Origin of the sequence: Methylobacterium sp. UNC300MFChir4.1, from assembly GCF_900110155.1 — a bacterium.
Taxonomy (GTDB): domain Bacteria; phylum Pseudomonadota; class Alphaproteobacteria; order Rhizobiales; family Beijerinckiaceae; genus Methylobacterium.
Genome location: NZ_FOCS01000001.1, coordinates 31,898 through 84,183 on the forward strand (window position 1 = coordinate 31,898; position 52,286 = coordinate 84,183).

Sequence of the window (52,286 nt, forward strand, 5' to 3'; positions counted from 1 at the left end):
TACGGCGCCGGCTTCTTCTACATCCCCGGCACCGACACCTGCCTGCGTCTCTCCGGCCGCGCCCGGTTCGAGGGCGGCTACATGACCAGCTACTCGCGGCAGGGCACCAACGGCGACACGTCGGGCTACCAGGGCCGGATGCGCATCAACCTCGATGCCCGCACCCAGACCGCCTACGGCACCCTGCGCGCCTTCGTGCGCCTCGATGCCGGCTCCCGCACCGGCTACTCCGGCGTCGGCACCTCCGGCACCCAGCAGCGCATCGGCCAGGCCTTCCCGGGCCTCGGCATCGACCAGTTCGGCCGCGCCCAGCAGTTCGTCAACGTCGACAAGGCCTTCATCCAGTTCGCCGGCATGACCGCCGGTCGCGCCTCGTCGTTCTTCGACTTCTACGCCCACGACTTCGAGTTCGCCGGCGCCACGCTCGGCTCCGACATCGCCTCGACCAACCTGCTCGCCTACACGGCCACGCTCGGCAACGGCCTGTCCGCCACGATCTCGGCCGAAGACCCGGTCTTCCGCCGCAGCCCGATCTTCTCGCAGACCAACAACCCGGCCGGCGTGACGAACAACTCCAACATCGTCAATTTCGCTCAGACGAACGCTCCGGCCGAGGTGTTCATCGGCTACACCAACGGCGTGCCGACCCGGTACAGCTTCGTCGACGTGATCCAGCGCTCGCGCATGCCCGACGTCGTCGGCGCCCTGCGCCTCGACCAGGCCTGGGGTTCGGCTCAGGTCTCGGCCGCCGTCCACGAGCTGAACGTCGGCAACGTCGCCAACGGCGCCGGCACCGGCACCGGCTCGAACATCAGCATCCCCCACACCAGCAACTCGTACGGCTGGGCGGTGCAGGGCGGCCTGAAGATCAACACGCCGTTCATCGCGCCGGGCGACGCCCTCTACCTGCAGGGCGCCTACGGCTCCGGCGCCCAGATGTACACCGGCTACTGCGCGTTCAGCGGCTGCTACTCGCAGAACCCGACCACCATCCAGGGCCAGAAGTTCGCGCAGTACATCAACGACGCCACGCTCAACCCGTTCACAGGCCAGATGGAGCAGTCGACGAGCTTCACCGCGACGGCCTCGTACCTCCACTACTGGACGCCGGAGTGGCGCTCGGCCTTCTTCGGGTCGTACGGTGAGATGAACTACAGCAGCGGCGCCCGTCTGGCCCAGGGCGCGGCCTTCGCGCTGGCCAACAACACCGGTGCCAACTCCTTCGGCGTGAACGCCGTCGGCGTGCCGGGCACCCGGTTCTACCAGCTCAGCGAGGCGCTGCGCGACACCTACCAGTTCGTGGCCGGCGGCAGCATCATCTGGTCGCCGGTCGAGGACCTCGATATCGGTGTCGAGGGCTTCTACACCCAGATCGGCGTCAAGAACGGCCGCGTGATCGACCGCGACAAGAGCCCGACGGCCTACGCGAACGTCGCCGGCATCAACAACGGCACCTTCGTGCCGCGGACCACGACGGCGGACAGCGTCTCCACCTTCCGCTTCCGCGTCCAGCGCGACTTCTGATCCCCGATCGGGACCGGTTCGCCCTCCAAAGCTTCCCGGTCCTGATGTCCCCGTGCAAAGGGACCCCACTGAGCCCGGCCTCGCGGCCGGGCATTTTCGTATCCCCGATCGCGTCGGGTCGCGCCCCGCCCGAAGGCGGGGCGCCGCGCTCAGCGGCCCGCGTTGCCGTCGCGCAGGGTGCCGGTCGGCTCCTGCACGTGCGCCTCGAGGAACCAGAGGTGCTTGTCGACCGCCCGCGAGATCTCGGTGAACAGGTCGGCCGTGTCGGGGTCGCCCGCCTCGTCGGTCTCGTCGATGTTCTGCCGGACCGCGTTGGCGTAGGCGGCGTAGCTGTCGATCAGCGCGGCGATGTGGTCGGCGATGGCGTAGATGCCGGTCGGGTAGGCCGGCAGCTTGGTTCGCTCGGCGACCGCCTGGGTCGAGCCGAAGGCCGTGGCGCCGAGCTGGACCGCGCGCTCGGCGACGCTGTCGTTCAGCTCGTCGAGTTGGGTGCGGAACCCGTCGAGCATCTCGTGGACGCCGATGAACTGCGGCCCCTTGAGGTTCCAGTGGGCCTGCTTGATCGCCAGCGCGAGGTCGATGCCGTCCGCGAGCCGGGCGTTGAGCGCCTCGATCGAGACCTTCTTGGCGTTCGAGTCGGTGTTGTTGCGGGTCTTGTGCGTCCGCGGGGTGTTGCTGGTGCCGGTGTCGGCCATGCTCTCGCTCCGTGAGCCGGGAAGGTTCGGATGCGAAAAGTGCCGATCGGCCCCCGGGTTCCCGCAGGCGCGAAGGATCCGAGGGCGGGCAGCGGCTTTGCCGCGGTCGGGCCGCGGTCAGGCCCCTCAGCGGCGGCGGCCTGGGCGGGCCATCCAGTCGGACCGGTTGCCGCGGGGCAGGGCGTCGCCGACCTGGATGCGCGACAGTTCCGCCGTGCGCGCGGCGATCCAGCCGGCATGCTCGGCCACCGGGGTCACGGCGGTGAAGCCGCCGCAGGCGGTCCGGCGCGCGCCCTGCTGCAGGGCGCCGCTCGACCAGCTCACCACGCCGACGATCCGGTAGCCGCCGGGGCCGCCGGTCAGGATCGGGCCGCCGGAATCGCCCAGGCAGGCGCCGGCGCCCGAGGTCTCGGCCATGCGCCGCCGGTCGGTGACGACGGTGACCCTGTTGGCGACCTGGAGCGAGCCGATCGACACGAGGTGGGCGAGCCGCAGGATGCGCGCCGAGTTCCGCCGGTTCTCGGCCACTACGCCGAAGCCCGCGATGTCCACGGGCTGCCCGTCGGTGATCGAGCCCGCGCCCCGGGGATCGAGGGGCACGTAGTCGTCGCCGAGCGGGCGCTCGAGCTTGAGCAGCGCCAGGTCGACGCCGGGCTGGTCCTCGGGGGTCGTCCCGGGCACGAAGTCCGGGTGCATGGAGGCGGTGATCACCGCGGTCCGGTGCTGGCGGAAGTTCCGGTCGACGCTGATCACCGTGTAGCCGGCCGGCCGCATCACGCAGTGGGCCGCGCTCAGCACGAGGTCCGGGGCGATCAGGGTCCCCGAGCAGATCTCGCCCTCGGTGCTCTCGATCCGCACCACGAAGCTGCGCGCCCCGTTCGGGTCCCGCGTCGTCGTGCCGTTGATCACCGCCGCGGCGGGCGTGGGCAGCAGGCCGCCGAGGGCGCCGAGCAGCGACAGGCCCAGGAACCCGCCCCACAGGCCGCCGCGCAGGCTGCGCTCGCGGGGGCCGGCCTTTCGGATCGGGCGAGGGGACATCGGGAACTCCGGGCGCGCGCGGGCGCGGGTGGGGGACGCCGGAGGCGGCGCCGAGGGAGCCTGGGGCGAGGGGCCCCAGATCGAGTGAGCCTAGAGCAAGGCAATAGCCCGGCCAAGCTGAGGTTCCCTGCGCACGCGGCGCCGCGCCGCTACTGCGCCCAGCGCGCCGTCCGGTCCCAGCCGTCGAGCACGCGGTCGATCCAGCCCCGCTGCGGCCCCACCAGGACGCCCTGGGTGAGGCCGCCGCAGGCGCCCCCGATCCAGGCCGACAGGGCCAGCACCGCCCCGTCCGGTCCCGCGATCGGGCCGCCGGAATCGCCCTGGCAGGCGCCGCCGCCCGCGCCCTTCAGCCAGACCAGGATGCGGCTCGGCCCGTAGGGCTCGATCACCGGCAGGCCGAGGCTGCGGTAGGTGCCGGTGGAGCGCGGGTCGCCGGGCTTGGCCGCGCCGTAGCCCGACAGGGTCAGGGTCTCGCCCGCCCGCGCCGGGGCGGCGCTCAGGGTCACGGGCGCGAAGCGCGGCGGCAGCGGCGTCTCGGTGCGCAGCAGCGCGAGATCGACGGAGCGCCGCCGGGAAGCGGCCGCGCCGGCGTCGTAGCCCGGATGGACCGCCTGGGCGGTGACGTCGACGAGCACCGGCGCCCCGGCGGCGTCGCGGAAATGGACGCGGTGCTCCTTGGCGTCGGCGAGACAGTGGCCGGCGGTCAGCACCGTGTCGGGGGCGAGCACCACGCCGGTGCAGACGCCGCCCTTCGACGACAGGACCATCACGGCCCCGCCGGCCGGCGCCTCGGTGCCGCCGACCACCGCCCGCGCCGGGACGGCCGCGAGCGCCGGGATCGCCATCAGGATCGCCGTGACGGTCGCTACCCGCGCGGTGCGGGCCGCCGGGCGGCGCTTCGAGATCGGCATCGGACCACCTGCAGAGAGACGCGCGATGATCCCGTTACGCATCGCTGCCGCCGCCGTCGAGCCGGTGGGCGTGCCCGACCTGCGCGCCTACCTGCGCGTCGACTCCGACGCGGGCGCCGACGAGGACGGCCTGCTCCAGGCCCTGATCGCGGCGGCCCGCGCGAGCCTGGAGATCGAGACCCGGCGGATCCTGGTCCCGGGTCGGTACCGGATCGCCCTGACGGCCTGGCCGCCGGACGGGCAGGTGCCGCTGCCCCTGAGCCCGCTGGTCGCGATCCTCCGCGCCGGCCTCGCGGACCCGTCCGGAGGCGTCACCGACCTCGACGCCGGGCTGGTGCGCCTCGGCCCCGACCCGGACGGGGCGCCGTCCCTGCAGGTGGATCCGGCCGCGCCGGATCCCGCCGGCCGCACCATCCTGATCGAGGTCGCGGCCGGGTACGGCGGCGACGGGCCGCCGCTCCCCGAGCCCCTGCGCCTCGCGATCCTGCGCCTCGCCGCCGCCCGCTACGAGCGTCGCGGCGACGAGCCCGACGCCGCCCGCACCGACGCCGCCGCGCTCGGCGCGCCGTTCCGGCGCCTGCGGCTGTGATCCTCGCACCCGGAGCTTCCCCGATGGCGACCTCGTTCCAACGCCCGCCCCTCGGCGCGCGGCGGCGCCGCTTCGTGCTCGAGCGGCCCCTGGAGGAGCCCGACGGGTTCGGGGGCGTGCTGCGCCGTTACGTGGCCGGCCCGGTCCTGTGGGGCGCGATCGCCCCGGCGGGACTCGCCGACCGAACGGCCGGCGGCCGCACCGACACGCGGCCCGCCTACCGCGTCACCCTGCGGAGCCGGGCCACGCTCGACCCGACCATGCGGCTCGCCGCCGGGCCGCGCCGCTTCGCGATCCGCGCCGTCGCCGAGCCCGACGCGCGGGGCCGCGACCTGATCTGCCACGTCGAGGAGCTGCCCGGGGAGGGGCGGTCGTGAGCGATCCGGGCCCGCTCCTGGCGCTCCGCGCCGGCCTGATCGCCCGCTTCGCCGCCGACGCCGCTCTGGCCGCGCTGCTGGGCGGCCGCGTCCGGCTCTACGACGAGCCGCCGCGGGGCACGCTCCCGGTCTACGCGGTGTTCGGCGACGCCGAGATCGCGGACGAATCCGTCGACGGCGCCGAGCGCCACCGGCACAGCCACGCGATCGCGGTGATCGCCCAGGCGGGCTCGGTGCGCACCGCCCTCGACGCCGCTTCGCGCATGGCGGCGCTCCTCCGGGACGCCCCGACGCCCCTCGTCCTGCCGCTGGCCGGCTGCCGGCTCGTGACCCTCCGGGTGCGGGCCGTCCGCGCCCGGCGCGACGCCCAGACCGGCGAGGCCAGGGCGACCCTGACGGTCGAGGCCGTCACCGAGAATCTGTGAGGAGGGTGCCGATGGGCGCGCAGAAGGGCAAGGACCTGCTGATCCGGGCCGGCGACGGTGCGGGCGGCTTCGCGGCGGTGGCGGGCCTGCGCAGCCGCCAGATCACCCTCAACGCCGAGACCGTCGACGTCACCAACGCCGATTCCGCCGGGCGCTGGCGCGAGCTGCTCGCCGGGGCCGGGGTGCGGCGGGCCGCGATCGCCGGCTCGGGCGTGTTCCGCGACCAGGCCTCGGACGCGCGCCTGCGCCTGCTGTTCTTCGAGGGCGCGGTCGAGGTGTTCCAGATCGTGATCCCGGCCTTCGGGATCCTGGAGGGGCCGTTCCAGATCGCGAGCCTGGAGTACCGGGGCGACCATGCCGGCGAGGTCACCTTCGACATGAGCCTCGAATCCGGCGGCGCGCTCGCCTTCGCGGCGGTCTGAGCGCCGTGGCCAACCGGATCCGCGGCGAGGTGCCGCTCACCCTCGGCGGGCGGCGCTACACGCTCTGCCTCACCCTCGGCGCGCTCGCCGAGCTGGAGACCGCGCTCCAGGCCGGCGACCTCGCGGGCCTCGCCGCGCGCTTCGCCGGCGGGCGCGTCTCGGCCCGCGACCTGATCGCCCTCCTGGGCGTCGCCCTGCGGGGCGGCGGCCACGACCTCGACGACGCGGCGGTGGCGCGGCTTCCGCTGGCGGGCGGGCTCGACGCCGTCTCGGCCGCCCTGGGCGACGTCCTGGCGGCGGCCTTCGGGGAAGCGCCGGGCGGGGAGGCGGCGGGTGGGGAGGCGCCGGGCCCGGCAAACCCTCCCTAGGGCCGGACGCGGACAAGCCGCCGCGTCCGGCCCCGGGCCGCTTCCCCTGGGACGACGCCCTCTCCCTCGGCTTCGGCGCGCTGGGTTGGCGGCCGCGCGACTTCTGGTCGGCGACCCCGCGGGAGTTCGCCGCGGCGCTCGGCCGGCGCGCCGGCCCGGAGCCTCTGTCCCACGCCGCCTTCGCGCGGCTCCTCGCCGCCCATCCCGACCCACCGTGAGGCACCGCCATGGCCGAGACCGACCCGCAGGGGGACCCGCTGTCCGACGACCGGATCCGGCAGCTCGAGACCCTGGACCGGCTGGCGCAGAGCTTCGGCCGCAGCCTCGACACCGCCCTGACCCGCGGGGCCGCGTCCGGCCGCAGCCTCGACGGCGTGCTCGGCACCATCGGGGCGCGCCTCGCCGGCGTGGCGGCGCGGGCGGCGGCCGGGCCGATCCAGGCGGGCCTCACGGGCCTCATCGGCGCGATGCTGGGCTCCGGCGCGGAGACGGGCTTCGCCCGCGGGGGCGTGTTCCGGGGCGGCCGCGTCCAGCCCTTCGCCGCCGGCGGCGTCGTGGCCGCGCCGACCTACTTCCCCATGGCGGGCGGCGCCGGCCTGATGGGCGAGGCCGGCCCGGAGGCGATCCTCCCCCTCGGCCGCGGGCCGGACGGTCGCCTCGGCGTGGCCGCGGGCGGCGCCGCGGCGCGGCCGGTCTCCGTGACGGTCAACATCGCGACCCCCGATCCAGGCGCCTTCCGCCGCTCGGAGGCGCAGGTGACCGCGAGCCTCGCCCGGGCGGTGGCGCGCGGCCAGCGGGCGACGTGACGGCGGCCGGCACGGCCGCCGCGCGGCCCGTCGCGGGTCACGCCGCCCTGCGCGCCTCCGTCTCCCGCGCCCGGCTGGTGCGGCCGTCGACGCTCACCGGCGCGACGCCCTGGATCGTCACGCGGCGGACCACGCGGGGCGCCTCGCCGTAATCGTCCACCGCCCGGTGGACCGTGGCGCGGTTGTCCCAGATCGCCACGTCGCCCGTCCGCCACGACCAGCGCACGGTGTTCTCGGGCCGGGTCGCGTGGTCGTGGAAGATCGCCAGCAGGTGCTGCGAATCCGCGGTGGTCAGGCCCAGGATCCGCTGGATGAAGTGGCCGACGATCAGCGAGCGCTCCCCGGTCTCCGGGTGGACGTGGACCAGCGGGTGCTCGGTCTCGAACACGGTCCTGGTGAACACCTCGTCGTAGCGCCGCCGCCCGGCCTCCGACACGTTCACCCGGCCGCCGACATAGTCGTAGACGTTCGAGTGCAGCGCCCAGAGCTTGTCGGCGAGGTCGCGCAGGGGCTGGGGCAGGTCCGCGTAGGCCGCCGCCGTGTTGGCCCAGAGCGTGTCGCCGCCGTGGGGCGGCAGCGTCACGGCCCGCAGGATCGAGAGCGCCGGGTAGGCCGGCACGAAGGTCACGTCGGTGTGCCAGGAACTCGCCCGCTCGCCCCGGCTGCCGTCGATGTCGAGGATTCCCGCCGTGCCGGCGAGGGAGGGCACGGTCGGATGCGGGACGAGGTCGCCGAGGCGCCGGCCGAACGCCTCCTGCCCGGTCTCGTCGAGGTCCTGGTCGCGGAAGAACACCACCTTGTGGGTGTTCAGCGCCTGCCGGATCGCCGCGACCGTCCCGTCGTCCAAGTCTCCCGAGAGGGCGACGCCGCGGATCTCCGCGCCGATGCGGCCGGCGACGCGGCGGATGTCGAGGGCGGGGGCGGATGCGTGCAGGGGCTGGGGGATGGCGCTCATCGGAAGGTTTCCCTGGCAGAACGGCGCCGCGTCGTGCGGATCGCGCGGTGAACCGAGATGTGCGGACCGAGAGGACTTCGGAGAACATCCGATTCGGTGTGGCGATCTTCGATCAACTACCGTCCCGTGTCGATGAACGGCGCTTTTGATTTTCCGGCGTCTCTCGGAAGACTTTTTTGAGCTGCTCCGATCCGGCAGCGATACCGTTCCCCGGGCGTCACGCGGGATCTGCGGCCCGGCCTCCGTCCTCGCGGGCGGAGCGAAGCGATCCCGGAGCGCCACGGTCACGGATGTCGCGCTGCCCTGGGTCGCGTCGCTGCGCTCGCGAGGACGCCCCGGAAGACCGGCGCGGCCCTGTCGCCACCCGAACCGGAGAGGCCCGCCATGGCCGACGATTTCCACGAGGTGCTGTTCCCACTCGACGTCTCGCTGCGCGCCGGCGGCGGCCCGCAGCGGCTCACCGAGATCGTGACCCTGGCCTCGGGCCGGGAGCACCGGAACGGCCGCTGGGCCGATTCCCGCCGCCGCTACGAGGCCGGGTTCGGGATGCGCGGCCTCGACGCCCTGCACGCCGTGCTGGCCTTCTTCGAGGAGCGGCGCGGGCGGCTCTACGGATTCCGGTTCCGCGACCGGGTCGACGACCGCTCCGGGCCGCCCGGCCGGCCGACCGGTCCCCTCGACCAGCCGCTGGGCACCGGCGACGGCGCCACCGCGTTCTTCCCGCTGGTCAAGACCTACGGGTCCGGCTTCGCGCCCTACCGGCGCCGGATCGCCAAGCCGGTGGCGGGCAGCGTCCGGGTCGCGGTGGCGGGCCGGGAGGTCGAGTCCGGCGCCTTCGCGTGCGACCCGACGACCGGCCTCGTCACCTTCGCGGCGGGCCGCGTCCCGCCGCCCGGCGCCGCCGTGACGGCGGGCTTCGCCTTCGACGTGCCGGTCCGCTTCGACACCGACGACCTGACCATCGACCTCGCGGCCTTCGCGGCGGGCGAGATCCCGAAGGTGCCGCTCGTCGAGATCGTGCCGTGAGGGGAGCACCATGCGCGACATCCCGGAGGCCTTCGCGGCCCATCTCGCGGGGGGCGTGACCACCCTGTGCCGCTGCTGGTCCCTGCGGCGGCGGGACGGGGCGACCCTCGGTTTCACCGACCACGATCGCGACCTCACCGTCGCGGGCCTCGTCCACGCCGCTCGGACCGGGCTGGAGGCGGCCGAGGCCAGCGCCGAGCTCGGCTTCGCGGTCTCGGGCGGCGACGTGGCCGGGGCGCTCAGCGGCCTCGGCCTCACCGAGGCCGACATCGCCGGGGGCCTCTACGACGGCGCCGCCGTGGAGACCTGGCTGGTCGACTGGAGCGACACGGAGACCCGGCTCCTCCTCGACGTCGCCACGATCGGCGAGGTGCGCCGGGACGGCGACGCCTTCGTGGCGGAGCTGCGCGGCCTCGCGCACCGGCTCGGGGCCGAGCGGGGCCGCACCTACCGGGCGACCTGCGGCGCCGATCTCGGCGATGCCCGATGCCGCGTTGACCGCGCCGCGTGGACGACGGCCGGCCGGGTGACCGGCGTCCCGGAGCCGGCCACGCTCGCGGCGGCGCTCGCCGGGTCCTTCGCGGACGGCCTGTTCACCGGCGGGCGCCTGACCTGGACGACGGGCGCCAATGCCGGGCTCGGGGCGGACGTGCGCCTCCAGCTCGGGCCGCTGATCGAGCTCTGGACGGTGCCGCCCCGGCCGATCGCCGCCGGCGACGGGTTCAGCCTGACGGCCGGGTGCGACAAGCGCCTCACCACCTGCCGCGACCGCTTCGCCAACGCGGTCAACTTCCAGGGCTTCCCGCACATGCCCGGCAACGACGCGGTCATGCGGGCGGTCCCCGGTTCGGACCCCATCCTCGACGGCGGGAGTCTCTACCGATGAGCGCGATGCGGCGCGAGATCGGCCGAGAGATCGGTGTTGCGGCGCTCGGCGAGGCGCGGCTCTGGCTGGGCACGCCCTACCGCCACCAGGCGTCGCTGCGCGGCGTGGGCTGCGACTGCCTGGGCCTGCTGCGCGGGGTCTGGCGCGGGCTCTACGGCGCCGAGCCGGAGGTGCCGCCGCCCTATTCCGGCACCTGGGCGGAATCGGCCGCGCCCGGGACCGACCCGCTCACCGAGGCGGCCGCCCGCCACCTCGTGCCGGTGCCCGGATCCCGGGCGGACTTGGCGCCGCGGCCGGGCGACGTCCTGCTCTTCGCCTTCCGCCGCCACCTGCCGGCCCGCCACTGCGCCATCGCCACCGGCGCCGGCGCGATGATCCACGCCCACGACGGGGCCGCCGTCACCGAGGTCGCGCTCACCGGATGGTGGCGGCGGCACGCGACGGGGGTGTTCCGGTTTCCGGCGCGCTGCGGCGCCTACGAGGAACGCGTCGATACGGTGAGCTTGACGCCGAGCACGTCCATGATCTTGCGGACCGTCTCGTAGCGGAGCTTCGAGCCCGGCGTCAGCGCCTTGTAGAGGCTCTCCCGACCGACACCCGCTTCCCGGGCGATCTGCGCCATGCCGCGTGCCTTCGCGACATCGCCCAGGGCCGCGATGAACAGCTCGGGGTCGGGGTCGTCGAGCGCCGCCGCCAGGTATTCGGCAATCGCCTCCTCACTGTCGAGGAATTCCGAGGCGTCGAACGGTGTGAAACGCATCAGGTGATTCCGTCGAGAGAGGCGGCCATGGATTTGGCCCTCTGAATGTCCCGGGTCTGGCTGGACTTATCGCCGCCGCACAGGAGCAGGTACGTTACCTCGCCGCGTCGGACATAGTACACGCGAAAGCCCGGGCCATACGGGATCCGCATCTCGAACACACCTGCCCCGACCGGTTTGGCATCCCCGAAATTGCCGAACCCCGCGCTGCGGATACGTGCCGCGATGCGCGCCCTGTCGCGGTGATCCTTCAGGCCCGTGAGCCAAGTCCGGAAGGTATCGGACAGCAGGATCGTCGTCACCGGTCGAACGTATCCGATCGGATACGGACCGGCAACCCGTCCACGCGATACCGCCATCAGATCCGGAGCCCCGCCATGGCGACGCTGATCCTGTCCTCGGCCGGCGCGGCGGTCGGCACCGCCCTCGGAGGCCCGATCGGCGGCCTGGTCGGGCGGGCGCTCGGCTCCGTCGCGGGCGCGGCCCTCGGCGGCGCCCTGTCGGGGGCCGGGCGGCACGCGCGCTTCGTCGAGGGGCCGCGGCTCGCCGACGTGGCCGGGCTCACCTCCACCGAGGGCGATCCGATCCCGCGGGTCTACGGGCGGGCGCGGATCGGCGGCACCCTGATCTGGGCGACCCGACCGCTGGAGGTCGCCAACACCACCGTCGCCCGCGCGGCCGCACCCTCCAAGGGCCTGGGCGGGCTCGCGGGCGGCCCGAGGACCGTCACCACCCGCTACAGCTACTTCGCCAACCTCGCGGTCGGCCTGTGCGAGGGCGAGATCGCCTGCGTCCGCCGGATCTGGGCGGACGGGCGGGAGATCGACCAGGCCGGCCTGACCCTGCGGGTCCATACCGGCGGCCCCGGCCAGGAGCCGGACCCGCTGATCGTCGCCAAGGAGGGCGCGGAGAACGCGCCCGCCTATCGCGGCCTCGCCTACGCGGTGTTCGAGAACCTCGCCCTCGCGGCCTTCGGCAACCGCGTCCCGCAATTCGCCTTCGAGGTGATCCGCCCGGTCAACGGCCTGTTCGACCGCGTGCGCGCCGTCGACCTGATCCCCGGCGCCAGCGAGTTCGGCCTCGATCCAGACCGCGTCACCGTCGATCTCGGGCTCGGCCGCACCGAGGCCGCCAACCGGCACCAGCTCCAGCGCGGCACCGACGTGATCGCCTCCCTCGACGCGCTCCAGGCGCTGTGCCCGAATCTGCGCCGGGTCGCCGTGGTGGCGACGTGGTTCGGCACCGACCTGCGGGCGGGATCCTGCCGGGTCGTGCCCAAGGTCGAGGCCGCCGACAAGCGCGCCCGGCCGGAGGATTGGCGCGTCGCCGGGATCGCACGCGACCGGGCCGAGACGGTCTCGACCCTGCCGGACGGCAGCCCGGCCTACGGCGGCACGCCGGCGGATGCGGGCCTGACCCGGCTGATCGCCGAGCTGGCGCGCCGGGGGCTGGCGGTGTCGCTCTACCCGTTCGTCATGATGGACGTGCCGGCCGGCAACGCGCTCCCCGATCCGCACGCCCCCGGCGCCGCGCAGCCCGCCTATCCCTGGCGCGGCCGCATCACCTGCGATCCGGCCCCGGGCCTTCCGGGGAGCCCGGACGGGACCGCCGCGGCCGACGCGCAGGTCGCGGCCTTCTTCGCGGGTGGCTACCGCGACGCGGTCCTGCACTACGCCGACCTCGCGGCCGGCTGGGCGGCCTCGGGCACGGCCCTCGCGGCCTTCGTGATCGGCAGCGAGCTCGTCGGCCTGACCCGGGTGCGCGGCGCGGCCGGCTACCCGGCGGTGCGGGCCCTGCGCGACCTCGCCGCCGCGCTCCGCGACCGCCTCGGCCCGGCCGTCACCCTGGTCTACGCGGCGGACTGGACCGAGTACGGCGCCCATGTGGGCGACGGCGGCGCCACCGTCCGCTTCCCCCTCGACGACCTGTTCGCCGACCCGCATATCGGCGCCGTCGGGATCGACTGGTACCCGCCCGTCTCCGACTGGCGCGACGACCCGGACCACGCCGACCTCGCGGTGACGGGCGACATCGCCGACCGGGCCTATCTGAAGGCCCGGGGCGCGTCCGGCGAGGCATTCGACTGGTACTACGCCGACGCGGCCGACCGCGCCGCCCAGGCCCGCCGGCCGATCACCGACGGCGCCGCCGGCAAGCCCTGGATCTACCGGGCCAAGGACCTCGTCGCGTGGTGGTCGAGCCCGCACGTGGAGCGCGACGGCGGCGTCGAGACCCGCACCACCGCCTGGGTGCCGGCCGGCAAGCCGATCTGGCTCACCGAGATCGGCGTTCCGGCGGTGGACAAGGGCACCAACGGCCCCGACGTCTTCCCGGACCCGAAATCGTCCGAGAGCGCCTTCCCGCCGGAATCCCGCGCCCTGCGCGACGAGCTGATCCAGCTCCGCGGGCTGGAGGCCGTGATCGCGCGGTTCGACCCGGCCGTGCCGAGCTTCCGGGAGGCCGACAACCCGGTCTCGCCGGTCTACGGCGGCCGCATGGTCGATCCCGGCGGGATCTTCGTCTGGGCCTGGGACGCGCGGCCCTTCCCGGCCTTCCCGACGGTGCGGGGCGTCTGGGCCGACGCCGCCAACTGGCGGGTCGGCCACTGGATCACCGGCCGGATCGAGGGCTGCGACCTCGACCTGCTGGTCCAGCGGATCCTCGCGGATTTCGGGTTCGACGCGCCGGTCTCCGTGGAGGCCGCCGCCTATCTCGACGGCTACGTGATCGACCGGCCGCTCACGGCGCGGGGCGCCCTGGAGACCCTCGCGGAGGTCTACGGCCTCGACGTCTCGGCGGTGGCCGGGACCCTGCGGCTGCGCGGTCCCCGCCGCGACCGGCCCGTGATCCTGGCCGAGACCGACCTCGTCCGGCTGTCGGAGGAGCGGCCGGTCCTGCACCAGGTCCGGGCCGAGGAGAGCGGCCTGCCGCGCTCCGTGGACCTCGGGATCACCGATTCCGAGAGCCCGGATTACCGGCGCGCCGCGGCCTCGGCCGTGCGGCCCGCCGGCCTGCGGCGGCGCCAGACCCGGATCGAGGCGGCGATCGTCACCCGCCGGGAGACCGCCGACGGCTTGGCCGAGGCGCTGCTCGACCGGCTGATCGCGGCCCGCGACACCGCGGTGTTCACGCTGAGCCCGCGCCGGGTCGAGCTGGAGCCCGGCGACCTCCTGGCGGTCCCGGCCGACGTGCCCGGCGGCGCGGTCCTGCGCCGGATCGACCGGATCGACGACGCGCCCACGGGCCGCCGGATCGAGGCGAGCGGCGTGCCGCCCCGGGCGGGGCCCGGGCGCGGGCTGCCCCGCGCGATGGCCCGGGCCGAGGTGGCGCCGCCCGCCTTTCCCGGCCCGCCGCTCGCCCTGGCCCTCGACCTGCCGGTCGACCGCGGCGACCCCACGGTCCTTCAGTCCTGCGCGGTGGCGGCCGAGCCCTGGCCCGGCGCGGTCGCGATCTGGCGCGCCGCTGGTGACGGGCCGCTCGCCCTGCACCGCCTCGTCGACTACCCGGCCTGCCTCGGGCGCACCCTGTCGGCGCTGCCGGCCGGCCCGCTCTGGCGCATCCAGCGGGGCGCGCATCTCGATGTCGCCCTGCGGCGCGGCGCGACGCTGGCCTCGATCGGGGCGGGCGCGATGCTGGCCGGGGGCAACCTGTTCGCCCTGCTCGGTGCGGACGGGACCGTGGAACTGCTCGGCGCCGCGTCCGCGGTCCTGACCGGGCCCGACACCTACCGGCTGTCCGGCTTCCTGCGCGGGCTCGCGGGCAGCGAAGCGGCGGCGGGGCGGGTCTCCCCGGCGGGGAGCCTGATCGTGCGCCTCGACGACGGCGCCGTGACGCCCCTGGTCGACCGGCTGGACGAGGTCGGCCGCGCGTTCCGCTACCGGATCGGGCCGGCGGATCGCGACCCGGCCGACCCGGCCTTCACCGAGATCGCCGCCACGGCCGGCCTCGCGGCGCTGACGCCGCTGCGGCCGGTCCACCTGCGGGCGCGGCGCGCGGCGGACGGCGTGCGGCTCTCGTGGATCCGGCGGGCCCGCCGCGACGGCGACGCCTGGGAGCCGGCCGAGATCCCGCTCGACGAGCCGGAAACCTACGCCGTGACGGTGTTCTCGGCCGCCGGCACGGCCCTGCGCACGCTCCGGGCCGAGGCCCAGCACTGCCTCTACGCGGACGAGGCGGCCGATTTCGGCGGCGCCCAGACGCATCTCGAAGTCGCGGTGGCGCAGATCGGTCTGGTCGCCGGCCCCGGACCCGCCCGCCGCGCCCGAATCCCCGTCCACTCGGCCTGACCGCTCGACCTGACCGCTCGACCTGACCGCCCGGGAGCCGCCCCATGTCCGACGCCACGCCCCATCTCGGCCTGCCGCTGATCGCCGCCAGCCAGGCGCAGAAGCACGTCACCCACAACGAGGCGCTCGGCCTCCTCGACGCGCTGGTCCAACTGGCGTGCCTGGACAAGGACCTCGCCGCGCCGCCGCCGGGCCCCGCGGAGGGCGACCGCTACCTCGTGGCCGCCGCCGAGCCCAAGGGCGCCTGGGCGGGGCTCGCGGGCCAGGTGGTGCGCTACGCCGACGGGGTCTGGACCGGCGCCGCACCGCGGGCCGGCTGGCTCGCCTGGCTGATCGACGAGGCCGACCTCTACGTCTTCGACGGCGCGGCCTGGACGAGCCTCCGCTGCGCGCTGACCGCGCTCCAGAGCGTCGGCCGCCTCGGGATCAACACGGCGGCCGACGCCACCAACCGCCTCGCGGTGAAGTCCGATTCCGCGCTCCTGACCTGGGACGACGCCACGCCGGGCACCGGCGACATGCGGGTCTTCGTCAACCGGAAATCCGCCGTCCGCGACGCCGCCCTGGTCTTCGAGACCGGCTACGCGGCGCGGGCGCTGCTGGGCACCCTCGGGAGCGACGACTTCACCCTGAAGGTCTCGCCCGACGGGGCCGCCTTCGCCACGGCGCTCACCGCCTCGGCGCGGACCGGCGGGATCGACTTCGCCTCGGCCGAGACCGCCCTCGCGGCCGCCCCCACCACCGACCTCGGCGCGGCCGGCACCCGGCGGGTGCTCGTCACCGGCGCGGCCCGGATCGCGAGCTTCGGCGCCGCCGGCGACCGGGAGCGGTTCGTGCGCTTCTCGGGCGCCGCGACCCTGGTCCACGATCCCGAGGCGCTGGTGCTGCCGACCCGCGCCGATCTCGTGACGGCCGCCGACGACACCTGCATCGCCACCTCGGACGCGGCGGGCCGCTGGCGCGTGCGCCACTACCAGCGCGCCGACGGGACGCCGCTCGCGACCGGCACGCAGGTGCTCGGCGCGAACGGGTCGGTGCGGCTCCCGGGCGGCCTGATCGCGCAATGGGGGCTCGTCACCGCCGCCGACGCCGATGTCGCGGTGGCGTTCGGCATCGCCTTCCCGGGGAGCTGCCTCGGCGTCTGGGCGCAGCCGGTCGCCGGCGCCGGCGACGCGCTCCACGCCGCGCAGGTCAGCGACGTGGCGGCCACCGGGTTCACGCTCCGCACCCGCCGCGCGACGGCCGGCGCGGTGGCGGGGGTCGGGTCGGTGCCGATCTACTGGCTGGCGCTGGGCGCGTGAGCGCCCGACCCCGCGGCCGCTCTCAGTCCGGAACGGCGTCGAGGGCCCGCAGCATCGCCGGCTCCACGGCCGCGTAGCCCGCGCCGTTGAGGTGGATGCCGTCGTCGGTGAAGTCTCGCCGGAGCGCGCCCGCCTCCGTGGCGAGCGGCGGCCCGTAATCGACGAGGCGGGCCGGGCCCGCCGCGCAGTAGGCGCGCAGCCACCCGTTCAGGGTGCGGATCCGCGCCACCGGCCGCAGCTCGGGGCGCCAGCCCCAGAAGTCGCTCGGCATCACGGTGCCGATCGTGAGCGGCAGCCCGGCCGCGAAGGCCATCCGCCCCATGGCCATGATGTTCCCGGCGATCGCCCGGTCCGGCACCGGGCCGCCGATCTCCGCGATGTCGTTGATTCCGCAGAGCAGATGCACGGCCCGGGCGCCGACCGTGTCCCGCAGGAAGCGCGCGCGGATCTGCCCGCTCGTCTCGCCCGGGATGCCCCGGGCGACGAAGCCGTGGCGCGCGAAGGTCTCGGCCCGCACCGCGCCCCAGGCGGCGGTGATCGAGTCGCCGATGAACACGAGCGGCCGGTCCTGTCCGCGTCCCACGCATCCCCCTCGGCGCCGCCCACGGCGCGGGCCGCCTTAGCCCGGCGCGTCCGGGGAGGCCAGTTTCCGGAGCAAGCCCATGCCGCCATCCGACCCCGCCGCGCGGGAGCCCTTCGCCGCGGCCTGCCGCCGGCTCGGCCCGCGGCTGATGCGCGATCTCGGCCTGAGCGACGTCCAGGCCGCCGGCCTGCTCGGCAATCTCGGCCACGAGACCGGCGGGTTCCGCCATCTCCAGGAGGTCGCCCCCGCAGTGCCGGGCTCCCGCGGCGGCTGGGGGCTCGCCCAGTGGACCGGGCTCCGGCGCCTCGCCATGGAGGCGTGGTGCCGGGCGCGCGGCCGCGATCCCGCCGACCCCGAGGCGGGCTACGGCTACCTCTGCGCCGAGCTGCGCGGTCCCGAGGCGCCGGCCCTCGCGGCCCTGCGGGCCACCACCACCCTCGCTGCCGCCACAGAGGCGGTCTGGCGCCGCTACGAGCGGCCCGGCGTCGTCGCGCCCGCGCGCCGCCTCGCCTGGGCGCGCCGGGCCCTCGCCGCCCTGCGCGACGGTCCCGCCGCGATGCCGGCTCAGCCGCCGGGCCGGCCCTGACCCGTCGTCACCCGATCCCGAGCCGGCCGGGTCCGCCGCGCGCTGAGAAGGAGTTCCACGATGATGCACCCGATCCGGGCGGCCGTCGCCCTGGCCATCACGGGCCTGCCGCTCGCCGCCCTCGCCGCGCCGGCCGGCGGTGCTGCGCCCGCCGTTACCCCCGTCGCCGGCCTGCTGCCGTGGGGCTACTGGCTCTCCGGCCTGCTCCAGCCGGTGACGGCCGCCCTCGTGCCGCTCGCCGCCGCCGCCGTCACCGCCGGCATCGCCCGGGTCGCGCCCTGGGCCGCCTCGGTGCTCACCCGCGACCGGATCGAGGCCGCGATCCGCGCCGGGGCCGAGTTCGGCCAGAACGCCGTGGCCGGGGCCGCCCGGGGCCGGACCGTCAGCGCCGATCTCGGCGCCGCGGTGGTGGCTGCCGGCGCCCGGCACGTGCTCGCCACCGCCCCCGCGCACGTCGTGCGGAAGGCGGGCGGCCCCGAGGGCGTGGCCGCGCGGATCTTCCGGGCGCTGCCCCTCGATCCGCAGGCGAGCGCCGCCAACGTCCTCGCCCCGGCGCTCGCGCAGCTGCGCGGGGCGGACAAGCACCCGGCCTGAGGCCGGGCCTCGCCGCTTCGGCGGCGCGAGGGGCCTCGAAACAGGGATCGTCACCATGAAGCCCCTCCGCACCGAGGCACGGCAATCCGCGCGCCCCCAGGACGCCGAGGGCGCGGGGGTCGCCCTCGGCGGGCGGCCCCGGACGATCCGCTTCCCGCCCGTCTGGCACGCGTGGTTCGCCCGGCAGTCCGAGCCGCGCCTCGCCGCCCTCGACGAGCTGGTCGACGCGCATCTCGAGCGCCGCGCGCTGCGCCGCTACCTGCGCCGGCTCAAGCACGCGACGGTGCTCGCCTTCGTCGCCGCGGCGGCGGTCGCACACTGGTTCTCCGACCAGGTCGCGTGGCTCGCCGCGCATGTCCCGGCCCTGCGGGCCCTCTGGAAGCTGCTGACGGGAGGGTGAGATGCGCCTGCTCTGGGACAGGGTTCTCGACCGGGCGTGGCTCGGCTTGGCGGCCGCCGCGGCGGTGACGGTCGCCGTCCACGAGGGTGCGGCGGTCGGCCGGCTTGCCTGGACGCTGGGGTCCGGCGGCGCCGCGCAGGCCGCGCAGGCCGCGCAGGCCGCGCAGGCCGCGCCGGCGGGGACCGGCCGGGCCGGGCCGCCGGCCCGCGCCGCGGCCTGCGGTCCCGCCCCGGCGCCGTCACCGTGAGACCGGCCGCGGCGCCTGTGGGAAGCGGCGCGCGGCGTGGAACCGGGCGCCGCCTCGGCCGTCATGTCCGCACGATGCCGCCCGCCACCGAATCGACCGCGAAGGGACTGTCCGGACCGCCGCCGACGACCGCCGGGGGCGACGCACGGCCACGTATTCAGGACGCATTCAGTGCCCTGGGCTCACATCGTCTGCCAATGCGCTACGCCATCGCCCTCGTCGCCATCAGCCTGACCGCCGCGGCCCTCGCCGCGGGCGGCCTCGGCTCCATGGCCGACGACGGGCCGGCCCCGCAGACGGGCGCGGTGTCCAGCCAGGCGCCGCTGCGGATCGAGAGCTGCCTGTCCCCCGCCGACCTGCGCGAGGAGGTCGGTGAGCGCCGGGTGATCCCGCCCGTGGCGGCGATCCGCGCCGCCCGCACGGTGATCCCGCGCGCCGAGATCCAGCGGGCGAGCCTCTGCCGTCACGAGGACGGCCTCGTCTACATGCTCACCGCCTTGCGCCGGGACGGGCATTTCGTGCACGTGATTGTCGACGCGCGCACCGGCACCGTGGCGGGACAGTATTGAGCGGGCGCCGGAACCGTTTCGGAGGGGAGTGAGCCGTGCGTCTGCTGGTCGTGGAGGATGACAAGGACATCAACCGGCAGGTCGTGGCCGCGCTGGAGGAGGCCGGCTACGTCGCCGACAAGGCTTATGACGGCGAGGAGGGCGGCTATCTCGGCGAGAGCGAGCCCTACGACGCCATCATCCTCGACATGGGTCTGCCCAAGGCCGACGGCGTGACCGTGCTCCAGAAGTGGCGCCGGGCCGGCGTGAAGACCCCGGTGATCATCCTCACCGCCCGCGACCGCTGGTCGGACAAGGTCGACGGCTTCGATGCCGGCGCCGACGACTACGTCACCAAGCCCTTCCACATGGAGGAGCTGATGGCCCGGGTGCGCGCGCTGCTGCGCCGGGCCGCCGGCCACGCCACCAGCCAGATCGCCTGCGGGCCGGTGACCCTCGACACCCGCTCCGGCAAGGTCTTCGTCGACGGCGCCCAGGTGAAGCTGACGAGCCACGAGTACCGGCTGCTCTCCTACCTGATGCACCATACCGGCCGGGTCGTGTCCCGCGCCGAACTCACCGAGCACCTCTACGACCAGGATTTCGACCGCGACTCGAACACGATCGAGGTGTTCGTGGGCCGCCTGCGCAAGAAGCTCGCGGTGGACCTGATCCAGACGGTCCGCGGCCTCGGCTACCTCGTGGATCCCAACCAGCCGCCGGCCCGGATGTGAGCGCGGCCGCGCGTTCCGGCACGCTGCCGGCCGTGTTCATGCGCGGCGGCACCAGCAAGGCGCTGATGCTGCACCGCCGGGACGTGCCGGGGGATCTCGCCGCCTGGGAGCCGGTCTTCCTCTCCGCCATGGACAGCCCCGACCCGTTCGGGCGGCAGCTCAACGGAATGGGCGGGGGCGTCTCGTCGGTCTCGAAGATCTGCGTGGTCGAGCGCTCGGCGCGGCCCGACGCCGACATCGACTACACCTTCGTGCAGGTCGTGGTCCGCGACGGCCGCATCGACCTCTCGGGCAATTGCGGCAACATGCTCGCCGCCGTGGGGCCGTTCGCGGTCGACGAGGGGCTCGTCGACGTCCCGGACGGCCCGGTGCGGCTGCGGATCTTCAACACCAACACGCGCAAGCTGATCGTGGCGGGCTTCGCGGCCGCGGGCGGCCGCAGCGTCTACCGCGGCGACCTCGCGATCCCCGGCGTCACCGGCACGGGCGCGCCGATCCAGCTCGACTTCCTGGATCCGGGCGGCGCCACGACCGGCCGGCTGCTCCCGACCGGCGCCGTCCGTCAGTGGCTCGACGTGCCGGGCCTCGGCGCGATCGAGGCCTCGCTGATCGACGCTGCCAACGCCTGCGTGTTCGTCCGCGCCGCCGATCTCGGCCTCGCCGGCACCGAGCTGCCCGCCGCCCTGGAGGCCGTGCCGGGCCTCCTCGACCGGCTGGCGCGGATCCGCCGGGCCGGCTCCGTGGCGATGGGCATCGCGCCCGATCTCGAGGCGGCGGCGCGCGTCGTCCACGTGCCCTTCGTCGGCCTCGTGGCGCCGCCGCAAGATTCCGGCAGCCTCTCCGGCGCCACGATCCGCGCCGCCGAGACCGACCTGACCGCCCGGGTCATCTCGAACGGCGTGCCGCACCAGGCGCTGCCGCTCACCGCCACCCTGTGCCTCGCGGCCGCCGCCCGGCTCGAAGGCAGCCTCGTCCACGAGGCCGCGCGCCCCACCGAAGCGGTCCTGCGGGTCGGCATGCCGTCGGGCATCCTCACCGCTGACGCCGCCGTGACCCGCGGGGCCGACGGCTGGCGGGCCGAGCGCGGCGCCTTCTTCCGCACGGCGCGCCCGCTGATGCGCGGCGCGGTGTTCTACGATGCGCCGCCGCACGTCTGAGCGACCGACGCATCCATGATCGACCTCATCGGCCTCTTCTCCCTGCGCCGCCGCTCCATCGCGGTGCGGCTCGCCGTGTCGGCGTTCCTGGCGAGCTCCGCGATCCTGCTGATCGCGGCCTGGATCCTCACGACCCTCTACCGCGAGAACACCGAGCGCTCCTTCGACAGCCGGCTCCTCGTCTTCGCCAACAACCTCGCCACCGACCTCGTCTCGCCCAACGATCCCGAGAGCCGGACCTTCTCGCTCGGCGACCCGCGCTTCGACCTGCCCCTGTCGGGCTGGTACTGGCAGGTCGGCAAGCCGGACGCGAAGCCGCGCGACGTGCGCACCTCCCGCTCCCTCGTCGGCGTGCCGCTACCGCCCGCCACCGATTCCGACGGCAAGGTCGGGGTCGGGCAGATCCGCCAGGGCTACGGCAAGGGGCAGGACGGGCGCCTCCTGCGCATCATGGAGCGCGACGTCGATCTCGGCGAGGAGGGCCGCTACACGGTCCGGGTCGCGGGCCCCGCCGACGAGATCGTGAACGACGTCGACCGGTTCCGGAACTCGCTGACCATCACCTTCGGCCTGCTCGGCCTGTCGCTGGCGATCACCACCCTGCTGCAGATCCGGTTCGGTCTCGCGCCGCTCAAGAAGATGCGCGCCGCGCTGGGGGCCGTGCGCCGGGGCGAGGCCGACCGCATCACCGGCACCTATCCCCGCGACATCGCCCCGCTCACCGGCGAGGTGAACCTCCTGATCGAGACCAACCGCGAGATCCTGGAGCGTGCCCGGACCCAGGTCGGCAACCTCGCCCATGCCCTGAAGACGCCGCTCTCGATCATCGTCAACGAGGTCGGGGCCTCGGACGCCCCGGAGGAGCTCGCGCAGAAGATCCGCGAGCAGGCCGCGGTGATGCGCGATCAGGTCAATTATCACCTCGACCGGGCCCGCGCCGCGGCGCTCGCCGGCACGCTCGGCACCTCCACGGAGGTCGAGCCGGCGCTCGCCGGCCTCGTGCGCACCTTCGGGAAGATCTACCGGGACAAGGACATCGCCTACGACGTCCACGTCCCGCCGGGCCTGCGCTTCCGCGGCGAGCGCCAGGATTTCGAGGAGATGGTCGGCAACCTCGTCGACAACGCGTCCAAGTGGGCCCACGGGCGGGTGGCGATCCGGGCCGAGGCGGTGAGCAAGGACGATTATCCCCACCTCGTCGTCGCCATCGAGGATGACGGTCCGGGCCTGCCGCCGGAGGCCCGGCAGGCCGTGCTCGGCCGGGGGCGTCGCCTCGACGAATCGAAGCCCGGCTCGGGACTCGGCCTGTCGATCGTGGCCGACCTCGCCGCCCTGTACCGGGGGCGCTTCACCCTGGAGCAGGCGGCGCTCGGCGGCCTGCGCGCGGTGCTGGAGGTGCCGGGGGACCTGCCGGTCGGCACGGCCGCCCATTGAGGCCGTCGGCCGCGCCCGGGCAAATCCGGGCACGTCCGGCCGCGTCCGGGTACGGGCCGGGAGGCGGCGCGCGGCCTCATGGCTCCCGCCCGGGGCCTTGTCATCGCAACAGAGTTGCGTGACACCGAGCCGCCGCCGGGAGGCGTCGTGGCATCACGCCGCCGGCTCCACAGGGCGTGGGGAGGGGCGGGCCGGTGCGGCCCGTTGGCGATAAGGTCCATGACGGCGATCTGGTTCATCCTGGCGGCCATGACCGCGGCGGCCGTGCTCGGCCTGCTCTGGCCGATGTCGCGGCGCGCCGCCGTGCCGACCGGCGAGGCCGGCGGCAGCGGGCTCGCCACCGAGACGGCGTTCTACGAGGATCAGATCGCCGAGATCGACCGCGACCTCGAGCGCGGCCTGATCGCCCCCGACGAGGCCGAGACCGCCAAGGCCGAGGCGGCGCGCCGCCTGCTCCGGTCGAGCCGCGAGGCGCAGCGCGAGGCCGAGGATTCCGGCATCGCCGAGGCCGCGCGCCCGGCCGAGCCGCGCCTGCGCCGCCGGCGCGCCGCCTCGGCCTTCGCGCTCTCCACCATCCCGCTCGTGGCGCTGATCGCCTACGGGCTCTACGGCTCGCCCGAGGTGCCGGCGCAGACCGAGGCCGACCGGCAGGCCGCCCGCGGCGGCGCCGACGAGCTGATGAAGGCCGTCGGGCAGATCGAGGCGCGCCTCGCCCGGGACCCGAACGACGCCCGCGGCTGGGCCGTGCTCGCCCCGGTCTACATGCGCACCGGCCGATTCGACGACGCCGCCCGCGCCTACGGCCACCTCGCGCGGATCAAGGGCGAGACCCCCGACCTCCTGGCCGACCAGGGCGAGGCGCTCACGGCGGCCGGCGACGGCACCGTGTCGCCCGAGGCCAAGGCGCTGTTCGAGAAGGCGCAGGCCAAGGAGCCGAACGCGCCCAAGCCGCGCTTCTACCTCGCCCGCGCGGCCGAGCAGGCCGGCGACACCGGCGAGGCGATCCGCCAGCTCACCGAGCTCGAGGCCAGCAGCCCGCCGAACGCCCCGTGGCTCGGGATCGTCAAGCAGAGCCTCGCCCGCCTCAAGGGCGAGCCGCCCCCGCCCGCGACGCCCCAGGCCGCCCCCGAGATCCCGGCCGAGCAGCAGGCGGCGATTCGCGGCATGGTCGACGGGCTCGACGGCCGCCTCAAGACCGGCGGCGGCACCCCCGACGAGTGGCTGCGGCTCGTCCGGTCCCGGATGGTCCTCGGCGAGCGCGCGCAGGCGACCGACGCCCTGGCCCGCGCGCGCACGGCCCTCGCGGGCGACCCGCAGGGTCTCGCCCAGGTCGAGCAGGGCGCCCGCGCCGTGGGTCTCGGCGCCGAGGGCGCGGCGCCCGCGCCGGCCGAATCGGGCCGGGCGGGACCGGGCGTCCAGGCCGAGAAGGAGGCCGCGATGGCGGCCGTGCGCGCCATGCCGCAGGCGGAGCAGCAGGCGGCGATTCGCGGGATGGTCGAGGGTCTCGACCGGCGCCTCGCCGCGCGGGGCGGCACGCCGGACGAGTGGATGCGGCTCGTGCGTTCCTACAGCGCGCTGGGCGAGCGCGACCAGGCGGTGAAGGCCCTCGACCGCGCCCGGATGGCGCTGGCCGCCAACAGCGAGGCTGTGGCGCGGCTCGACGGTCTCGCCCGGGAGCTGGAGCTCCCCGCCAAGCCCAATCCCTGACCGCCGGGCCTCCGCCAAGCCTGTTCCCCGGCGCCACGAAATCGCGAGCCCGCCTCCGCGGAGCGGTCCGTACGACAATCGGTCCCGACGCCCGCCCTTGACCCGCGGGCGCCTGGAGCCGACACCCTCAAGACTAGAATGAGAACGGTTCCGGTCGAGGCGGGTCTCCGCGCGCCGGACCGCGGGGTGGAAGTATCGTGACGCGTAAGAAACGCCGCCTGATCCTGATCGCCGCCTGCGGCAGCGTCCTGGCGCTCGCCGTGGGGCTGATGCTGTACGCCATGAGCGGCTCGATCGTGTTCTTCCGCTCGCCCACCGACATCGCCAAGCAGGCCATCGCCCCGGGCACGCGCCTGCGGCTCGGCGGGCTGGTGAAGGACGGCTCGCTCAGGCGCGGCCCCGACCAGACGGTCGATTTCGCCGTCACCGACACGAACGAGACCGTCGAGGTCCATTACAAGGGCCTGCTGCCGGACCTGTTCCGGGAGGGGCAGGGCGTGGTCGCCGAGGGCGTGCTGGAGCCGGGCGGGCAGTTCCGCGCCGACACGGTGCTGGCCAAGCACGACGAATCCTACATGCCCCGCGAGGTGGCCGACGCGCTGAAGGCGCAGGGGCGCTGGCAGGAGGGCGGCCCGAACAAGGGCGGCCCGGCGCCGAAGCCCGCTACCGCGGCGGCGGACAGCACCCTCGGTCCCCGCAGCGAGCGGTGAGGGAACCCGCATGATCGTCGAGACCGGCCACTTCGCCCTCGCGCTCGCGCTGGCGATCTCCCTCGTCCAGGTGGTGATGCCGATCTGGGCCGCCCGCTCGGGCGATCCGGCCCTGCGCCAGACCGCCTCTCAGGCGGCGCTCGGCGCCTTCGCCTGCGTGCTCTTCGCCTTCGCGGCGCTCACCTACGCGCACGTCACCTCGGACTTCTCGGTCCAGAACGTCGTCGAGAACTCGCACACGCAGAAGCCGCTGATCTACAAGATCTCCGGCGTCTGGGGGAACCACGAGGGCTCGATGCTCCTCTGGGTCCTGATCCTCACCCTGTTCGGCGCCTGCGTGGCGGCGGCCAAGAACTCGGTGCCGCCGCGGCTGCGGGCCAACACCCTGGCCGTGCAGGGGCTGATCACCTTCGTGTTCGTGCTGTTCATCATCACGACCTCGAACCCGTTCACCCGGGTGATCCCGGCTCCGCTCGAGGGCAACGACCTCAACCCGCTGCTGCAGGATCCGGGTCTCGCGGTCCACCCGCCGCTCCTCTACGTCGGCTATGTCGGCTTCTCGATCAGCTTCGCCTTCGCGGTGGCCGCGCTGATCGACGGGCGGATCGACGCCGTCTGGGCGCGGGCTGTGCGGCCCTGGACCCTCGCCGCGTGGTGCTTCCTGACGCTCGGGATCGCGATGGGCTCCTACTGGGCCTACTACGAGCTCGGCTGGGGCGGCTGGTGGTTCTGGGACCCGGTGGAGAACGCCTCCCTGATGCCGTGGATCGCCGGCACGGCGCTGCTGCACTCCACCGTGGTGATGGAGAAGCGCGACGCCCTGAAGGTCTGGACGGTGCTGCTCGCCATCCTGACCTTCTCGCTCTCGCTGATCGGCACCTTCCTGGTCCGCTCGGGCGTGATCACCTCGGTGCATTCCTTCGCCACCGACCCGACCCGCGGCGTCTTCATCCTGGCGATCCTGATCCTGTTCATCGGCGGCTCGCTGACGCTGTTCGCGTGGCGGGCGCCGCTGCTGCGGCAGGGAGGCTTGTTCGCGCCGATCTCCCGCGAGGGCTCGCTCGTCCTCAACAACCTGTTCCTGGTGGCGGCCTGCGCCACCGTGCTGGTCGGCACGCTCTACCCGCTGGTGCTCGAGATGCTGACGGGCGAGAAGATCACGGTCGGTCCGCCCTTCTTCAATTCCACCTTCGTGCCGCTGGCGATCCCGCTGCTGCTGATCGTGCCCATGGGGCAGGCGCTGGCCTGGAAGCGCGGCGACGTGCTCGCCGCCGCCCAGCGCCTGTTCGCCGCGCTGGCGGTCGCCCTGGTGGTCGGCTTCGCGGTGCTGGCGCTGACCTGGGGCGGGCCGGTCCTGGCGCCGGTCGGGATCGGCCTCGGCGCCTACCTGCTGATCGGGTCCGCCCTGGAGATCGTCACCCGCGCCCGGGGCTACGGGGCGAGCCGCGCCCGGTCCCTCGGACAGATCGGCCGCCGCGCCGTCGGCCTGCCGCGCTCGGCCTGGGGCACCGCCATCGCCCATGCCGGGGTCGGCGTGGTGGTGCTGGGCATCGCCGCGCAGGGCTGGGCCACCGAGGGGCTGGCGACCCTCAAGCCCGGGGAGAGCCTGGCGACGGGGCCCTACGTGGCGACCCTGGACCGGGTCGCGCCGCGCAAGGGACCGAACTACGAGGAGGCCGCCGCCTACCTGACGATCCGCACCCGCGGGGGCGACGAGGTCGGGAAGGTCGAGACCGGCAAGCGCTTCTACCCGAGCCGCAAGATGGCGGTGACGGAATCGGGGCTGCTGACCAACGGTGTCAGCCAGGTCTACGCGAGCCTCGGGGAGATCGGGCAGGACGGCGGCGTCGGCCTGCGCCTCTACTACAAGCCGCTGGTCCTGCTGATCTGGCTCGGGGCGGTGGTGATGGCGCTGGGCGGCGGCCTGTCGCTCACGGACCGGCGGATGCGCGTGGGCGTCCCCGCCAAGGCGAAGGCGCGGCCGCTCCCGGTCGCGGTGCCGGCCGAGTGATGGCGCGCCGTTCGCTCCGCCCGGCGCTGGCCGCGCTCGCCCTGCTGGCGTCTCTGCCGGCCCTGGCGGTGCAGCCCGACGAGGTGCTGAAGGATCCCGCGCTGGAGCACCGCGCCCGGGAGATCTCGGCCGAACTGCGCTGCCTCGTCTGCCAGAACCAGTCCATCGACGATTCCGACGCGCCGCTCGCCAAGGACCTGCGCCTGATCGTCCGCGAGCGGCTGGAGAAGGGCGACAGCGACACGGCGGTGCTCGACTACGTCGTGGCCCGCTACGGCGAGTTCGTGCTGCTGCGCCCGGTCTTCGCGCTGCACACCCTGCTGCTGTGGCTGACCCCGGTGCTCGCGGTGCTGCTCGGCGGGCTCGGCATCTGGCGCCTCGCCCGTCGCCGCCCGCCCGCGCCGGCCCGGAACCTGTCGGCCGCCGAGCAGGCGGAGGTCGCGGCGCTGCTGCGACGGGAGTAGAATCGCCGCCGGAAGCGATTCGCCCGCCCCGTTCGGCACGAGTCTTGGATCGGGCCTCGCAGACCGCACGATCGGCGACGCGCCCGGGGCAGGACGATGACGGCCGCTACGCTCACCATCTCGAGCCGCAACTACTCCTCGTGGTCCCTGCGGGGCTGGCTGATCTGCCGGATGGCCGGGCTCGACTTCCGGACGGAGGTCCTGTCCGGCACCGACGCCACCACCCGGGCGGAGCTGCTGCACCTGTCGCCCTCGTTCCTGGTGCCCCGCCTGCGCCACGGCGACGTGGTCGTCTGGGACACGCTGGCGATCGCCGAGTATCTCGCCGAGACTTTCCCGGAGGCCGGCTTCCTGCCCGGCAACGTGGCGGAGCGCGCCCATTGCCGGTCGATCTCGGGGGAGATGCATTCCGGCTTCGTCAATCTGCGCTCGGCGCTGCCGATGAACCTGCGCGCCTTCCACCCCGATTTCCGCGTGTTCAACGGTGCCAAGGCCGATATCGAGCGCATCGTCACGATCTTCGACGATTGCCTGGACCGCTACGAGGGGCCGTACCTGTTCGGCGCGCGGCCGTGCCTCGCCGACGCGATGTTCGCCCCTGTCTGCACCCGCTTCCGCACCTACGACGTCGCGCTGCCGCCCCGCGCCGCCGCCTACCGCGACACGATCCTGCACTGGCCGCTGATGGTCGAGTGGGCGGAGGCCGCCGCCGATGAGCCGGACGAGATCGAGGAACTCGAGATGGAGTTCTGACGCGGCCGAGGCTGCCGTCTTGGAGCCCGCCACCGTCCTTGCGAGCGGAGCGAAGCAATCCAGTCGCGCCACGCTTGCCGAGGTTGCGCTGCCCTAGATTGCTTCGCTTCGCTCGCAAGGACCGAGGGCTCTGAGCGGACGTTCCGGAACCGACGTGGCGGAATGCAATTTCTTGCAGAGCACAAATTTATGTTGCGACGCACACGACAAATCCTGACTGCCGATCGGATCTGAAAAATCGTTCTGCGGCAACAGGTTAACGAATTGGCTCCGCTCCTCGGGCCTGCGCGTTACAGCTCGACAAACGTCCTTTGTCGCCCGACCGGACAGCGCGATTGATGCCATTCGGCATTTCTGTTCCTGTTCGCATTAGAACAGGAACAGACTGGGCTGGAAACCATGGCGCGTCACGAGCCCTGGAGCGCGGAGCGCGCATCCGGGATCATCGCCGAGCACACCCATCTCGAGGGGGCCACACTGCCGATCCTGCACGCGCTGCAGGAAACCTTCGGCTACGTGGATTCCGGTGCCGTGCCGCTGATCGCGGACGCGCTGAACCTGTCGCGCGCCGAAGTCCACGGCTGCATCACCTTCTACCACGACTTCCGGGCGCACCCCGCCGGCCGCCACGAGGTGAAGCTGTGCCGGGCCGAGGCCTGCCAGGCCATGGGCTCGGACAAGCTGCACCGCGAGATCCTGGGCCGCCTCGGCTGCGGCTGGCACGAGACCACCGCCGACGGCAGCGCCACGGTCGAGCCGGTCTACTGCCTCGGCCTCTGCGCCAACGGCCCCGCCGCGCTGGTGGACGGTGAGCCCGTCGCGCACCTGACCGCCGACGCCCTCGAAGCTGCCCTGACGGAGGTGCGCCAGTGAGCGTCACGCTCTACGTTCCGCGCGACGCCGTCGCCCTCGGGCTCGGCGCCAACAAGGTTGCCCGCGCGCTGTTCGCGGGCGCCGAGCGCCGCGGCCTCGACGTCACCATCGTGCGCACCGGCTCCCGCGGTCTGGCGTGGCTGGAGCCGATGGTCGAGGTCGGCACCCCCGAGGGGCGGATCGCCTACGGCCCGGTCAAGCTCGAAGACGTCGATGCCCTGCTGGACGCCGGCCTGATCGAGGGCGGCGACCATGCCCTGCGCCTCGGCGACCCTGAAAAGATCCCGTTCCTCGCCCGGCAGCAGCGCCTCACCTTCCACCGTTGCGGCGTGATCGACCCAGTCTCCGTGGACGATTACCGCGCCCATGGCGGCTATCGCGGCCTTGAGGCGGCGCTGAAGCTCGATACCGAGGGCATCGTGGCGGCGGTGCGCGATTCCGGCCTGCGCGGCCGGGGGGGTGCCGGCTTCCCGGCCGGCATCAAGTGGAACACCGTGATGCTCGCCAAGGCGGACCAGAAGTACGTGGTCTGCAACGCCGACGAGGGCGATTCCGGCACCTTCGCCGACCGGATGATGATGGAGGGCGACCCCTTCAACCTCATCGAGGGCATGACCATCGCGGGCGTCGCGACCGGCGCCACGCGCGGCTACATCTACCTACGCTCCGAGTATCCGCAGGCTTTCGCGACCCTCAAGGAGGCGATCGCCAACGGGATCCAGGCCGGCGTGCTCGGCGACAACATCCTGGGCTCGGGCAAGACCTTCCATCTGGAGGTTCGCCTCGGCGCCGGCGCCTACATCTGCGGTGAAGAGACCTCGCTGCTGGAGAGCCTGGAGGGCCGCCGCGGCATCGTCCGCGCCAAGCCGCCGATCCCGGCGCTCAAGGGCTTCCTCGGCAAGCCGACGCTGGTCAACAACGTCATGACCTTCACGGCCGTGCCGTGGATCCTGGAGAACGGCGCCAGGGCCTACGCCGATTACGGCATGGGCCGGTCGCTCGGCACCCTGCCGATCCAGCTCGCCGGCAACATCAAGCACGGCGGCCTGATCGAGGTGGCCTTCGGCATCACCCTCCGACAGGTCATCGAGGATTTCGGCGGCGGTACACGCTCGGGCCGGCCGGTCCGGGCCGTGCAGGTCGGCGGGCCGCTCGGGGCCTACTTCCCCGATCATCTCCTCGACACGCCCCTCGATTACGAGGCGATGGCGGCCAAGAAGGGCCTCGTCGGCCACGGCGGCATCGTGGTGTTCGACGATACCGTCGACATGGCGGCCCAGGCCCGCTTCGCCTTCGAGTTCTGCGCCACCGAGTCCTGCGGCAAGTGCACCCCCTGCCGCATCGGCGCCACCCGCGGCGTCGAGACCATGGACAAGGTCATCGCCGGCATCCGGCCGGACGCGAATCTCAAGCTGGTCGAGGATCTCTGCGAGGTCATGACCGACGGATCGCTCTGCGCCATGGGCGGGCTGACGCCCATGCCGGTGATGAGCGCGATCACCCATTTCCCCGAGGATTTCAGGCGCGCCGGCGATCTGCCGGCCGCGGCCGAGTGAGGAGACGTCGATGGGCCTGATCAAGGAGATCGACTACGGCACGCCGATCCGCGTCAGCGAGCAGACGGTGACGCTGACGATCGACGGCATGTCGGTGACGGTGCCGGCCGGCACCTCGGTGATGGCGGCGGCGATGCAGGCCGGGACGCAGATCCCGAAGCTCTGCGCCACCGACTCGCTGGAGCCGTTCGGCTCCTGCCGCCTCTGTCTCGTGGAGATCGAGGGCCGGCGCGGCACCCCGGCCTCCTGCACGACCCCGGCCGAGAACGGCATGGTGGTGCACACGCAGAACGAGAAGCTCGCCAAGCTCCGCAAGGGCGTGATGGAGCTCTACATCTCCGACCATCCCCTCGACTGCCTGACCTGCGCGGCCAACGGTGACTGCGAGTTGCAGACCCAGGCGGGCGTCGTCGGCCTGCGCGACGTGCGCTACGGCTACGAGGGCGACAACCACGTCCGGCCGAGCTCCGAGAAGTATCTGCCGAAGGACGAGTCGAACCCGTACTTCACCTACGACCCGTCGAAGTGCATCGTCTGCAACCGCTGCGTCCGCGCCTGCGAGGAGGTGCAGGGCACCTTCGCGCTGACCATCGCGGGCCGCGGCTTCGACAGCCGCGTGGCGGCCGGCCCGACCAATTTCTTCGAATCCGAGTGCGTCTCCTGCGGCGCCTGCGTCCAGGCGTGTCCGACGGCCACGTTGCAGGAAAAATCGATCCACGCGTACGGCCAGCCCGAGCACGCGGAGGTGACGACCTGCGCGTATTGCGGTGTCGGCTGCTCGTTCAAGGCCGAGATGCAGGGCGAGCGCGTCGTCCGCATGGTCCCCTACAAGGGCGGCAAGGCCAACGAGGGCCATAGCTGCGTGAAGGGCCGCTTCGCCTACGGCTACGCCACCCACAAGGACCGCATCACCAAGCCGATGATCCGCGAGAAGATCACGGATCCGTGGCGCGAAGTGTCGTGGGAGGAGGCGATCGACCGCGCGGCCTCCGAGTTCAAGCGGATCCAGGTCAAGTACGGCAAGGATTCGGTCGGCGGCATCACCTCGTCGCGCTGCACCAACGAGGAGGCCTACCTCGTCCAGAAGCTCGTGCGCGCCGCCTTCGGCAACAACAACGTCGACACCTGCGCCCGTGTCTGCCACTCGCCGACCGGCTACGGCCTGATGTCGACGCTCGGCACCTCGGCCGGCACCCAGGACTTCAAGTCGGTCGAGAAGTCCGACGTGATCCTGGTGATCGGCGCGAACCCGACCGACGGCCACCCGGTCTTCGGGTCGCGCATGAAGAAGCGCCTGCGCGAGGGCGCCAAGCTGATCGTCGCCGATCCGCGCAAGATCGACCTCGTGAAGTCGCCCCACATCAAGGCCGACTATCACCTGCCGCTGAAGCCCGGCTCCAACGTCGCCTTCATCAACTCGCTGGCGCACGTGATCGTCACCGAGGGGCTGATCGACGAGGCCTATGTCCGCGAGCGCTGCGACCTCGCCGAGTTCGAGTCCTGGGCCCGGTTCATCGCCGACGAGCGCCACTCCCCGGAGAACCAGCAGTCCTTCACCGGCCTCGACCCCGAGCAGGTCCGCGGGGCGGCCCGGCTCTACGCCAAGGGCGGCGCGGCGGGCATCTACTACGGGCTGGGCGTCACCGAGCACAGCCAGGGCTCGACGATGGTCATGGGCATGGCCAACATCGCCATGGCCACCGGCAACATCGGCAAGCTCGGCGCCGGCGTGAACCCGCTGCGCGGCCAGAACAACGTGCAGGGCTCCTGCGACATGGGCTCGTTCCCGCACGAGCTGACGGGCTACCGTCACGTCTCGGACGATGCGACCCGCGAGAGCTTCGAGGCCCTCTGGGGCGCCAAGCTCGACAACGCGCCGGGCCTGCGCATCACCAACATGCTGGACGAGGCCGTCGAAGGCACGTTCAAGGGCATGTACATCCAGGGCGAGGACATCGCCCAGTCGGATCCCGACACGCACCACGTGACCTCGGGCCTGATGGCGATGGAGTGCATCGTCGTCCAGGACCTGTTCCTGAACGAGACCGCCAAGTACGCCCACGTCTTCCTGCCGGGCGCCTCGTTCCTCGAGAAGGACGGGACCTTCACCAACGCCGAGCGCCGCATCTCGCGGGTCCGCAAGGTCATGGCCCCGATGGGCGGCTACGGCGACTGGGAGGGCACGGTGCTGCTCTCCAATGCCCTCGGCTACCCCATGAACTACAATCACCCGTCCGAGATCATGGACGAGATCGCCTCGCTCACCCCGAGCTTCACCGGCGTGTCCTACGCCAAGCTCGACGAGCTCGGCTCGGTGCAGTGGCCCTGCAACGAGAAGGCGCCGCTCGGCACGCCGATGATGCACGTGGACCGGTTCGTCCGCGGCAAGGGCCGGTTCATGATCACCGAGTTCGTGGCCACCGAGGAGCGGACGGGCGCGAAGTTCCCGCTGATCCTGACCACGGGCCGGATCCTGTCCCAGTACAATGTCGGCGCGCAGACCCGGCGCACCGAGAACTCGCGCTGGCACGAGGAGGACGTGCTGGAGATCCACCCGTTCGACGCGGAGCTGCGCGGCATCGTCGACGGCGACCTCGTCGCCCTGGAGAGCCGCTCCGGCGACATCGCCCTGAAGGCCAAGATCTCGGAGCGGATGCAGCCCGGCGTGGTCTACACGACCTTCCACCACGCCAAGACCGGCGCCAACGTCATCACCACCGACTACTCGGACTGGGCGACCAACTGCCCCGAGTACAAGGTGACGGCGGTGCAGGTCCGGCGGACCAACCGGCCCTCCGACTGGCAGGCGAAGTTCTACGAGGAGGACTTCTCCCTGACCCGGATCGCCCAGACCCTCGACGCGGCAGAGTAAGAGTACCCGATGAGCGCCGTGACGCAGGCGGACAAGCTCGTCCGCATGGCCAACCAGATCGCGACCTTCTTCCGGTCCTACCCGGAGGAGGAGGCGGTGGCCGGGATCCAGAAGCACATCAAGGCGTTCTGGACGCCCAAGATGATCGCGCATCTCGAGGCCGCCCTGCCGGAGCAGGGCGACCGGGTCGACGGCTACGTGCGGCGGGCGCTGCGGGGCGAGGAACCGGCGGCCGACAGCCCGGTGCGGCCCGCGACCCGGAATCCGCAACTCGCGGGCGCGGGCGCCAGCGACGCCGGCTGATCCGCCCGAGGCCGGGCTGGACCCTCAGCCCGCGCCACGCCTGGCCGGCAGGCGATCACGCGAAGCACCCCTGTCCCGACTGGGAGCGGGGGTGCCTGGCGTTCGATGCGGTTTCCGGGTCACCGACCGGTTCCGCCGTCCTCGCGAGCGGAGCGAAGCAATCCAACAGCGCCCCGCTCTCCACGATGGCGCGACCCTGGGTCACTTCGCTGCGCTCGCGACGACGGAGCGCGCCGTCTGAACCGAGAACCGTCTGCGCCGATGTGGAAAGGCGTTGGGCGGCGGCACTGCGGGACGGTCGGGTGCCCGGCCGTCTCCCACCCGGCGGACCCGGCGACGCCGGCCGCCGGGCCCCGAGACGTCAGTTCTTCAGGGCGACGGTGAAATCGGCCTCGGTCTTCCCGCGGATCTCGTCCTCGGTGACGCCGTCGGCGAGCTCGATGAGCCTCATGCCGCCGTCGCCCTTCTTGTCGATCTCGAACACGCCGAGATCGGTGATCACCAGGTCGACCACCTGCGTGCCGGTGAGCGGCAGGTCGCAGGCCTTGAGCAGCTTCGGGCTCTCGGTGCCGTCCTTGTTCTTGGCGACGTGCTCCATCACCACGACCACGCGCTTCACGCCGGCCACGAGGTCCATGGCGCCGCCCATCCCCTTCACCATCTTGCCGGGGATCATCCAGTTGGCGAGGTCGCCGTTGCCGGCCACCTGCATGGCGCCGAGGATCGACAGGTTGATGTGCCCGCCGCGGATCATCCCGAAGGAATCCGCCGAGGAGAAGTAGCTCGTCGTCGGCAGAGCGGTGATCGTCTGCTTGCCGGCGTTGATCAGGTCCGGGTCCTCCTCACCCTCGTAGGGGAAGGGGCCCATGCCCAGCATGCCGTTCTCCGACTGGAGCTGCACCGACATGCCCTCGGGGATGTAGTTCGACACCAGCGTCGGGATGCCGATGCCGAGGTTCACGTAGAAGCCGTCCTCCAGCTCCTTGGCGGCGCGCGCCGCCATCTGCTCGCGGGTCCAGGCCATCGTTCTCGCTCCCTTCCCGTCCGATCAGTGCGTGCCGCCGCCGGCCGCCGCGGCCGGGGTGCTGTCGCCGCGCTTGCGCGTGGTGCGCTGCTCGATGCGCTTGTCGCGCTGCCCGACGTCGATGATGCGCTTCACGAAGATGCCGGGCGTGTGGATCGTGTCCGGATCGATCTCGCCCGGCTTCACGAGGTGCTCGACCTGCGCCACGGTCATCTTGGCGGCGGTGGCCATCATCGGGTTGAAGTTGCGGGCGGTCATCCGGTAGCGCAGGTTCCCCTCGGTGTCGCCCGTGTGGGCGTGGACCAGGGCGAGGTCGGCGAACAGGCCGCGCTCCATGACGTATTGCTCGCCGTCGAACTCGCGGACTTCCTTGCCCTCGGCGACCTTGGTGCCGACGCCGGTCTTGGTGAAGAAGGCCGGGATGCCGGCGCCGCCGGCGCGGATCCGCTCGGCCAGCGTGCCCTGCGGGTTGAACTCGATCTCCAGCTCACCGCCGAGGTACTGCCGGGCGAACTCCTTGTTCTCGCCCACGTAGGACGAGATCATCTTGGCGACCTGACGGGTGTCCAGGAGCTTGCCGAGACCGACCCCGTCGATGCCGGCATTGTTCGACACGACGGTGAGGCCCTTGACGCCGGAGAGGCGCACCGCCTCGATCAGCTCGTCGGGGATGCCGCAGAGGCCGAAGCCGCCGCACATCACCATCATGTCGTCGCGCAGGAGGCCGGCCAGGGCCGCGGCGGCATCCGTGTAGACCTTCTTCATCGAACCGTCCTTTTCCCGCCGGACCCGACCGGCCGAAACCTCGGGACGCGCGTGTCCTCGCGCCTGCTCTTCCCGATTCCGCGCGCGAAATCCAGTGGTGCACCGCACCGGCCGGCGCGGTCCCGAGCGATCCGTAACCGGCACTGCGCTGGGGAGGGCAGGGCGGCCCTGCGCGGGCGCGGCAGACAAAACCGGCCGGGGACGCTAAGTTGCCCACTCGACGTGCAGACCCTGCCGGGCCGTGGCAGCCCGAGGGGCCGGCGCGGCGCCCGGCTTCCGGCCACAGCCGCCGCCCTCTCGGAGCATGATGTCGCTGCGCCGCCCGATTTTCATCCTCGCTCTCGGGAGCCTGATCGCGGCCGGCCTCGGCCTGCGCGACTGGCCCCTGGAGGATGGCCGGGCCACGGCCTTCGCCCGCCGCGCCTTCGACGCCTACGGACTCGAGCTGACGCTGCGGGGGCCCGCGCGCCTCGCGGTGCTGCCCTGGCCGCGCCTGACCCTCGACCGCGTCCGGCTCGCTGCCGGTTCCGACGGCCCGGTCCTGGCGGATGAGGGCCGTCTGACCATCGATCTCGACCCGCTGAGCCTCCTCGGCGGCCGCGCCGCGGTGAGCGGCCTCCGCCTGGAAGGCGCGCGGCTGTCGGACGACCTCGCCGGCTGGGACGCCCCCCTCGCGCGCCTCGCCGAGCAGGCCCGGTCCGGCGAGACGGCCCGGCCGCGCCGGATCGTCGTGCGCGACGCGCGCCTCGCCGCCGGCGACACGGCCCGGGACATCGACCTCGACATCGCGTGGCCGCTCTGGGGCAAGGCCGCCGAGGGCCGCGCCAGCCTCATCTGGCGCGGCGTGCCGACCCGGATCGCCCTCAGCCACCTGCGTCCGGCCGAGATGGCCCAGCGCCGCGGGAGCCCGTTCACTGCGGAGATCACGTGGCCGGACGGCCGCCTCGCGGCGGACGGAACGGTGGCGCCGCCGGCGGAGGGGAGCGCGCTGCCCGTCATGTCCGGGCAGGTCCGGTTCGAGACGCGATCCCTGCCGGAGAGCTTGGCCTGGATCGGCCGCGATATGCCGCTGGCGCCGCTCGCCGGCGCCTTCTCGGTCGACGGCCGGTTCGAGACGGGCGAGCGGTCCGTCTCGTGGCCGAGCCTGCGCATCGGCCTGGGTCAGAACGTGCTCGAGGGGGCCGGCGCCGTCGCGTTCGGGCCCGGCAAGGCGCCGCGCCTCTCGGTGCAGGCGACCCTGGCGGCCGAGACGCTCGATCTCACGCCTCTCGTCGCGGATCTGTCGCGGCTCCTCGACCCCGCGCCCGCGTCGATCGCCCTGGCGCCCTTCACGCGCGGCGACCTCGACCTGCGCCTGTCGGCGGCCGAGGGGCGCGCCGGCGCCGTCCGGGTGCAGGATCTGGCGGCGAGTGTCCTGGTGCGGGAGGCCGCCTTGGAGGTCGCGGTGAACCGGGCCCGGATCCAGGACGGCACGTTCAAGGGGCGCGTCAACCTGACGAGCGGGTCCGATCCGGCCGCGACCGAACTGCGCACGCAGGGAAGCCTCGACCGCGTCGACCTCGGCGCGCTGCTCGGCGAGATCGGCGCGGCCCGCTGGGTGGTGGGGCCCGTGCAGGGGCATTTCGCCCTCGAATCCAGGGCCCGGGACACGGTCGGATTGCTGGCGCACCTGAATGGCCGGGCCACGCTCGCCATGGACGGTGGTGCCATCGCGGGCCTCGACCTCGCCGACGTCATCCACCGCAACGGCGCGGTGGCGTCCGGCGCCCTGGCGCGCCGCAACGGCCGGACGGCCTTCGAACGGGCCGTGGTGACGCTGCGCTTCGCCGACGGCGTGGGCGAGATCGCCGAGTCGGGTCTCCTGGGGCCGAGCGTCGGGGCGACCCTGCACGGCCAAGTCTCGCTGCCGGAGCGTAGGCTCGATGCCAAGGGCGACCTCGTCCTGCGTCCGCCCGGCGATTCCTCCCGCGGGATCCTGTTCGCGGTGACCGGGCCCTGGAGCGCCCTGACGGCTCAGACGGTCGCGCACAGCGAGATCCCCGACCCGGTCGGCCGGTACGGGGGCGCGATGCTCCCCGACCCGCTCAAACTGCCCGCCACGCTCGGCCTGCCCGGCAACGCCCGCGCGTACGCGCCGTGACCGCGGCGCCATGGCGCCGGCTCCGGCCAAGCTCTAAGATCGGGCCTCGAACGCCTTCATGATCCCCATGCGCCGCCTGCTCATCGAGGAACCCGTGACCCGCGCGGGGCCGCTGGCCCGGCGGCTCGCCGTGTTCTCCGTCATCGCCACCGGGATCGCCCTGGTCCTCGTCCGGGATCCGCGCTCCGACACGGACGCCGCCCTCGTGGCGCTCGTGGCCGGGCTCGGCGTCGCGCTGCTGGCGGCCGCGGCCGCGATCTTCGCCTTCGTGCGGGTCTGGCGCGAGGGCGCCCGCGGTCTCGGGGCCGCCCTCGCCGGATTGATCCTGGCGCTGGCGGTTCTCGGCTACCCCGCCTTCCTGGGCCTGCGCGGCCTGCGTCTTCCCGCCCTCTCGGACATCACCACCGACATCGACAATCCGCCGGCCTTCTCGCGCTCGCGGGCGGCCTTCGCGGCCCGCGGCGGGCGCTACCCGGCGGACCCGAGCCCGGCTGCGCGCGAGAGCCAGCGCGGCGCCTACCCGCAGATCGCGCCGCTGACCCTCGATATCGGCGCCGACGAGGCCTTCGAACTCGCCCGGCAGGCTGCCCTGAAGCGGCACTGGCAGATCGTCGAGGCGATCCGGCCGGGCGGCCGGACCGGGAACGGCCGGATCGAGGCCGTGGCGCGGGGGCTGGTCCTCAACCTGCCGGACGATGTCACCGTGCGCATCCGCCCCCGCGCCGACGGGGCGCGGATCGACGTGCGCTCGGCCTCGCGGCTCGGCGGCCGCGATTTCGGCAGCAATGCCGACCGGATCCGGGCCTATCTCGACGACGTCGCCAACCTCGCTCTCGCGGTGAAGTGAGCCGCCGCGCCTCTCAGGCCGGCGCGTAGGTGCCGTCGAGGCGGGGGGCACCGTCGCAGGACGCGAGCCCGCGTCCGACCAGATCCTCCAGGTGGGCGAAGACCGACAGCGCCGCCGCGCCGCGGAGCCGGGGATCGAGCCCCTGGTAGATCGCAGCGACGATGTCGGCGATCCGCCCGTCGCCGGCGGCCAGCCGCGCGCGGATCGCCGCCTCGCGCTGGCGGCGATGCCCGGCGAGCCCGCGGAGGAACCGGGCGGGCTCGCGCACCGGTCCGCCATGGCCCGGCCAGTAGACCGTCTCGTCGCGCCCGCGCAGCTTGTCGAGGGAGTCCATGTAGGCCCGCATCGCGCCGTCGGGCGGCGCCACGATCGTGGTCGACCACGCCATGACATGGTCGCCCGAGAACAGCGCCCGCGCCTCCGGCAGCGCGAAGGCGAGATGGTTCATCGTGTGCCCGGGGGTCTCGACGGCCACGAGGGTCCAGCCCAAGCCAAACACGGCGTCGCCCTCCACCATGATCCGTTCCGGCGCGTGGGCTCGGTCTGCGCTCGCGTCGAGCATCGGGGTCTCCGCTTCCGACAGGGCCCGCGCGGCCCTGTGCGGCGCGCATCCGACGATCGGCGCGCCGGTGCGCGCGGCGAGCAGCCTTGCTCCGGGCGAGTGATCCCGATGGGTGTGGGTGACCACGATGGCCTCGACCCGCTCGGTGCCGAGATCCCGAAGCAGCGCCTCGACATGGGCCGGATCGTCCGGGCCCGGATCGATCACCGCGACGCGATCCTGGCCCACCACGTAGGTGCAGGTGCCGCTCGCCGTGAACGGGCCTCCGTTCGGCGCGACCCGCCGGCGGATCAGTGGCGCGACCCGGTCCAGCCGGCCGGCCGGAGGCATCGACGGATCGAAGGTCAGGGTGGTCTCGTCGGTGTCCGCCATCGCGATCCCGTGCGATCGATACGGCGGTTCCTTGGACGGTTCGCGGCCGCGTGGCAATCGCCCTCGAGGCCTAGGAGATGCGAGGCCGCGGTGCGAGGCATTCTGGGATGGCGTCAGGACCTGCCCGCTGTCTTGCCGGTGATCCTGACGCAAGGGTGATGCCGTCCGGCGCCTGTGGAGGGACGCGGAAGGGGTCGCGTCCGCTTCGGGGTCGCGCGCGTCCCGCGATCAGTCCTGCCGGCGCGATTGCCGTGCGCGCACGCGGATCGGTACGGGCGCCGGTGCCGGTGCCGGCATGAGACCGAGTGCGGCCGCGCGCAGGGCGTCGCCGGCCCTGTCGACGATCTCGGTCACGCGCGCCGCCATCGCGGCGGCCTTCGATCGAACGGCACTCATGGCAGATTGCAGCATCGCAAATCCCGGATCGAGCCTTAAGACCTATCTTCGAACGCTAGCGCCCCTGTCTCGTTCCGTCACCCCATGTCGCGGCCGGCGCTCGCGCCCGCGGGGACTCACAGGACTTCGCGATGGGGGCGGAACCGGAGCGAAACCTTGGCGTTTTCGTGTTCAGAACGACGCGGCCCGCCCGCGTTGGTACTTTCTAAGGATACGAACCATGCTCGGTTGGGCCGTAACTTTTCTCGTCGTCGCTCTCGTGGCCGCTCTGCTTGGGTTCGGCGGCATCGCCGGCACCGCCATGGAGGCGGCCAAGCTGGTCTTCTTCGTAGCGATCGTCCTGTTCGCCATCTCGGCCGTTGTCGGCCTGATGCGGGGCCGTTCGCCGACACTTTGACCGAGGGCCGGAGCGGCCGGCCCCGTTCAGCGGGCCGTCGCACGGACCCACGGAAGAGCCGTCGCCGCAGGGCGGCGGCTTTTCCCATCGCGGTGCTGCCATCGCGCCGTTGCAGGGGTAGATTGTCCCGGTCACGGGACGAGCGGTTTCAGGCCTTGCGGTCGGCGCTGTCGAGCTTGGCGATCAGTTCGGCGAAGCGATCGGGTACGGGCTGCTGCGTGACCGTGTCGTACATCGCGCGCAGCTGCGCGGCGATGCGGTTCCGGGTCTGATCGCTGAGGCCGCCCTTGCTCCTGGCGCGGTCGGACGGGTCGGAGGCGGCCGTGCCGCCGGAGCTGTTCTCGGACTCCGACAAGCGATCCGAAGCGGTCTCGACGTGCGGATCGCGCGCGCGAAGACCGGCCTCCTTTCCCTGGTCCACCATCAACACGCCCCTTGTTGCCGAAGTCGGCCCGGCCGCATTGTGCTGCGGCTCGACATACGCCATGGCTGCGCCGGCAACGCCTGCGCGCCGGCATCGGTTCCGCTGGGGGGTGGAACGGAGTGCGGGCCTCCGCGTTGGGCGGTAGGCTGCGCAGGACAGAAAGCCGGCCCCGGCAGGCCCTCGGTGACGGATCGAGGCGCTCGCGGCCGGGCAACACGGCGAGGCACAGGGGATCGAATGTCGACATCGCAACTCGTGGTACAGCACCTGCCGTACCTGCGCCGCTACGCGCGCGCGCTCACGGGTAGCCAAGTGGCGGGTGACGCGTACGTCGCCGCCACCCTGGAGACCCTCGTCAACGAGCCGGACACGCTCGGTCGCAGCACCAACATCAAGGCCGACCTGTTCCGCGTCTTCACGCGGATCTGGAACTCGCTCTCGGTCAACGGCCGCAGCGAGCAGGTCCAGCACGACCTGCCGGCGGAGGTCCGCCTCGGCCAGATCACCCCGCTGCCGCGCCAGGCCTTCCTGCTCTCCTGTCTCGAGGGCTTCTCCGAGGAGGACGCGGCGATCATTCTGGGCGTCGACGTGTCCGAGGTTCGCGACCTCGTGGACGAGGCCGGTCGGGAGCTCGCCGCCGACATGGCGACCGAGATCCTCATCATCGAGGACGAGCCCCTGATCGCGATGGATCTGGAGGCGCTGGTCGAGGGTCTCGGCCACAACGTCATCGGTGTCGCTCGCACCCGCACCGAAGCGATCAAGATCGCCGGCGAGGGCAAGCGCCCCGGCCTGATCCTGGCCGACATCCAGCTCGCCGACGGTTCCTCCGGCCTCGACGCCGTGAACGACCTCCTGAAATCCTTCGAGGTGCCGGTGATCTTCATCACCGCCTATCCCGAGCGCTTCCTCACCGGTGAGCGGCCCGAGCCGGCGTTCCTGATCGCCAAGCCGTTCCAGCCCGCAAACGTCTCGGCGGTGATCAGCCAGGCGCTGTTCTTCCAGCAGACCGCCCGTCGGCGGGAAGCCAAGACGGCCTGAGCTGCCGGCCTGAGGTCAGGCTTGGCGGTTCGCCCCGGGAATTGACCCGGGGCGCCCGCGACCGAGAGTGGCGACAACGAAAAAGCCCCGGCTCACGCCGGGGCTTTTTCGTTGTCGGTCCGCACGCCCTCGTCGGTCGCCGCGCACAAAAAAAACGGGCCGGAGAGAGCTCCAGCCCGTCGCGAAGGTTCCGGCCGATGCACAAGGGGAATGCGGGGAGGACCAGGTGGCCGGGTGCACAGAGAACGGGTGCCGGAGCGGGAGGTTCCAGAAGGGGCGCTTTTTCGTGGGGCGTGCCTTTTGTGCAACGAACCGGGGCTGTGGATAGCGGGCGTGCGCCGCCGCACCAACAGCCGAGCTGCGTTCGAATACTCAGGCTTCGTAGACGCGAGACAGTCTAGGAACCTGCGATTGCAGGGCGCGTTGTACGAACATCCTGTCAAGCTCTCGCAATGAGGTCGGGGCGATGCTGCGGTCTGGTTTCATCCTGGGCGTGAGTGCTCCTGCGGCTCTTCTCACCGTTCTGGTCCAGCCGGTGGTTCGCGACACGGCGGATCGGTGGACGATGCCGGTCCCGACCGCGCAGACCATTTCGGCGCCGCTGCCCGGGATGCGACCCGTGTCGCTGTCGATCAGCCCGACGCGGGTGGCGGGGGTGCAGCGCCTCGACAGCCGGAACGCCCCGGTGGCCGGCGAGGCGCAGGATCTGGAGATCAAGCCGATCCTGCGGCAGGCGCCGCGGCGCATGCGCGAGGGGTGCGAGGCGGCGCTGAGCTCCCTGGTCGGTCCCGAGGCGCGCCGCATGACCCCCGGCCGCTGCATTTCCTGATCGGCGCCGACAAGGACCGGAAATCAGAAGGCCCCGCCGTCTCGGCGGGGCCTTCTGCTGTGTGGATCGGCCCTAGATCGCGATCCGCGGCCTAAACTTGAAACGAAAACGGCGCCCGTCCCGAGGGACGCGGCGCCGCTACGCGGTACGGAACGGCAGCGGCCTCACTCGGCCCGGCCGGTCCCCGTGGACTGACCGCCCTTGCGGCCGGCGGACGAGGCGAGCTCACGATCCTGCGAGAAGGAGCGCTTCTCGGCCGGAACGCTGCGGCCGCCCTTGCTGGCGATCTCGCGCTGCCGCTCCAGGTCCATCGAGGCAAAGCCTCGCTTCGAGGTCGAATTTCCGGACGCCATCAGTTCCTCCTCAGGCTTCGCTTCACCCCGCAACAACCTTCAGCAATAACCAAGGTTCCTGTCCCGAGACCTGCTCAAGCTTCCGACAGCTAAGCTTGGCAGCAACCCCGACTTGTGTGCCGCGTTGGTCGACATTCGACCTTGGTTGAAGTCCGCGTCGGGTCCGACAGGCCCGGAGGCCCGGCGACTCGTCCCGGGCGGACGGCGCGGCCTCACGGCACGAGAGAAGGGTTTTCGCGCATGACGAACCGCAACATGGTCAAGGATGCCGCTCCGGGGGCACAGGCCACGCAGCCCAACACGCCGCCGCTGCCGCCGATGCCGGCGCCGGAAGATTCCGCCACCCCGACCACCCGCGAGGAGCCGACGGATTCGCCGCACCTGAATGCCAGTCTCAAGCGCGACGCGCCCCCTCCCGGGGGACAGGGGCTCTCGACGAAGCGCTGAGCCGGGCGAGGGCGTTCTCAGGTCCGGCGCCGGTGCGCGAGGCGCGTCAGGCCCGCGACGAGAAGGGCGATCGCCAGGATCGTGACGATCCCGGCCACCGTCAGGATCCGCTGGATGAGGGGCGTGTAGACGCCGCGCGCGGCATCGTAGCCGTAGCAGAGCAGGGTGAGCCGGTCGGCGATGCTGCCGACCCGGCCCTCGCCGGCTTCCGTCAGGGCGAGGCGCAGGTCGCGCCCGGTCAGCGCCAGGGGCGACAGCACACGGGCTACCCGGCCGTCGGCGGTGAGGAGAAGCGCCGCCGCGGGATGCGCGAAGCTGTCGGTCCCGGCATCGTAGACAGCTTCATAGCCCAGCGCGCCGGTGAGGCGCGCGAGCGCGGCGTCCGACACGATGAGCGCCCGGGGCCGGACGGATCCCGCCCGATCCCCGAGCGTCTCCGCCAGCATGCGCCGGGCGGCTGCGGCGTCGTCGCGGGGATCGATCCCGACCAGCACGAGGGCGTAGTCGTCGATCGGCAGGCCGGTGGCCGCCAGCGCGTCCACCGACAGGGACAGCATGGGGTCGCAGACATTCCCGCAGGTGTAATCCACCGGCAGCAGAAGGGCCGCGCGGCCGCCCAGGGCCTGCCCGAGGGTGGTCGGCCGATCGGTGCGCGCGTCGGTGGCGGCGAGGTCGAGCGGGGCCCGGGCACCCGGGGGCGGCGCGACCGCGACGCGGGCGAGGTCGGCCTGGACGAGGCGGGCCGCTGCCGGCTCCGGCGACAGGACGAGGCACAGTGCCAGGAGGGCGCCGAGACCACACCGACAGGTTGCGTAAGGCGCGGGGCTGGACAAGTGCCTGACGAACCGCATGGATAAGCGGGCCCGTCCGGCCCCGCCGTCCTGGGCGTGAGACCCGTCGCGGAGCCCCCGAATGACCCTCGACACCGAGGTTTCCTCCCTGAAGCAGGTGCCGCTGTTCCGCGAGGTGGAACCGGCGCGCCTGAAGCTCCTGGCCTTCACCAGCGAGCGGGTGCATTTCGAGCCGGGGCAACGCTTCTTCGCCCGCGGCGACGTCGCGGATGCGGCCTACGTGATCCTCTCGGGTACGGCGGACGTCAGCATCGACGGTCCCGCCGGTCCGGTGCGGCTGGCGCTCCTCGGCCAGGACGCCCTCGTCGGTGAGATGGGCATCCTGGCCGAGCAGCCCCGCTCCGCCACCGTGACGGCGCAATCCGCGGTGACCGCCCTGCGTATCGACCGCGGGGTGTTCCTGGAACTGCTGGCCCAGTTTCCACAGATCAGCATCGCCCTGATGCGCGTGCTGGCGCTGCGGCTGGAGCAGACCAACCAGGCGCTGGCCGAGAGCCGGGGCTGATCATTCCGCGTAGGTGATGAATTCCAGGAGCGAGCCGTCGGGATCCCGGAAGTAGACGCTGATCCCCGCGCCCGCGGCGCCGTGCCGCTCCACCGGGCCGAGTTCCACCGGGACCCCGGCGGCCTCGAGATGCGCGATGGCGGTCTCGATCGCGCCCGACCAGCGGAAGCACAGGTCGCTGTTGCCCGGCTGGACGGGTTTCGCCGCGACCGGTACCGGCTCGACGCCCGGCCCGTGGCAATTGAGCTGGACGCCGCCGAACCGGTAGGCGAAGCCGGGACCGCGCTCGAGGATCTCGGCACCCACCACGTCGCGGTAGAAGGCGTTCGAGCGTGCCCAGTCGCTCACGTGGATCACGCAGTGATCGAGGTGTATCGCCGGGCTGAGCGGGACATCGGGAGCGACCGTCGCCTCGGTGGGAAGAGTTTCGGTCTCGGCCATCGTTCACCTCCGCTCCGGGCGCAGTAGAGCACCGCTGCGATTCAGAATTAGGGCACAACCGTGGCCGTGGGAGCGGCTCGCGCACGGCCGGCTGCGGCGCAAAAGCTACATCGTCACAGGCGCAGAGGCGGTAGGCATGGCGCGACGACCGTATCCCGCACGACAGGACCTATGATCGCCACGCTTCCCTCGGCCTGGAGCCGCCTGCGCCGGATCGTTCTCTCGCGAATCCTCCTCGCCGTCGTGGCAATCGCGCCCCTCGCGGCCTGCCAGACCCGTCCGGTCCAGGTCGCCCAGGACGACGAGGCGGCGTGGTACGTCGGCAGCAAGCCCGACAAGCCCTTCGACATTCCGCTGGTCGACACCCAGCGCCTCGATCCGAAGTACCGCCGCCAGCAGGTGAGCTACAACGGCCCCGAGCAGCCCGGGACGATCGTGGTCGACATCGACAAGCGTCAGCTCGTCCTGGTCCAGGCCGACGGCACGGCGATGCAGTACGGTGTCGGCGTCGGCAAGGCCGGCTTCTCCTGGAAGGGCGAGGCTCGGGTCGGGCGCAAGGGCGTCTGGCCGGACTGGAGCCCGACCGTCACGATGGTCTCGCTGCATCCCGACCTGCCGCGCACCCGCAAGGGCGGCCTCGACAATCCCCTCGGCGCGCGCGCCCTCTACCTCTACCAGGGCAACCGCGACATCCTGTTCCGCATCCACGGCACCAACGAGCCCTGGAGCATCGGCGAGCAGATGTCGTCGGGCTGCGTCCGGATGCTGAACGAGGATATCGCCGACCTGTATGAGCGCGTGCCGGTGGGCACCCGCGTGCTGATCAAGCGCAACGGCAAGTACAGGACCTGATTGGGCGACCTGCGGATTCCTGGCCGGTCAGCCGGCCGGCGTCCCCGCGGCGGACGCGTCGCGGACCTCGCCGGAGACCCGCTTTGCGAGCCGGTCCAGAGCCGCTCGATCCAGATCACCCCGATCCGGGCCGCCGGGGGCCGCGGCCGGCTCGCCCGGTCGACCGTCCGGCCCCATGCCGTCGCTGGCCAGCACCGCGGCGGTGGTCAGGCCCGGACTGGTCCGGTCCGTCGGCCGCTCTGGGCCGATCGAGAGGCCGGCCCAGACGAGGAGAGCCGCGCACAGGGCCAGGCTGGCCAGCAGGGTCTTGAGAAAGGTCATGTTTCATAACGAGCGGCTCCGGGCCGTCGTTCCGTTGCCAAGCTTCACTCCGACGGGCGGAACGCTTTGGCAACCACGGCGGTCGAAACTCGGCATCGCGCTCGCGAGGCCGATTCGGTCGCCCGGCAAATTCGCCACATTGGCCGGGCACGGTCGCGGCCTCGACGCCCCCGTCATCAGCTGACTCGCCACGCGCGTGGACATTCCCGCTATGATCAGACCGATGCTCGCCCTGCTCCTCCTCTGCGGCCCCGCGGCCGCGGCCGGGACGGTCAGCGGCCCCGCGACCGTGATCGACGGTGACACGATCGAGGTGCAGGGCACGCGTATCAACCTCTACGGTATCGACGCTCCCGAGACCGCGCAGCGCTGCGAGACCGCCAATGGCCAGGAGTATCGCTGCGGCAGCAAGGCCGCGCAGGCCCTGCGCGCGCGGATCGGCGGCGGCGCGGTCACGTGCGAGCGGCGGGAGGGCGGCGTGCCCGGTCGCGTCACCGGGATCTGCCACGTCCACGGCGAGGACCTGTCCGCCTGGATGGTCGGACAGGGCCTGGCGCTGGCCAACCGTCAAGTGACGGCTCCCTATATCCGCCAGGAGGGCCACGCCTGGGCGACCCGCCGCGGCATCTGGGCCGGCACCTTCGAGAAGCCGGCCGACTGGCGCCAGGACCGGCGCCGAGTCGAGGCCGCGGCCGGCACGAGCGCGGCCGACTAGCCGCTCCGGCGCCTCAGGCCGTCGCGTCCTGTCCCTCGGTGAATTCCCGCCAGAGGAGGACCAGGGCGGCCATCACGGCCGGCCCGAGGAACAGGCCGAGGAGCCCGAAGGTCTCGACGCCGCCGAGGATGCCGAGGAGCACCCACAGGAAGGGCAGCTTGGTCGTGCCGCCGATCAGCGCCGGGCGGATGAAGTGGTCGGCCACGAAAGTCACGACGAGGCCCGCCGCCGCCACCACGAGAGCCGCCGTCACCGACCCGGCCGCCACCAGGAGGAGCGCCGCGATCGCGATGGCCACGGCGGCGCCGAACGGGATCATCGCCGCCACCGCCGTGAAGGCGCCGAGCAGGACCGGGTGGGGCACGCCCGCGAAGTGGTAGACGATCCCGAGCACGAAGCCCTCGCCGAGGCCGACCAGCACCAGCCCGTCGACCGTGCCGTGCACGGAGGCCACCATCTGGCGGGCGACGCGCTCGCCGCGCGGCCCGAACAGCCGGTGGCAGGCGGTGAGCGACTGGTCCCGCACCGTCCGCCAGTCGCGGAACAGGAAGAACAGCGCCACGAGGCTGAAGCCGAACAGGACGATGCGGTGCAGCACCTCGCGGCCGACATTGCGGGAGGCCCCAAGCACCGAGTGGTTCTCGAACCGGCGCAGCAGGTCGGAGCCCGCCTGCGCGTGGCCGAGATTGTCGTTCCACCACGCGGTCGCCTGCGCGGCGCCGTAGGGCAGGTGCTGCAGGAATTCCGGCGCCGGCACCCCGTTCGCCTCGGCGTTCCGAACGAACTCGGCCACGTCGTGGGCCTCGCGGGCGGCCTGGATGCCGAGGATCGCGAGCGGCGCCAGGAAGACCAGCGCCACGGCCGCGGTCATCAGCGTGGGCAGGAGGATGTTGTGCTTGCCCGGCGGGAAACGGTGCTCGAGCCGCTGGTAGACAGGCCAGAGGGCGATCGCCAGGACCACCGCCCAGGCGAGCGCCGGCAGGAACTCGTGCAGGATCCAGAGGCCGAGCGCCGTCAGGGTCAGGACCAGCAGGACCCGGGCCGCTCCCTGGGAGCGCGCGCGCTCCTGCGGCGGCAGGGGCGGCGTCTCGACGCGCGCCGGCGGAGCGGCGGGCTTGGTGATCGGTGGCATCCGTCTGGTCTCCTGAGGACGCGCCTCGTCTCGCCGTCAAGCTAGGGCCGGCGCGTCCGGAGCGTACGCGCGTCCCCGCACCCGGCGGCGCACGCCTGTGGACAGGCGCTGAAACGCCGGGGAAGCGCCGCGGTTGCCGCTTCTGACACCCTCGTGTAGAGGTCGCCGCCATTCGACCGGGCCGCGTTCCAGGCCCCGTCCACGCGTCGGGCGGCCGCCCGGGCGGCGAGGGGGCTCCCGCACGACCGATCCGGAACTCGAACAGCCCGCGAGAAGACATGTCCGACGAGCCCGCCCACGGCAGCGCCACCTTCGAGCGCGTGGCCGACATCATTGCCGAGACCGCCGACATCCCGCGGGACAAGATCACGCCCGAGAGTCACGCCATCGACGACCTCGGCATCGACAGCCTTGCCTTCCTCGACATCGCCTTCGCGGTCGACAAGGCCTTCGGTATCAAGCTGCCACTCGAGCGGTGGACCCAGGAGGTCAACGAGGGCAAGGTCCCGGCCGAGGAGTACTTCGTCCTCAAGAACCTGTGCGCGCGCATCGACGGCCTCGTGGCCGAGAAGGCCGCCAAGGTCTGAACCGAGGCCGATCCGACCCGTCATGCGCCTCGAATACTTCGAGATGATCGACTCTGTGCGGCTCCTCGACAGGGCCGCCGGCCGCATCGAGGCGCTCGCCCGGGTGCCGATGGCGAGCCCGGTCTTCGAGGGCCACTTCCCCGGCCACCCCCTCGTGCCGGGTGTGCTCCTGACCGAGACGATGGCCCAGGCCTCCGGGTACCTCGTGCTCGCCCATCTCGACTTCGCCCGGATGCCGTTCCTCACCGGGGTCGACAAGGCGCGCTTCCGGTCCTTCGTCGGGCCCGGCGCGGACCTCCTCGTCACGGCCACCCTCGTGCACGACGGCTCGGGCTACGCGGTGACCAGGGCGGCGATCAGCCACGACGGCAAGGCGCTGAGCGACGCGGAACTCCGCTTCCGCACCATGCCGTTCCCGGACGGACTCGACGCGCCGATGCGCGAGCGCGCGCGGACCATCGGCCTGCTCCCCGATCCGGCTCCGGCCGGACGCGAGCCCTGAGCCAGCCATGAGCCAGCCATGAGCCGCCCCGTCGTCGTCACCGGCCTCGGCCTCGTCTCCTGCGCGGGCGAGGGCGTCGACGCCCACCTGGCCGCCCTCGCCGGGGAGGCGGCCCCGCGCACCGACAGCGAGACCTTCGCGCCCTATCCGGTCCATCCGGCCCCGGCGATCGTCTGGGACGGCCAGATCCCCAAGCGCAGCGACCAGCGCCAGATGGAGGCGTGGCAGCGGCTCGGCGTCTACGCCGCCGGCCTCGCGCTCGACGCAGCGGGCGTGAAGGACGACGCCGCCTTCAAGCAGGCGCTTCACCTCGTCGTGGCCGCGGGCGGCGGCGAGCGCGACTACGCGGCGGACGGAGCGATCCTGACCGGCCTGCGCGACGCCGCCGATCCGGGCGCCTACCTGAACGAGCGGCTCCAGAACGATCTCCGCCCGACCCTGTTCCTCGCCCAGCTCTCGAACCTGCTCGCCGGCAACATCGCCATCGTGCACGGGGTGACGGGCGCCTCGCGCACGTTCATGGGCGAGGAATCCGCCGGGGTCGACGCCCTGCGGATCGCCCAGGCGCGGGTGGCGTCGGGCCAGATCGACGCGATCCTGGTCGGCGGCTCCTACAGCGCCGAGCGGCCGGACGTTCTGGTGATCCACGAGATGGGCGGCTACCTCGCCCGCGACGCCTACCGCCCGGTCTTCGCGCGGGGCGAGTCCGGTGGCGGGGCGGGCGGGTTCATCCTCGGGAGTTGCGCGGCCTTCCTGATGCTCGAATCCGCCGCCCACGCCGCGGCGCGCGGCGCCCGCGCCCTGGCCCGGCTGGAGCCGGTGGCGAGCGATCGGACCCGGCGCGCGCCGGGCAGTGTCGCCGGCAGCCTCGAGACGCTCTGGCGACAGGCCGGCCTCTCGGCTCCCGACACCGTCCTGTCCGGCGCTACCGGGGTGGCCCCGATCACCGCGGAGGAGCGGGACGCGCTGGCGCGGCTCGCACCGGGCGCGCACCTGCGCGCCCTCGGGGACGTGATCGGGCACGGGCTCGAAGTGGCGGCGCCGTTCGGGGCGGCGCTCGCCGCCGCCCTCGTCGCCGCCGGCGGTGCGCGCGAGGTCGCCGTGACGGCCGTCGGCCACCGGCGCGGCGAAGGGATCCTGCGCCTCGTCCCGGCCTGAGCGAACCCGCGTCACGGGGCCCATGTCGGCCGCGTCCGATCGTCCGGTCGGCAGCACAGCTTTCGCGCGGACGCGCCGTATTGAAATCCCTTATCCCGTTGTTCAAGCGACCGTTCCGGCGCCGCTCAACCGGAATTTCCGGAAAGAGTTTCCCGCATCGCTGCGGCGCTGGCCGAGGGAAATATTTCTCTGCGCTTGCCAAAGAACCGCCGGCGGTCTACTTCTACCGCATCGGCACGTGTCCGGATATCTTGGACCGTTACGCCTTCGCAGGGCGGTTCTGACTTTCCTATCGCTATCGGTCGATGCCGGCGCCCCCTCGTTCGGGCGGGTGCCATCTCTCACTATGCCTGCGAAGATCAAGGACTTCCATGAGCACCGGAACCGTCAAGTGGTTCAACGAGACCAAGGGCTACGGCTTCATCCAGCCGGATGACGGCGGCAAGGACGTGTTCGTCCACATCTCGGCCGTCGAGCGCGCCGGCCTGCGCGGCCTGAACGAGGGCCAGAAGGTCACGTACGAGCTGGAGACCGACCGTCGCAGCGGCAAGCAGTCCGCCGGTCAGCTCCAGACGGCCTGATCGCCGCCCTCAGCGTTTCTCCGGAAGCCGCTCCTCTGGGAGCGGCTTCTTCGTATCTGCCATCGTGTTTCTAAACCCCCCCCCTCTGCGGGTGACGGCCTTCGCCGCACCCGATCCAGGAGTGTCTGTGAGCTTTTTGAACAAGCAGGGTGTCGCCGATCGCCTCGAGACCGCCGCCAAGGCGCGCTCCGAGATGCTGGCCCGGTTCCGGGCCCGCCCGTCCGCCGACGACCCGGCCGTCCTCGCCCGCCAATCCGCCCGCCGCGCTGTGGTCGATGCCCGCGAAGTCCGCGCTGCCGAGCGCGCCGCCCAGCGTCAGGCCGAGATCGAGCGCGCCGCCGCCCTCGCCGAGGCGGAACGCCTCGCCGAGATCGAGCGCAAGCACGCCGAGCAGCTGGCCGCCCAGGAGCGCGCCAAGGCCCTGCAGGCCGAGCAGAAGGCCCAGCGCGACGCGCGCTATCTCGCCCGCAAGGCGAAGGCCCAGAAGAAGCGCTGAGGCGCGTTCCGCAGCGATGCCCGTCCAGGAGCTCGGCATGTCCCACAAGTTCAAGGTCGGCGAGCGCGTCTGCCGGCCCCGCCTGGGCATCCCGGGCGAGACGGGCGAGGCCGAGGTGTTCGAGATCTTGCGGCTGATGCCGGCGGATCAGACCGGCGAGCCGAGCTATCGGATCCGGACGAAGACCGGCGAGCGGGCGATCCGCGAGGGTGACCTCGTCGCGGCCCCGCAGGCCTGATCCGGGCGCCTCAGAGCGTCCGGAACATCACCAGCGCGTCGACCGGCCCGAGCGTCGGGTGCCGGAAGGCGCCCGGCAGCCGGCCGACCACGTCGAAGCTGAAGCTCTCCCAGAGCCGGACGGCCCGGGCGTTGGTGCTCACCACGAAGTTGAACTGCATCGCCGCGAAGCCCCGCGCCCGCGCCCGATCGAGGGCGTGCGCGCACATGGCCCGCGCGACCCCGCGGCCGAGGGCGGCCGCTCCCGTCATGAAGCCGCAATTGGCGACATGGGCGCCCCCGCCAGCCTGGTTCGCGCGCAGGTAGTACGTGCCGAGCACCGTCCCCGCCTCCTCGGCCACGAAGGTCTCGCGGTCGGGGCCGGTCCAGTACGCGAGGGCCTCGGCCTCGCCGAGGTCGCGGTCCAGCGC

General features: G+C 73.0%; 62 protein-coding genes and 1 pseudogene (1 of these 63 cut by a window edge). 45 read left to right on the forward strand and 18 right to left on the reverse strand.

What is annotated here, in order from left to right; genetic code table 11:
• Window positions 1-1,524 (forward strand): porin (locus BMY19_RS00125; RefSeq protein WP_100250832.1); only part of this gene is annotated, 1,524 nt, incomplete at its 5' end.
• A 149-nt stretch (window positions 1,525-1,673) separates the two neighbouring features.
• Here BMY19_RS00125 and dps read toward each other — a convergent pair.
• The 3 genes from dps to BMY19_RS00140 form a co-directional block, all read right to left on the reverse strand.
• Entirely contained in the window at window positions 1,674-2,219 is a 546-nt protein-coding gene (gene dps, locus BMY19_RS00130; RefSeq protein ID WP_012321876.1) for a DNA starvation/stationary phase protection protein Dps, read from the reverse strand.
• 126 nt (window positions 2,220-2,345) lie between these two features.
• The gene (locus tag BMY19_RS00135; protein ID WP_091676180.1) at window positions 2,346-3,257 is read right to left on the reverse strand and encodes a S1 family peptidase; all 912 of its coding nucleotides are present in this window, start codon (window positions 3,255-3,257) and stop codon (window positions 2,346-2,348) included.
• A 149-nt stretch (window positions 3,258-3,406) separates the two neighbouring features.
• A complete protein-coding gene (locus tag BMY19_RS00140) occupies window positions 3,407-4,168 on the reverse strand; it encodes a S1 family peptidase (RefSeq protein WP_100250515.1) in 762 nt (253 codons plus the stop codon).
• Window positions 4,169-4,193: 25 nt separating this feature from the next.
• Here BMY19_RS00140 and BMY19_RS00145 point away from each other — a divergent pair, with 25 nt between their 5' ends.
• The 7 genes and pseudogenes from BMY19_RS00145 to BMY19_RS00175 all read left to right on the forward strand — a co-directional run bounded on the left by BMY19_RS00145 (window position 4,194) and on the right by BMY19_RS00175 (window position 7,155).
• Window positions 4,194-4,757, forward strand: a complete 564-nt coding sequence (locus BMY19_RS00145) for a head-tail connector protein (protein ID WP_020090920.1) — start codon at window positions 4,194-4,196, stop codon at window positions 4,755-4,757.
• Window positions 4,758-4,780: 23 nt separating this feature from the next.
• A complete protein-coding gene (locus BMY19_RS00150; RefSeq protein ID WP_100250516.1) occupies window positions 4,781-5,134 on the forward strand; it encodes a head-tail adaptor protein in 354 nt (117 codons plus the stop codon).
• Entirely contained in the window at window positions 5,131-5,559 is a 429-nt protein-coding gene (locus BMY19_RS00155) for a tail completion protein gp17 (RefSeq protein ID WP_100250517.1), read from the forward strand. The genes BMY19_RS00150 and BMY19_RS00155 overlap by 4 nt, the downstream gene beginning before the upstream one ends.
• An 11-nt stretch (window positions 5,560-5,570) precedes the next feature.
• Complete coding sequence (locus BMY19_RS00160) at window positions 5,571-5,981, forward strand: phage major tail protein, TP901-1 family (protein ID WP_056527565.1); 411 nt, start codon at window positions 5,571-5,573, stop codon at window positions 5,979-5,981.
• Window positions 5,982-5,986: 5 nt separating this feature from the next.
• Window positions 5,987-6,349, forward strand: coding sequence for a gene transfer agent family protein (locus BMY19_RS00165; RefSeq protein WP_091977854.1), 363 nt, complete (start codon window positions 5,987-5,989; stop codon window positions 6,347-6,349).
• Window positions 6,350-6,402: 53 nt separating this feature from the next.
• A pseudogene (locus BMY19_RS00170) lies at window positions 6,403-6,567 on the forward strand (phage tail assembly chaperone); the annotation flags it as partial.
• Window positions 6,568-6,576: 9 nt separating this feature from the next.
• A complete protein-coding gene (locus BMY19_RS00175) occupies window positions 6,577-7,155 on the forward strand; it encodes a phage tail tape measure protein (protein WP_100250518.1) in 579 nt (192 codons plus the stop codon).
• A gap of 37 nt (window positions 7,156-7,192) precedes the next feature.
• Here the strand turns inward: BMY19_RS00175 and BMY19_RS00180 are convergent, their stop codons facing one another.
• Window positions 7,193-8,110 (reverse strand): TauD/TfdA dioxygenase family protein, encoded by a 918-nt coding sequence (locus BMY19_RS00180; RefSeq protein WP_100250519.1) that lies wholly within the window; start codon window positions 8,108-8,110, stop codon window positions 7,193-7,195.
• Between the two features lie 384 nt (window positions 8,111-8,494).
• Between BMY19_RS00180 and BMY19_RS00185 the strand changes: the two genes are divergently transcribed.
• The 3 genes from BMY19_RS00185 to BMY19_RS00195 are packed head-to-tail and all read left to right on the forward strand — an operon-like array spanning window position 8,495 to window position 10,567.
• Window positions 8,495-9,136: a DUF2460 domain-containing protein gene (locus BMY19_RS00185; protein ID WP_100250520.1), complete on the forward strand. Its 642-nt coding sequence runs from the start codon at window positions 8,495-8,497 to the stop codon at window positions 9,134-9,136.
• A gap of 10 nt (window positions 9,137-9,146) precedes the next feature.
• Complete coding sequence (locus tag BMY19_RS00190) at window positions 9,147-10,022, forward strand: DUF2163 domain-containing protein (protein ID WP_100250521.1); 876 nt, start codon at window positions 9,147-9,149, stop codon at window positions 10,020-10,022.
• Entirely contained in the window at window positions 10,019-10,567 is a 549-nt protein-coding gene (locus BMY19_RS00195; RefSeq protein ID WP_100250522.1) for an NlpC/P60 family protein, read from the forward strand. The genes BMY19_RS00190 and BMY19_RS00195 overlap by 4 nt, the downstream gene beginning before the upstream one ends.
• Here the strand turns inward: BMY19_RS00195 and BMY19_RS00200 are convergent.
• Window positions 10,498-10,782, reverse strand: a complete 285-nt coding sequence (locus tag BMY19_RS00200) for an addiction module antidote protein (RefSeq protein WP_056527585.1) — start codon at window positions 10,780-10,782, stop codon at window positions 10,498-10,500. The two genes, BMY19_RS00195 and BMY19_RS00200, sit on opposite strands and share 70 nt — an antisense overlap.
• On the reverse strand, window positions 10,782-11,084 hold the full coding sequence (locus BMY19_RS00205; protein WP_100250523.1) for a type II toxin-antitoxin system RelE/ParE family toxin: 303 nt from the start codon (window positions 11,082-11,084) through the stop codon (window positions 10,782-10,784). Before BMY19_RS00205 ends, BMY19_RS00200 begins: the two co-directional genes overlap by 1 nt.
• A gap of 75 nt (window positions 11,085-11,159) precedes the next feature.
• Between BMY19_RS00205 and BMY19_RS00210 the strand changes: the two genes are divergently transcribed.
• Together BMY19_RS00210 and BMY19_RS00215 are read left to right on the forward strand one after the other, a co-directional pair.
• Entirely contained in the window at window positions 11,160-15,068 is a 3,909-nt protein-coding gene (locus BMY19_RS00210) for a baseplate multidomain protein megatron (protein ID WP_100250524.1), read from the forward strand.
• 44 nt (window positions 15,069-15,112) lie between these two features.
• Window positions 15,113-16,369, forward strand: coding sequence for a DUF2793 domain-containing protein (locus tag BMY19_RS00215; RefSeq protein WP_100250525.1), 1,257 nt, complete (start codon window positions 15,113-15,115; stop codon window positions 16,367-16,369).
• Window positions 16,370-16,391: 22 nt separating this feature from the next.
• Here BMY19_RS00215 and BMY19_RS00220 read toward each other — a convergent pair whose 3' ends face one another.
• Window positions 16,392-16,952 (reverse strand): GDSL-type esterase/lipase family protein, encoded by a 561-nt coding sequence (locus BMY19_RS00220; RefSeq protein WP_244534792.1) that lies wholly within the window; start codon window positions 16,950-16,952, stop codon window positions 16,392-16,394.
• Window positions 16,953-17,031: 79 nt separating this feature from the next.
• Between BMY19_RS00220 and BMY19_RS00225 the strand changes: the two genes are divergently transcribed.
• The 17 genes from BMY19_RS00225 to BMY19_RS00305 all read left to right on the forward strand — a co-directional run bounded on the left by BMY19_RS00225 (window position 17,032) and on the right by BMY19_RS00305 (window position 33,901).
• On the forward strand, window positions 17,032-17,538 hold the full coding sequence (locus BMY19_RS00225) for a phage tail tip lysozyme (RefSeq protein ID WP_100250526.1): 507 nt from the start codon (window positions 17,032-17,034) through the stop codon (window positions 17,536-17,538).
• 60 nt (window positions 17,539-17,598) lie between these two features.
• Window positions 17,599-18,132: a hypothetical protein gene (locus tag BMY19_RS00230; RefSeq protein ID WP_100250527.1), complete on the forward strand. Its 534-nt coding sequence runs from the start codon at window positions 17,599-17,601 to the stop codon at window positions 18,130-18,132.
• 55 nt (window positions 18,133-18,187) lie between these two features.
• The gene (locus BMY19_RS00235) at window positions 18,188-18,532 is read left to right on the forward strand and encodes a hypothetical protein (protein ID WP_100250528.1); all 345 of its coding nucleotides are present in this window, start codon (window positions 18,188-18,190) and stop codon (window positions 18,530-18,532) included.
• Between the two features lies 1 nt (window position 18,533).
• Window positions 18,534-18,779, forward strand: coding sequence for a hypothetical protein (locus BMY19_RS00240; RefSeq protein WP_100250529.1), 246 nt, complete (start codon window positions 18,534-18,536; stop codon window positions 18,777-18,779).
• 197 nt (window positions 18,780-18,976) lie between these two features.
• A complete protein-coding gene (locus BMY19_RS00245) occupies window positions 18,977-19,348 on the forward strand; it encodes a PepSY domain-containing protein (RefSeq protein WP_100250530.1) in 372 nt (123 codons plus the stop codon).
• A 35-nt stretch (window positions 19,349-19,383) separates the two neighbouring features.
• Window positions 19,384-20,061 carry a response regulator transcription factor gene (locus BMY19_RS00250; RefSeq protein WP_012321897.1) on the forward strand — a complete coding sequence of 226 codons (678 nt, stop codon included), beginning with the start codon at window positions 19,384-19,386 and terminating at the stop codon, window positions 20,059-20,061.
• The gene (locus BMY19_RS00255; RefSeq protein ID WP_100250531.1) at window positions 20,058-21,218 is read left to right on the forward strand and encodes a PrpF domain-containing protein; all 1,161 of its coding nucleotides are present in this window, start codon (window positions 20,058-20,060) and stop codon (window positions 21,216-21,218) included. Before BMY19_RS00250 ends, BMY19_RS00255 begins: the two co-directional genes overlap by 4 nt.
• Window positions 21,219-21,233: 15 nt before the next feature.
• On the forward strand, window positions 21,234-22,652 hold the full coding sequence (locus BMY19_RS00260; protein ID WP_100250532.1) for an ATP-binding protein: 1,419 nt from the start codon (window positions 21,234-21,236) through the stop codon (window positions 22,650-22,652).
• Window positions 22,653-22,871: 219 nt separating this feature from the next.
• Window positions 22,872-24,359, forward strand: a complete 1,488-nt coding sequence (gene ccmI / locus BMY19_RS00265) for a c-type cytochrome biogenesis protein CcmI (protein ID WP_100250533.1) — start codon at window positions 22,872-22,874, stop codon at window positions 24,357-24,359.
• Window positions 24,360-24,556: 197 nt separating this feature from the next.
• Window positions 24,557-25,069 (forward strand): cytochrome c maturation protein CcmE, encoded by a 513-nt coding sequence (gene ccmE / locus BMY19_RS00270; RefSeq protein ID WP_020090897.1) that lies wholly within the window; start codon window positions 24,557-24,559, stop codon window positions 25,067-25,069.
• Window positions 25,070-25,079: 10 nt separating this feature from the next.
• Entirely contained in the window at window positions 25,080-27,080 is a 2,001-nt protein-coding gene (locus BMY19_RS00275; RefSeq protein ID WP_020090896.1) for a heme lyase CcmF/NrfE family subunit, read from the forward strand.
• Window positions 27,080-27,544 (forward strand): cytochrome c-type biogenesis protein, encoded by a 465-nt coding sequence (locus BMY19_RS00280; RefSeq protein WP_020090895.1) that lies wholly within the window; start codon window positions 27,080-27,082, stop codon window positions 27,542-27,544. The genes BMY19_RS00275 and BMY19_RS00280 overlap by 1 nt, the downstream gene beginning before the upstream one ends.
• A 96-nt stretch (window positions 27,545-27,640) precedes the next feature.
• Window positions 27,641-28,297 carry a glutathione S-transferase family protein gene (locus BMY19_RS00285; protein ID WP_020090894.1) on the forward strand — a complete coding sequence of 219 codons (657 nt, stop codon included), beginning with the start codon at window positions 27,641-27,643 and terminating at the stop codon, window positions 28,295-28,297.
• Between the two features lie 399 nt (window positions 28,298-28,696).
• Window positions 28,697-29,170, forward strand: a complete 474-nt coding sequence (locus BMY19_RS00290) for a formate dehydrogenase subunit gamma (protein ID WP_010684574.1) — start codon at window positions 28,697-28,699, stop codon at window positions 29,168-29,170.
• Entirely contained in the window at window positions 29,167-30,726 is a 1,560-nt protein-coding gene (locus BMY19_RS00295; RefSeq protein ID WP_100250534.1) for a formate dehydrogenase beta subunit, read from the forward strand. The genes BMY19_RS00290 and BMY19_RS00295 overlap by 4 nt, the downstream gene beginning before the upstream one ends.
• A 10-nt stretch (window positions 30,727-30,736) precedes the next feature.
• Window positions 30,737-33,598, forward strand: coding sequence for a formate dehydrogenase subunit alpha (fdhF, locus tag BMY19_RS00300; RefSeq protein WP_100250535.1), 2,862 nt, complete (start codon window positions 30,737-30,739; stop codon window positions 33,596-33,598).
• 9 nt (window positions 33,599-33,607) lie between these two features.
• The gene (locus tag BMY19_RS00305) at window positions 33,608-33,901 is read left to right on the forward strand and encodes a formate dehydrogenase subunit delta (protein WP_056527622.1); all 294 of its coding nucleotides are present in this window, start codon (window positions 33,608-33,610) and stop codon (window positions 33,899-33,901) included.
• A 361-nt stretch (window positions 33,902-34,262) separates the two neighbouring features.
• Here BMY19_RS00305 and BMY19_RS00310 read toward each other — a convergent pair whose 3' ends face one another.
• Window positions 34,263-34,925, reverse strand: a complete 663-nt coding sequence (locus BMY19_RS00310; RefSeq protein WP_042671934.1) for a 3-oxoacid CoA-transferase subunit B — start codon at window positions 34,923-34,925, stop codon at window positions 34,263-34,265.
• 24 nt (window positions 34,926-34,949) lie between these two features.
• Window positions 34,950-35,690 (reverse strand): CoA transferase subunit A, encoded by a 741-nt coding sequence (locus tag BMY19_RS00315; RefSeq protein WP_020090888.1) that lies wholly within the window; start codon window positions 35,688-35,690, stop codon window positions 34,950-34,952.
• A 307-nt stretch (window positions 35,691-35,997) separates the two neighbouring features.
• On the opposite strand from BMY19_RS00315, the gene BMY19_RS00320 reads away from it, so the two are divergent.
• Both BMY19_RS00320 and BMY19_RS00325 read left to right on the forward strand, forming a co-directional pair.
• Complete coding sequence (locus tag BMY19_RS00320; protein WP_100250835.1) at window positions 35,998-37,830, forward strand: AsmA family protein; 1,833 nt, start codon at window positions 35,998-36,000, stop codon at window positions 37,828-37,830.
• Window positions 37,831-37,897: 67 nt separating this feature from the next.
• The gene (locus BMY19_RS00325) at window positions 37,898-38,677 is read left to right on the forward strand and encodes a DUF1499 domain-containing protein (protein ID WP_026604580.1); all 780 of its coding nucleotides are present in this window, start codon (window positions 37,898-37,900) and stop codon (window positions 38,675-38,677) included.
• Window positions 38,678-38,690: 13 nt separating this feature from the next.
• Here BMY19_RS00325 and BMY19_RS00330 read toward each other — a convergent pair whose 3' ends face one another.
• Both BMY19_RS00330 and BMY19_RS00335 read right to left on the reverse strand, forming a co-directional pair.
• Window positions 38,691-39,611, reverse strand: a complete 921-nt coding sequence (locus BMY19_RS00330) for an MBL fold metallo-hydrolase (protein WP_100250536.1) — start codon at window positions 39,609-39,611, stop codon at window positions 38,691-38,693.
• A 228-nt stretch (window positions 39,612-39,839) separates the two neighbouring features.
• Window positions 39,840-40,007, reverse strand: coding sequence for a hypothetical protein (locus BMY19_RS00335; RefSeq protein ID WP_244534793.1), 168 nt, complete (start codon window positions 40,005-40,007; stop codon window positions 39,840-39,842).
• Window positions 40,008-40,227: 220 nt separating this feature from the next.
• Here BMY19_RS00335 and BMY19_RS00340 point away from each other — a divergent pair, with 220 nt between their 5' ends.
• Window positions 40,228-40,404: a DUF1328 domain-containing protein gene (locus BMY19_RS00340; RefSeq protein WP_007568853.1), complete on the forward strand. Its 177-nt coding sequence runs from the start codon at window positions 40,228-40,230 to the stop codon at window positions 40,402-40,404.
• A gap of 148 nt (window positions 40,405-40,552) precedes the next feature.
• On the opposite strand, the gene BMY19_RS00345 is transcribed toward BMY19_RS00340, so the two are convergent.
• The gene (locus BMY19_RS00345; RefSeq protein ID WP_244435369.1) at window positions 40,553-40,891 is read right to left on the reverse strand and encodes a NepR family anti-sigma factor; all 339 of its coding nucleotides are present in this window, start codon (window positions 40,889-40,891) and stop codon (window positions 40,553-40,555) included.
• Between the two features lie 174 nt (window positions 40,892-41,065).
• Here BMY19_RS00345 and BMY19_RS00350 point away from each other — a divergent pair, with 174 nt between their 5' ends.
• On the forward strand, window positions 41,066-41,869 hold the full coding sequence (locus BMY19_RS00350; protein ID WP_012321915.1) for a response regulator: 804 nt from the start codon (window positions 41,066-41,068) through the stop codon (window positions 41,867-41,869).
• 565 nt (window positions 41,870-42,434) lie between these two features.
• Entirely contained in the window at window positions 42,435-42,698 is a 264-nt protein-coding gene (locus BMY19_RS00355; protein ID WP_244534794.1) for a hypothetical protein, read from the forward strand.
• A 164-nt stretch (window positions 42,699-42,862) separates the two neighbouring features.
• Here the strand turns inward: BMY19_RS00355 and BMY19_RS00360 are convergent, their stop codons facing one another.
• Window positions 42,863-43,051: a con-10 family general stress protein gene (locus BMY19_RS00360; protein ID WP_010683678.1), complete on the reverse strand. Its 189-nt coding sequence runs from the start codon at window positions 43,049-43,051 to the stop codon at window positions 42,863-42,865.
• Between the two features lie 240 nt (window positions 43,052-43,291).
• Between BMY19_RS00360 and BMY19_RS00365 the strand changes: the two genes are divergently transcribed.
• The gene (locus BMY19_RS00365) at window positions 43,292-43,498 is read left to right on the forward strand and encodes a hypothetical protein (RefSeq protein WP_020090880.1); all 207 of its coding nucleotides are present in this window, start codon (window positions 43,292-43,294) and stop codon (window positions 43,496-43,498) included.
• Between the two features lie 17 nt (window positions 43,499-43,515).
• On the opposite strand, the gene BMY19_RS00370 is transcribed toward BMY19_RS00365, so the two are convergent.
• Complete coding sequence (locus tag BMY19_RS00370) at window positions 43,516-44,349, reverse strand: thioredoxin domain-containing protein (RefSeq protein ID WP_100250539.1); 834 nt, start codon at window positions 44,347-44,349, stop codon at window positions 43,516-43,518.
• A 61-nt stretch (window positions 44,350-44,410) separates the two neighbouring features.
• Here BMY19_RS00370 and BMY19_RS00375 point away from each other — a divergent pair, with 61 nt between their 5' ends.
• Entirely contained in the window at window positions 44,411-44,854 is a 444-nt protein-coding gene (locus tag BMY19_RS00375) for a cyclic nucleotide-binding domain-containing protein (protein ID WP_020090878.1), read from the forward strand.
• Here BMY19_RS00375 and BMY19_RS00380 read toward each other — a convergent pair whose 3' ends face one another.
• A complete protein-coding gene (locus tag BMY19_RS00380) occupies window positions 44,855-45,295 on the reverse strand; it encodes a VOC family protein (RefSeq protein ID WP_100250540.1) in 441 nt (146 codons plus the stop codon).
• Between the two features lie 171 nt (window positions 45,296-45,466).
• Here BMY19_RS00380 and BMY19_RS00385 point away from each other — a divergent pair, with 171 nt between their 5' ends.
• Entirely contained in the window at window positions 45,467-46,147 is a 681-nt protein-coding gene (locus BMY19_RS00385; protein WP_020090876.1) for a L,D-transpeptidase, read from the forward strand.
• A gap of 27 nt (window positions 46,148-46,174) precedes the next feature.
• On the opposite strand, the gene BMY19_RS00390 is transcribed toward BMY19_RS00385, so the two are convergent.
• Complete coding sequence (locus tag BMY19_RS00390; RefSeq protein ID WP_020090875.1) at window positions 46,175-46,468, reverse strand: hypothetical protein; 294 nt, start codon at window positions 46,466-46,468, stop codon at window positions 46,175-46,177.
• 211 nt (window positions 46,469-46,679) lie between these two features.
• Here BMY19_RS00390 and BMY19_RS00395 point away from each other — a divergent pair, with 211 nt between their 5' ends.
• A complete protein-coding gene (locus BMY19_RS00395) occupies window positions 46,680-47,183 on the forward strand; it encodes a thermonuclease family protein (RefSeq protein WP_026604576.1) in 504 nt (167 codons plus the stop codon).
• Window positions 47,184-47,196: 13 nt separating this feature from the next.
• Here BMY19_RS00395 and BMY19_RS00400 read toward each other — a convergent pair whose 3' ends face one another.
• Window positions 47,197-48,315 (reverse strand): AI-2E family transporter, encoded by a 1,119-nt coding sequence (locus tag BMY19_RS00400; protein WP_020090873.1) that lies wholly within the window; start codon window positions 48,313-48,315, stop codon window positions 47,197-47,199.
• Between the two features lie 278 nt (window positions 48,316-48,593).
• Here BMY19_RS00400 and BMY19_RS00405 point away from each other — a divergent pair, with 278 nt between their 5' ends.
• The 6 genes from BMY19_RS00405 (at window position 48,594) to BMY19_RS00430 (ending at window position 51,877) form a co-directional block, all read left to right on the forward strand.
• Window positions 48,594-48,902, forward strand: a complete 309-nt coding sequence (locus tag BMY19_RS00405) for an acyl carrier protein (RefSeq protein WP_010683687.1) — start codon at window positions 48,594-48,596, stop codon at window positions 48,900-48,902.
• A gap of 22 nt (window positions 48,903-48,924) precedes the next feature.
• Complete coding sequence (locus tag BMY19_RS00410) at window positions 48,925-49,404, forward strand: 3-hydroxyacyl-ACP dehydratase FabZ family protein (protein WP_100250541.1); 480 nt, start codon at window positions 48,925-48,927, stop codon at window positions 49,402-49,404.
• An 18-nt stretch (window positions 49,405-49,422) separates the two neighbouring features.
• Window positions 49,423-50,562, forward strand: a complete 1,140-nt coding sequence (locus BMY19_RS00415; protein ID WP_100250542.1) for a beta-ketoacyl-ACP synthase — start codon at window positions 49,423-49,425, stop codon at window positions 50,560-50,562.
• Window positions 50,563-50,933: 371 nt separating this feature from the next.
• On the forward strand, window positions 50,934-51,143 hold the full coding sequence (locus BMY19_RS00420; protein ID WP_020090869.1) for a cold-shock protein: 210 nt from the start codon (window positions 50,934-50,936) through the stop codon (window positions 51,141-51,143).
• 127 nt (window positions 51,144-51,270) lie between these two features.
• Window positions 51,271-51,639: a DUF6481 family protein gene (locus BMY19_RS00425; RefSeq protein ID WP_026604575.1), complete on the forward strand. Its 369-nt coding sequence runs from the start codon at window positions 51,271-51,273 to the stop codon at window positions 51,637-51,639.
• A gap of 37 nt (window positions 51,640-51,676) precedes the next feature.
• Window positions 51,677-51,877 carry a hypothetical protein gene (locus BMY19_RS00430; RefSeq protein WP_100250836.1) on the forward strand — a complete coding sequence of 67 codons (201 nt, stop codon included), beginning with the start codon at window positions 51,677-51,679 and terminating at the stop codon, window positions 51,875-51,877.
• Window positions 51,878-51,887: 10 nt separating this feature from the next.
• Here BMY19_RS00430 and BMY19_RS00435 read toward each other — a convergent pair whose 3' ends face one another.
• On the reverse strand, window positions 51,888-52,286 hold the 3' portion of the coding sequence (locus BMY19_RS00435) for a GNAT family N-acetyltransferase (protein WP_100250543.1). 90 nt of this gene lie beyond the right edge of the window; 399 of the gene's 489 nt are visible here — the last part of the coding sequence; its start codon lies off the right edge, out of view; it ends in the stop codon at window positions 51,888-51,890.

What these genes read in the sequence shown, in the direction of transcription:
- dps (WP_012321876.1), bottom strand. Translation starts at nt 2,219, where the DNA reads ATGGCCGACACCGGCACCAGCAACACCCCGCGGACGCACAAGACCCGC.
- BMY19_RS00135 (WP_091676180.1), bottom strand. Translation starts at nt 3,257, where the DNA reads ATGTCCCCTCGCCCGATCCGAAAGGCCGGCCCCCGCGAGCGCAGCCTG.
- BMY19_RS00140 (WP_100250515.1), bottom strand. Translation starts at nt 4,168, where the DNA reads ATGCCGATCTCGAAGCGCCGCCCGGCGGCCCGCACCGCGCGGGTAGCG.
- BMY19_RS00145 (WP_020090920.1), top strand. Translation starts at nt 4,194, where the DNA reads ATGATCCCGTTACGCATCGCTGCCGCCGCCGTCGAGCCGGTGGGCGTG.
- BMY19_RS00150 (WP_100250516.1), top strand. Translation starts at nt 4,781, where the DNA reads ATGGCGACCTCGTTCCAACGCCCGCCCCTCGGCGCGCGGCGGCGCCGC.
- BMY19_RS00160 (WP_056527565.1), top strand. Translation starts at nt 5,571, where the DNA reads ATGGGCGCGCAGAAGGGCAAGGACCTGCTGATCCGGGCCGGCGACGGT.
- BMY19_RS00175 (WP_100250518.1), top strand. Translation starts at nt 6,577, where the DNA reads ATGGCCGAGACCGACCCGCAGGGGGACCCGCTGTCCGACGACCGGATC.
- BMY19_RS00180 (WP_100250519.1), bottom strand. Translation starts at nt 8,110, where the DNA reads ATGAGCGCCATCCCCCAGCCCCTGCACGCATCCGCCCCCGCCCTCGAC.
- BMY19_RS00185 (WP_100250520.1), top strand. Translation starts at nt 8,495, where the DNA reads ATGGCCGACGATTTCCACGAGGTGCTGTTCCCACTCGACGTCTCGCTG.
- BMY19_RS00190 (WP_100250521.1), top strand. Translation starts at nt 9,147, where the DNA reads ATGCGCGACATCCCGGAGGCCTTCGCGGCCCATCTCGCGGGGGGCGTG.
- BMY19_RS00195 (WP_100250522.1), top strand. Translation starts at nt 10,019, where the DNA reads ATGAGCGCGATGCGGCGCGAGATCGGCCGAGAGATCGGTGTTGCGGCG.
- BMY19_RS00200 (WP_056527585.1), bottom strand. Translation starts at nt 10,782, where the DNA reads ATGCGTTTCACACCGTTCGACGCCTCGGAATTCCTCGACAGTGAGGAG.
- BMY19_RS00210 (WP_100250524.1), top strand. Translation starts at nt 11,160, where the DNA reads ATGGCGACGCTGATCCTGTCCTCGGCCGGCGCGGCGGTCGGCACCGCC.
- BMY19_RS00215 (WP_100250525.1), top strand. Translation starts at nt 15,113, where the DNA reads ATGTCCGACGCCACGCCCCATCTCGGCCTGCCGCTGATCGCCGCCAGC.
- BMY19_RS00225 (WP_100250526.1), top strand. Translation starts at nt 17,032, where the DNA reads ATGCCGCCATCCGACCCCGCCGCGCGGGAGCCCTTCGCCGCGGCCTGC.
- BMY19_RS00230 (WP_100250527.1), top strand. Translation starts at nt 17,599, where the DNA reads ATGATGCACCCGATCCGGGCGGCCGTCGCCCTGGCCATCACGGGCCTG.
- BMY19_RS00235 (WP_100250528.1), top strand. Translation starts at nt 18,188, where the DNA reads ATGAAGCCCCTCCGCACCGAGGCACGGCAATCCGCGCGCCCCCAGGAC.
- BMY19_RS00240 (WP_100250529.1), top strand. Translation starts at nt 18,534, where the DNA reads ATGCGCCTGCTCTGGGACAGGGTTCTCGACCGGGCGTGGCTCGGCTTG.
- BMY19_RS00245 (WP_100250530.1), top strand. Translation starts at nt 18,977, where the DNA reads ATGCGCTACGCCATCGCCCTCGTCGCCATCAGCCTGACCGCCGCGGCC.
- BMY19_RS00260 (WP_100250532.1), top strand. Translation starts at nt 21,234, where the DNA reads ATGATCGACCTCATCGGCCTCTTCTCCCTGCGCCGCCGCTCCATCGCG.
- ccmI (WP_100250533.1), top strand. Translation starts at nt 22,872, where the DNA reads ATGACGGCGATCTGGTTCATCCTGGCGGCCATGACCGCGGCGGCCGTG.
- BMY19_RS00275 (WP_020090896.1), top strand. Translation starts at nt 25,080, where the DNA reads ATGATCGTCGAGACCGGCCACTTCGCCCTCGCGCTCGCGCTGGCGATC.
- BMY19_RS00280 (WP_020090895.1), top strand. Translation starts at nt 27,080, where the DNA reads ATGGCGCGCCGTTCGCTCCGCCCGGCGCTGGCCGCGCTCGCCCTGCTG.
- BMY19_RS00285 (WP_020090894.1), top strand. Translation starts at nt 27,641, where the DNA reads ATGACGGCCGCTACGCTCACCATCTCGAGCCGCAACTACTCCTCGTGG.
- BMY19_RS00290 (WP_010684574.1), top strand. Translation starts at nt 28,697, where the DNA reads ATGGCGCGTCACGAGCCCTGGAGCGCGGAGCGCGCATCCGGGATCATC.
- fdhF (WP_100250535.1), top strand. Translation starts at nt 30,737, where the DNA reads ATGGGCCTGATCAAGGAGATCGACTACGGCACGCCGATCCGCGTCAGC.
- BMY19_RS00305 (WP_056527622.1), top strand. Translation starts at nt 33,608, where the DNA reads ATGAGCGCCGTGACGCAGGCGGACAAGCTCGTCCGCATGGCCAACCAG.
- BMY19_RS00310 (WP_042671934.1), bottom strand. Translation starts at nt 34,925, where the DNA reads ATGGCCTGGACCCGCGAGCAGATGGCGGCGCGCGCCGCCAAGGAGCTG.
- BMY19_RS00315 (WP_020090888.1), bottom strand. Translation starts at nt 35,690, where the DNA reads ATGAAGAAGGTCTACACGGATGCCGCCGCGGCCCTGGCCGGCCTCCTG.
- BMY19_RS00320 (WP_100250835.1), top strand. Translation starts at nt 35,998, where the DNA reads ATGTCGCTGCGCCGCCCGATTTTCATCCTCGCTCTCGGGAGCCTGATC.
- BMY19_RS00325 (WP_026604580.1), top strand. Translation starts at nt 37,898, where the DNA reads ATGCGCCGCCTGCTCATCGAGGAACCCGTGACCCGCGCGGGGCCGCTG.
- BMY19_RS00330 (WP_100250536.1), bottom strand. Translation starts at nt 39,611, where the DNA reads ATGGCGGACACCGACGAGACCACCCTGACCTTCGATCCGTCGATGCCT.
- BMY19_RS00335 (WP_244534793.1), bottom strand. Translation starts at nt 40,007, where the DNA reads ATGAGTGCCGTTCGATCGAAGGCCGCCGCGATGGCGGCGCGCGTGACC.
- BMY19_RS00340 (WP_007568853.1), top strand. Translation starts at nt 40,228, where the DNA reads ATGCTCGGTTGGGCCGTAACTTTTCTCGTCGTCGCTCTCGTGGCCGCT.
- BMY19_RS00345 (WP_244435369.1), bottom strand. Translation starts at nt 40,891, where the DNA reads ATGGCGTATGTCGAGCCGCAGCACAATGCGGCCGGGCCGACTTCGGCA.
- BMY19_RS00350 (WP_012321915.1), top strand. Translation starts at nt 41,066, where the DNA reads ATGTCGACATCGCAACTCGTGGTACAGCACCTGCCGTACCTGCGCCGC.
- BMY19_RS00355 (WP_244534794.1), top strand. Translation starts at nt 42,435, where the DNA reads ATGCCGGTCCCGACCGCGCAGACCATTTCGGCGCCGCTGCCCGGGATG.
- BMY19_RS00360 (WP_010683678.1), bottom strand. Translation starts at nt 43,051, where the DNA reads ATGGCGTCCGGAAATTCGACCTCGAAGCGAGGCTTTGCCTCGATGGAC.
- BMY19_RS00365 (WP_020090880.1), top strand. Translation starts at nt 43,292, where the DNA reads ATGACGAACCGCAACATGGTCAAGGATGCCGCTCCGGGGGCACAGGCC.
- BMY19_RS00370 (WP_100250539.1), bottom strand. Translation starts at nt 44,349, where the DNA reads ATGCGGTTCGTCAGGCACTTGTCCAGCCCCGCGCCTTACGCAACCTGT.
- BMY19_RS00375 (WP_020090878.1), top strand. Translation starts at nt 44,411, where the DNA reads ATGACCCTCGACACCGAGGTTTCCTCCCTGAAGCAGGTGCCGCTGTTC.
- BMY19_RS00380 (WP_100250540.1), bottom strand. Translation starts at nt 45,295, where the DNA reads ATGGCCGAGACCGAAACTCTTCCCACCGAGGCGACGGTCGCTCCCGAT.
- BMY19_RS00385 (WP_020090876.1), top strand. Translation starts at nt 45,467, where the DNA reads ATGATCGCCACGCTTCCCTCGGCCTGGAGCCGCCTGCGCCGGATCGTT.
- BMY19_RS00390 (WP_020090875.1), bottom strand. Translation starts at nt 46,468, where the DNA reads ATGACCTTTCTCAAGACCCTGCTGGCCAGCCTGGCCCTGTGCGCGGCT.
- BMY19_RS00395 (WP_026604576.1), top strand. Translation starts at nt 46,680, where the DNA reads ATGATCAGACCGATGCTCGCCCTGCTCCTCCTCTGCGGCCCCGCGGCC.
- BMY19_RS00400 (WP_020090873.1), bottom strand. Translation starts at nt 48,315, where the DNA reads ATGCCACCGATCACCAAGCCCGCCGCTCCGCCGGCGCGCGTCGAGACG.
- BMY19_RS00405 (WP_010683687.1), top strand. Translation starts at nt 48,594, where the DNA reads ATGTCCGACGAGCCCGCCCACGGCAGCGCCACCTTCGAGCGCGTGGCC.
- BMY19_RS00410 (WP_100250541.1), top strand. Translation starts at nt 48,925, where the DNA reads ATGCGCCTCGAATACTTCGAGATGATCGACTCTGTGCGGCTCCTCGAC.
- BMY19_RS00415 (WP_100250542.1), top strand. Translation starts at nt 49,423, where the DNA reads ATGAGCCGCCCCGTCGTCGTCACCGGCCTCGGCCTCGTCTCCTGCGCG.
- BMY19_RS00420 (WP_020090869.1), top strand. Translation starts at nt 50,934, where the DNA reads ATGAGCACCGGAACCGTCAAGTGGTTCAACGAGACCAAGGGCTACGGC.
- BMY19_RS00430 (WP_100250836.1), top strand. Translation starts at nt 51,677, where the DNA reads ATGTCCCACAAGTTCAAGGTCGGCGAGCGCGTCTGCCGGCCCCGCCTG.